This window comes from Streptomyces saintjeani, assembly GCF_055409605.1.
Window position 1 is genome coordinate 9,254,526 of the sequence record NZ_CP189624.1, and the last position, 54,987, is coordinate 9,309,512.

Here is a 54,987-nt window from a genome sequence, read left to right on the forward strand (position 1 = left end):
CGACCGGCCGGTCCGCGTCCACCGTCCGCCACCCGAACCGCTGCGCCCAGTCGTCCAGCACCCGCCGCACCCGGCTCTGGTGGGCGATGAACGACTCGCGGGAGCACAGGGGGTCGCCCCCGCACTCGTACGGCAGGATCTCCTCCCCCCGCTTCCGCTCCCACGCCGTCTCCGGCGCGATCCGCAGGTAGAGGACCTGGTCGCAGGCGGGGAGCCCGGCGCCCACCGACTCCACCCACGCCCGGTCGAGACCGTGCACCACCTCGACCGCCGCGTGCTTCATCCAGTAACCGTCGAGGAGGGTGACCGTGCCCGGCGAGGGTGCGGGGTCCCGGCCCTGGAGGGCCATGCAGGACGACCAGAGGAAGAAGAGGAACCGGGCGGGGTTGGGCATCTCGGCGGCGGCGGTCCGGCCCAACTGGACGTCGGGGCGCAGGAGCCGGGCGGACGGATAGTGCTGGGGCTCGGCGACGATGTCCCAGCGGTCGGAGCGCCGTACGGGACCGGCGGAGCCGGCCGTGAGGAGCCGCGTGACGGTGGACTTGCCCGCACCGTCGGACCCGACGAGGGCGATGAGCATGGGGGGACTCCTAGGAAGGTCAGGCCGTCAGGCGGGCGGTGAGCCCGGGTACGGCGGCCGGTCCGTCGGCGAACGGCGACGGCGTGGAGCCGGGGAACACGAGGGAGACGAGGCGCGGCACGGCGTCCAGCGCGGGCCACAGTCCGGGCCGGGAGACGAGCGCCTCGGTGAGCGCCCAGTCCGCGGCGGTGAGGCGCGCGGACAGCAGCGCGACGTCGAGCAGTTTGGCCAGCGGAAGGAATCCGCCGTCCGGCTCCCCGTCCAGCAGCGCACGGGCCGGCGCACTCAACTGTGCCCACAGGTCGATGAGTTGATCGACGGGATGCAACTCCCGCGCGGGGGACCCGCAGCGCACGGAACTCCGCGACCGCTCCAGCACGTCGGCCATCGGCACCTCGGGCAGCCCGAGCGGCGCCTCGGGCAGGACGGTGCACAGGTCGACGTAGAGCTCGGGCACTTCGGGCCGCAGCCCGGCCTTGCGGTACGGCAGGAACTCCCCGTCGTCCCCTCGCTGAGAGCCGTCGCCGGCGCCGCCGTACGGCACGACCCGGTCCGCGTCGACGGCCAACTCCCCCTGCACATAACCGAGTCGGGTGAGCGCGGCATGTGCGGGGCCGGTGTCCTCGGGGTGCAGCGCGAGGTCGAGGTCACCGATGCGCCGGGCGCCGGGATCGCCGTACACACCCTCGGCGAGCATGAACCCCTTGCGGAGCGCGTACCGGACCTGATGGGACGTCAACTCACGCTGTACGGCGCCGAATTCGTCGGCCAGGGCGAGGTTGCGGGTGCGGTTGGCGACGTACGCGGAGGTCAGCACCCAGGCGTGGGGGAGGGCGCCGGCGCCGCGGTCGAGGTGGTGGCGGTGGACGTGCCGGCCGATCAGCGGGAGCAGCTTGTGGCGGGCGGCGGACTCCAGGAACGCGGCGGCGTCGAGGTCCGGGTCGCCGGCGAGGGTACGGACGCGGTCCGGGTCGGGGGTGAGGTCGGCCAGCGCGAGCAGCAGGGCGTTCACGCGGCGCCCCCGATCCGCAGCATCACCTTGCCGGTGGCCGCCGCCGGCGGGCGGTCGAGCACGGACATGGCCTCCTCGATGTCGTCGAGCGGGAAGTGGTGGGTGACCAGCGGGAGCGGGTCGAGGGTGCCGTCCGCGAGCCAGGAGATGACCTGGCGGAAGTCGTCGGGCACGGACAGCGAGGAGAACAGCACCCGGGCCTCGCGCCCGACGAGCGCGTTGAGGTCGGTGAGGACGGGCCCCTCGAAGTAGCTGACGACGACGACCGTCCCACCGGGCCGTACGGCGGCGACCGCCTGGTCGAGGACGCCGGGGTACCCGGCCGAGACGAACACCACCTCCGGCCGCTCACCGCCGAGTTGACGGGCAATCAGCTCGCCGACCTCGGCGGGTGGCGGGGAATAGGTCCGGGCGTCGACGTACCCCGCCGCGCCCGCCGCCTCGGCGAGCCGGGCCTTCGCGGGCCCGGCGTCCACGCAGACGGCCGGGCCGAACCCGAGCCGCCGGGCGGCCAGCAGGCAGCTCAGCCCGATCGTGCCGGACCCGAGGACGGCGACGCTGCGCCCGGCGCCCGCACCGGCGAGGCGCACCGCGTGCAGCCCGATGGACAGCGGTTCCACCAGCGCGCCCGCGACCGGGTCGGTGCCCGGCGGGAGGCGGTGGGTCATGTTGCGGCGCAGCAGGACGTACTGGGCGAAGGAGCCCTGCCAGCCCTCGTGGCTGAGGTTGCGGCGGTCCGTGCACAGGTGGGGGGAGCCGCGCCGGCACTCGGCGCAGGTGTCGCACGGGGAGAACGCCGCCGAGCAGACCAGGTCGCCGGCCGTGAACTCCCCGTCGTCCGCGCCGGGTCCGCCGCCCACGCGCGTCACCTCGCCGCAGAACTCGTGCCCCAGGACGACGGGCGCCACCTTGTAGGGGTGGGTGCCCCGCCAGGCGGCGAGGTCGGAGCCGCAGATGCCGGACGCCAGGACGCGGACCAGGAGTTCACCGGGGCCGGGCTCGGGCACGTCGAGCCGGGCGTGCGGGTCGAGGACGCGCGGCGCGGTCAGCAGTCCGGCGCGCATGGTGGGGGTGTTCATACGGGTTCAGCTCCCGGTGTGGATACGGGCGGCGACACGGAAGAGACGGACTCGATTCGCTGATGCAACGCATCGGTGGGGGGATCGGGTCGGTGTCGCGCTGAGTTCAATGATCTTGACTTGGGGTGACGCCTGTCAATGACGAACGGGCGTTCTTCAGGATTTCCGAAGATCCTCGCCAACGACTGCCGCGACGGGGAAGGATACGAAAGGTGTCCGGAAGGATGCCGGAAGACAAACTCCGAGTGAGAAAAATCCGGCATCCCAGGCGAAGTCCCTGAAAAACCAGGGGACATGACGGGCCGACGGGCGGTACGGCACCCCGCAGCACGCGGGGGCGCCGGACCCGCCGTACGGCATCGGAGCGGATTCCCCCCACCCGTTCCGCCCGCCCCGGACGCAAGCCGAACACGCCTCGGGCACCCTGCTCCCGCACCGGGCCGCAGTGTGCGCATTGCCTTGGCGAATCACTGACAGAAGGTGTTCCCATGTCCCTGAAGCCCCCCTCAGCCCCCTCTTTCCGGTCCCTCCTGCGGCCCGGCCGGGCCCTGCGGGTGGCCGGCGCGCACAGCGCGCTCGGCGCCGTCCTCGCGGAGCAGGAGGGGTTCGACGCGATCTGGTCGTCGAGCCTGGAGATCTCGGCGTCCCGCTGCCTCCCGGACGCCAGCATCCTGACGATGACGGAGTACCTGGAGGCCGCCGCCCACATGCAGAAGGCGCTCGGCGTCCCGGTCGTCGCGGACGCCGACACCGGCTACGGCAACAACCTCAACGTGGCCCACATGGTCCACGAGTTCGAGGACCGGGGGATCACCGCCGTCGCCATCGAGGACAAGCTCTTCCCGAAGATCAACAGCTTCGCCGACGGCGACCAGACCCTCCTGTCGACCGAGGCGTTCGTCGCGAAGATCGAGACCGCCAAGAAGGCCCAGCGCGACGACGAGTTCTTCGTCATCGCCCGCACCGAGGCGCTCATCAACGGCCTCGGCGTCGATGTCGCGCTGGACCGCGCCCACGCCTACGCCGACGGCGGCGCCGACGCCGTCCTCATCCACTCCAAGAAGAGCACCAACACCGAGGTCGTCGAGTTCGTCAAGCGCTGGGAGGGCCGCCTCCCGGTGGTCGTCGTCCCGACCACCTACCCGGACTGGAACATCGCCGAGGCCGAGGCGATGGGCGTCCAGGTGGTGATCTACGCCAACCAGGGCATGCGGGCCACCATCTCCTCCCTGCGGGAGACCTACCGCTCCATCCGCGACGCCGGGGACACCGTCGCGCTGGAGCCGAAGATCGCCTCCGTGGCCGACATCTTCGCGCTCCAGCGGCTCAAGGAGTGGCAGCAGCTCGGCGCCTGATCCCCGAGTCGGTCCGGCGTCCGAACAATGCGGAACAGATGTCCGTTCGGGCATATTCGGACGCCGTACTCAGGCGGCGTGATCGCGCCGGATTTCTTTTGCGGAATTCCGCAGGTTTTCCGTATCCGGCAATTTGTCGAGCGACGGCACCGACTGATTCTTCGCGAGCGTCGCGGTCAGCGCCCGGAAGGTCTGGACACTGGGACTGTCGTCGTCACCGCGCCGGGCCAGCACACAGTTTTCCCAGGGCGCGCCGAGTATCGGCACGTACGCCGTTCCCGGCCAGGAGTGATAATGCGTGAACGATTCCACAGTGGTGGCCACCCCCGCCCCGCCCGCGACCGAGCGCAGGGCGTCGTACGGCGTGCGCACCACCGCGGGCGCGCCCTGCCTGGCCGGCGTCCCCCCGCGCGCGGGCGCGAAGTAGAAGTAGTCCGCGAACTCCCGGGGCACCCCGGTGACCGGCAGGAACGGCTCGTCCAGCACCTCGTCGAGCGGGACCCCCTCGGCGTGCGCGTCCGCCAGCCGCGAGGTGGTGGGGACGATCGCGACCCGGGACTCGGTCGTCAGCACGTCGTACCGGATCCGCTCGTCCGTGGGCGCCGGCCGGATGAAGGCGACGTCCACCACCCCGTCCAGCAACGCCGACCGGTGCTCCTGGAAGTCGAGCTGGACGACCGACAGCGGGACGTTCGGGCGCAGGTGCTGGAAAGCGGACAGCGCGGAGGAGGTCAGCTCCCCCGCGCCGTGACTCATCACCCCCACCCGCAGCCGCCCGGTGCGCGAACCGCCCGGCTCCGTCAGATCGGCGAGGTCCTGGCGGGCCGCGTCGAGGGCGCCGAGGAGATGGCGGGCGTGGCGCAGCAGGCGCTGTCCCGCGGGAGTGAGCGAGACGGGCGTGCGGTGGAGTAACTGTACTCCGAAATCGGCCTCCAACTGCTTGATGTGCAGAGTGACCGACGGCGGGGAGAGGTAGAGCTTCTTGGCGGCCTTGCCGAAATGCGCTTCCTCTGCGACTGCCACGAAAGAATTCAGGCGTCGAAGATCCATGTCCGGGATATTAAAGCTTCAAGTTGCATACAACAAGCAGAGCATCGGTGATGGTGGGCCAAAAAATTGGAAAGGGCGGTAATAACCTTGCATACGCCAAGGGTTCGCGAGAAACAGCGGCCGACGGATACCGCTCAATGGCGCAGGGCGGCGCTCACTCTCGTCGCGATCGGCTGGACCGCCAACGAGTTCACCGTCCTCCTCGACGTCTACCGCCGGCTGCTCGGCCTCCCCCAGAGCATCGTCGTCGGCGCGTTCGTCGTGTACGTCCTCGGCATCGTGCCCGGCATCCTGCTCGGCGGCCCGGTCACCGACCGCCTCGGCCGCAAGCGCGTCGTGGTCGCCGCCATCGCCGCCTCCGGCCTCTCCTCCCTGACCCTGATGGCGGGCTCCGAGGTCACCGCGCTGCTCTTCGCGGGCCGGATGCTCGCCGGACTCGCCATCGGCGCCGCGATGACCTCCGTCGCCGTCTGGGCCCGCGAACTCCACGACCGGGCGGGCGAGGCGGGCGACCCGGACCGGCCCGCCCGCCTCTCCAGCCTCTGCCTGTCCGCCGGATTCGCCCTCAGTGGCCTGTCCTCCGCGCTCATCGCGCAGTGGCTGCCGTACCCGCTGCTCCTCGCCTACCTCCCCCAACTCGCCCTGACCGCCCTCGCGTTGGCCGCCGTCGCCCGCCTCCCGGAGACAGCGGGACCCCGCGGCGCCCGCACCGCACAGCGCGGCCCACGGCCCGCCGGGAGCGTGCGCCCGTTCCTGCGGTACGTCGTCCCGCTCGCCCCCTGGGTCTTCGCCGCGCCCACCATCGGCTACGTCGTTCTGCCCCACCTCGTCGCCGGCGCGGTCGGCGAACACGCCCTGCTCTACGGCGGGCTGGCGATCCTCGTCACCCCCGGCGGCGGCGTCCTCATGACACCGCTGGCCCGCAGACTGGCCGCCCGTAACCCGCTCGCGCCCGCGATCGCCGGGATGACGACGATCGCCGCCGGACTCGCCGCCGGGAGCTGGGCCGTACGGCACGAGGACCCGTACGCCGCGCTCGGCGCCTCCGCCGTCCTCGGCTGCGGATACGGGCTGTGCGCCGTGTACGGGCTCACCCAGACCGCCCGGCTCGCGAGCCCCGACCGGCTCGCCGTCCTCACCGCCGTCTACTGGGCCCTCGCCTACACCGGGTTCGCCGCGCCCTTCGTCTTCGAGCTCCTCAACCGCGACCTGCCCGCCCCCGCCATCCTGCTCACCCTCGCCTCGCTGACCTTCGTGAGCCTGCTCCCGATGATCGGCGACGCCGCCCGCCGCCCCGGTCGGGCAGGATGATCCGTACGACGATCCGCCACGCGCAAGGAGCACCCCCCACGTGACCACCTCCCCCCGCACCCAGTCGCTCAGCGGCGCCACCGACCTCGACCTCCCCGAGTTCGACACCCCGCCCGCCGACCCGCTCCCCCTGCTCCTCGACTGGCTGGACAGCGCCGTCGAACGCGAGGTCCGCGAGCCGTACGCCGCCGTCCTCGCCACCGCCGACGCCGACGGCCGCCCCTCCACCCGCGTCCTGCTCGTCAAGGACGCCGACGCCTCCGGGCTCGTCTTCACCAGCTTCACCGGCAGCCGCAAGGGCGTCGAACTCGCCGCCCGCCCCTGGGCCTCCCTCACCTTCTACTGGCGCGAGACCCTCCAGCAGCTCACCGTCACCGGCCCCGTCGAGCAGGTCGGCGCCGCCGAGTCCGACGACCTCTTCGCCCGCCGCCCCCTCGCCGCCCGCGCCACCACCGCCGTCTCCCGCCAGAGCCGCCCCCTCACCGACGAGCACGCCCTGCGCGCCCGGGCGAAGTCCCTGGTCGCCGCCGACGCGGACGTCCCCCGCCCCGCCGAGTGGACCGGCTACCGCCTCGTCCCCACGGCGATCGAGTTCTGGTACGGCAGCCCCGACCGCCTCCACCGCCGCCTGCGCTACGACCGCCCCGGCACCGACGGCACGTGGACGCACGAACGCCTCCAGCCCTGAGAGCCCGCGCTCCGAGCCGGCCGATGGTCCGAAGGGGCCGCGCGACACCGGGACGCGCGGCCCCGGCCCGCTACGCGACGCCGAGGAACCGCAGCACCGCCAGCACCCGCCGATGGTCCGCGTCCGCCCTCGGCAGGTCCAGCTTCGCGAAGATGCTGTTGATGTGCTTGGCCACGGCACTCTCGCTGACCACCAACTCCCCGGCGATCCCCGCGTTGGAGCGTCCGCCGGCCATCAGCTCCAGCACCTCGCGCTCACGCGGCGTGAGCCGGTCGAGGGGATCGCTGTGCCGCCGTACGAGGAGCTGGGACACGACCTGGGGGTCCAGCGCGGTGCCCCCGGCGGCTACTTCGCGCACCGTCCCGGCGAACTCCTCGACGTCCGCGACACGTTGCTTGAGGAGATATCCGATTCCCGTCGTGTGCGCGGAGAGCAGGTCCGCCGCGTACCGCTCCTCCACGTACTGCGACAGCAGCAGGACGGCGGTCCCCGGCCACCGGCGTTTGATCTCCAGCGCGGCCCGCACCCCCTCGTCGGTGAAGCCGGGCGGCATCCGGACGTCCACCACCGCGATGTCGGGCCGGTGCTCCTCGACCGCGCCCAACAGCCCTTCGGCGTCGCCGGCTTCGGCGGCCACCTCGAACCCCGCCAGCTCCAGGACCTTGACGATCCCGATCCGCAGCAGCACCGAGTCCTCGGCGATCACGGCACGCACGGCAGCTCCACGGTCAGAACGGTCGGCCCCCCGACAGGGCTGTCGAGGGACAGCCTCCCATCCACCGCCGCGACCCGCTTGACCAGCCCCGCAAGGCCGCTCCCGGCCCCCACCCGCGCCCCGCCCACCCCGTCGTCGCTGACGACGACCAGCAGCGTCGGCCCGAACCGCTCCACCGACACCTCGGCCCGCGACGCCTCCGCGTGCTTCACCACGTTCGTCAGCGCCTCGGAGACGACGAAGTAGGCGACGGACTCGGCGGTCGCCGACGGCCGCGACGGCAGCTCCACCCGCACCCGCACCGGGACCGGCGCCCGCCCGGCGAGCCCCGACAGCGCCGCGTCGAGCCCCCGGTCCTCCAGCACGGCCGGATGCAACCCCCGTACCAGCGCGCCGAGTTCCTCGATCGCCTCCTTCGCCTCCCGGTGCGCCTCGGCCAGCACCCGCCGCGCCTCCGGCGGCAGTTCGGTGAGCGTCGCCTTCGCGATCCCGAGGTTCACGGCGAGCGACACCAGCCGCTGCTGCGCCCCGTCGTGCAAGTCCCGCTCGATACGCCGCCGTTCGGCGTCCACGGCGTCCACCAGACCCGCCCGGCTCTCGGCCAGCGTGCTCACCCGGTGCGCCAACCGCGCCTCGCGGCCCGGCCCGAGACGCGCCGAGGCGATCCGCCCGTCCAGCCGGGCCAGCGCACCCGACGACCAGGCCGTGCCGTACAGCAGGGCGAGCCCGGCGGCGGTGATGTACGCGCCCTGCACGGTGTAACCGGCGTCCGCCAGACGCCAGCTCGGGGGTACGGCCCAGATCCACACGTAGAAGCCGGCCGCGACCCCGGCCGCGCCCCACGCCAGCAGGACGAGCGTCGCCGCGAGCGTCAGCAGCGGACCGGCCAGCAGGTGGTAGGCCAACTCCCGTCGTCCGGCGCGTCCTTCGGGGATCTCCACGCCCAGCCGCGTCCGCAGCCGCGTGCGCTGAGCCCTCGTCAGCACCGGCCCGGCGTACACCACCGCCGCGACCGGCACGGCCACCGCGAGGAGCACCGCCCACAGCGCCGTCGGGTCGAAGAAGATCCACGGCAGGCCCAGCGTCAGCAGGACGCCGAGGTGGATGAGCAGACCCGTGACATGGAACGCGGCCGAAGCCGGGACGAACGGGCGCAGACGAGCGGTGAGGTGCATGCCGTAACCGTAGAACCCGAGGTCAGGGGCGGTCCATGAAGGCAGCGACCGCTTCCGGGGTGGTACTGGTGCCACCCCCCGGGCCGAACGGGCACGCCGACGGGAAGCTCCCGAAATCCGGCGTTCGCCTGGTCTCCTGATGTGCAACATCGATTCCTGTCGGTGGACAGCTTCCGGGAGGCCCCTTGACGACCGACCCCGGCCCCACCGACCCGCAGGAAGCCGACCCGTACGAACACACCGCCGTCCGCCCCGACCGCGAGGTCGACCCCGGTGCGGCGGCGCAGGCGCTCGGGCTGGAGGCCGTCATCGGGCGCCAGGTCAGGCAGTACCGTACGGCCGCCGGGCTGTCGATCGCCGAGATGGCGGCCCGCGTCGGCCTCTCCAAGGCGATGCTCTCGAAGATCGAGAACGCGCAGACCTCGTGCAGCGTCACGACGCTGGGCCGCCTGGCCAACGGCCTCGGCATCCCCGTGACCGCCCTGTTCCGCGGCCTCGACGCCGACCGCGAGGCGGTGTACGTCCCGGCGGGCCACGGCGCGCGCATCGTCCGCCGGGGCAGCCGAGTCGGCCACGGCGAATCCGCCTGCACCCTGCGCCCGGGCGACGCCCTCCGACTCGACGGCGAGGGCCCGCACGGCCCGCGGGAACTCGTGACGCTCCCCGTTCGTTTCCTCTCCGTCACGGCGTTCGGGGACCACCACCCGCAGTAGGTTCCAGGAACCGCAGCAACACCCGAGCCTCGGCGCGCAGCCGCTCCGCGTGCGCGGTCCCCTCCACCTGCCCCGCCGCCCCGAGCCGCTCGTCGACCTCACCGCGCACGATCCGTACGACGTCCCCCTCACCCAGCACCCGCCGCTCAGCCTCCGTCGCCCCGACCCCCACCGGCACCGCCTCGATCGCCTGCCCCCGCAACGCCCCCGCGTCCACCGGCACGGCCTCCGCGTTGTCGAGCGCGGCCAGCGTGGCCCGCAGCGCGCTCACCGCGACCTTGTCGCGCGCACGCATGGCATCGGGAAGAGCCTGCCGGAGAAGATCACGAAGAGACATGCCCGGACCCTACGAGCCCTCCCGGGGCCTCACAACCGGATTGACGCTCCTGTCGCGTGTGTACGCGTCGAGAGCGGCGGTCGCGGAGCGGGGCGGCACTGCTGGCCAAGACGGTCCGTAAGGGAGCCGGCCGCCACTGGGACAACTCCGGGACTCCAGGCCCGGACGCCCGCGCATCCGGACACTCACACGCCGAAGAACTCCGTGAGCCCCCGCGCCGAATCCGCCGCCACGGTCACGTTCGCCACGCCCACCACCAGCACGGCCACCGCGAGGACCGTACCGAGCCCGCCGAACGCCCCCAGCAGACGCCGCGCCCGCCGATCACCGGCCCCCGCGAACCGCCTCCACAACACCACGCTCACGGCGGCCAACCCCACCGCCACAACCCCGGCGATCACCGCCATCGACACGTGATACCGGGCGTTGTCGCTGATCATCTCCGCGAGCGCCGGCGAGGGCGAGGCACCGTCCGGGTCCGCCGCCAACTGCGCCCGGACCTGCTCCAACGTCCCGCCCAACTCCCCGCCCCGCGTCCCGACCGGCAACATCGTCAACGCGGAGGTGAACGGCGCGACAGCGCCCTGCACATTGGCAGCCGCGACGACGAGAGACAGCAGCCCGACCCCGGTGACACCGACCCCGGCGACCGCGAGCCCACCCCTCCGTACCCCCGCACTCCGCAGAAACGCCCGCCACACCACCACCCCGAGCGCGACCGACACCCCCAACAACGCCAACGCGATGAACGCCTTGGCCACATGGAACCGGAACCAGTACTCGACGACACCCCCCATCCCCGACGAGTAGTCCCCGCTCCCGGCGGCCCAGTACCGAACAAACCCCTCCTTCACGGCCCCCACAAGCGCCCGTTGATCGGAGAACCCACTCTGCGACCCGTCGTCGGCGAGCAGATGCGGCCCGAAGTACACGCCGGGAACAAGGAACACGGTGAGAGGCACGAGCACACGAGCCCGCAGCGGACCGGACGACGAGGGCACTACGGCGTTACTGGACAAGGCACTTCCTAGGGCATGGGAGGACAACGCCCCTCACCCTGCCGCACCCGCCCCCCTCGATCACTACGGCCGGCCACCCACTCGTACCGGGGGTCTGCCCTACCTCCGGGAGCCGACGGACACCCCGGTCACCACCCCGGCCGAGCACTCACACCCCCGTCCACCGGAAGGTCCACCCCCGTGATCCAGGACGCCGCGTCGGACGCGAGGAACACGCACGCCGCCCCGATGTCGGCGGGACTGCCGAGGCGGCGCAGGGGAGCCGCCGTGTGCCAGCGGTCGACCCCCTCCGGCCAGGAGTCCGTGAGGCCGGGGCGGTCGATGAGGCCGGGGGAGACGGTGTTGACGCGGATGCCGAGGGGGCCGTACTCCAGGGAGGCCGCGCGGGCGTGCATGATCAGGGCCGCTTTGGAGACGCTGTAGTGGGTGTGGCCGGGGGAGGGGCGGGTGCCCTCGATGGAGGCGATGTGGATGATGCTGCCGCCCCCTTGCCCCACCATCACCGCCGCCGCCTCCTGCGTGCAGGCGAACACGCTGGTGACGTTGGCCTGTTGCAGCTCCTGCCACTCGGCGACGGTCAGTTCCGCGAGCCCCTTCACCGGCTGGATCCCCGCGTTGTTGACGAGCACGTCCAACCGCCCCCGCCACTCCACCGCCTCCCCGACGACCCGCCGGCACTCCTCCTCGCGCGTGAGATCCCCGCTCACCATCACCGCGTCCCCGATCTCCCGAGCCAACTCCCCGGCGACCGCCACGGCTTGACGGCAGTGCAGCACCACCGACGCCCCCGCACCGGCGAGTTGACGGGCGATGCCCTGCCCGATGCCACCACTGGCCCCGGTGACGAGGGCGATACGGCCGGCCAGCGGCCCGGACGTGTCGGTCACGGCGTCCCCTTCCTCACGACGAGTCGAGGTCCCCATACTGGTACGCCGACTCCGATCCGGTCCGCACCCCTGGCTCAGACCGGCGGATAGAACTGCGCGTACCACCGCCGCAACGCCCGTATCCCCTGCTCGTGCGGCAGCAGCACCGGCCGCGCCAGATGCACCTTGTGATCCCAGATCCGCACCTCGTCCCGCACCTCGCCCAGCGCCTGCGTACGGAACACCAGCTTCAACAGCGGCGTCAGGAAAGGGAGTCGGCGCGGCTTGCGCACGTAGTACAGCATCCGCAGCTCACTGGTCCGCTCGTCGACGGGCGTGCTCAGCGCGATGGCCGTCAGCGACAGCACCGGCCCTTCCGTACGGACGACCATGACCCCCGGCCCGTACATGAACGCGTCGAAGGTGTTGTCGATGTCCCACCGCAGCACCCGCCGCCCGATCCGCCCCCGCGCCTGCGCGAACGGCCCGTCCTCCGTCCACTCCTGCGCCAGCGGCTCGGGCTGGCCGTGGATGAAGTGGAAGTGCGACTCGTCGACGATGTTCTCCCGCATCTCCTGCACATGGACGCGGGCCCGGCAGGTGTCCTCGACCGGCGCCGCGTACCCCCGGTCGAGGGTCTCCGGAATCCCCGGCACCTCCCACTCGGGCTCGCCCGGCCCGACGTACACGAACACCAGCCCGCTGTGCTCCCGCACGGGAAACCCGCCGAGCGCCACCTTCGGCACCCGCACCGCGAACGGCGCCTGGACACACCGCCCGTCCACCCCGAACCGCCATCCGTGGAACGGGCACTCCACCGTCCCCTCCACGACCTTCCCGCCCGCCCCCAGATGCGCCCCGTAGTGCGGACAGTGCGCGTCCAGCACCGCCGCCCGCCCGTCCTCCCCGCGGAACGCGATCAACGCCCGCCCGAAGTAGTGCAGACTCGCCACCCGCCCGGCCCGTAACTCCCCGCTGCGCGCCACCGCGTACCACCCGTACGGCACGCTCGGCATCGGATAGGCGTCCGCCCGGGGATCGCGCGGAAGCTGGGTCAGGTCGTCACCACGCCGTGATCGCATGCGGCGATGTTAACGGCCCAGGACCATTCAACTACCCCTGTGTGCAGGGGAGTTGGCAAAAACACGCACGCCGTGGCCTGTTGCCGAGGGTGACGGAAACGCTCCGCTGGGTAGGCTCCGCGCGACGGAATGACGACGCGACGACAGGAAGGGCGGACCCCCGTGACCGACGGCCCCCAGCGCGAGATGGCCACCGTCAGGATCCCCAAGGAGGCGATCGAACCCTTCGTCGCGGCCCTCCAGGTCGGCATGGCCGCCATGGTCGAGGACGCGGGCGGCCTGGAGTGGTACTACCCGATGGGCCAATGGGACCAGGAACACGTGGAGTTCGCCCTGGTCCCGGACGCGGACGAGGTCATGGTCCGCATGTCCTCGGACCGGGCCCACGCGATCGCGCTGCCGATGAGCACCTGGCACGAACTGATGGGGCAGGTGGCGCTGCCGGAGTGAGGAGACGGCGCCGGGGCGCGGGGAACAACGACCCGGCACCGGCGCGAACACCCTTACCTCCGCGACCGTTCGACGATCGCCCTCGCCAGGGACAGGACGCCCACGACGAACACGAACACGCTGCCGGCCGCCTGGACAACGGTGAACCGCGGCGGGACCGGCGTTGGCGCACTGGGGCACGATCGCTCTGCCGCGAGGTGCGGCGCTCGGGGACACGGCACTGGCGTGCGGCCAGAGCGCGGTCAACGCCCCTGACGGGCCATTCGGTCTGAGGGCGGCGCCATTGACGGACCTGGACACGTGTCCTACAAGTTTACGAACCGGAACATCGCGTCACTGCCGCACCAGGAGGCCCGCATGTACCGCCAGGTCCTCGACCCGCTGGCCGGATCGCTGTACTGGTCCGCGCTCCTCGCCGCGCTACCGCTGCTCACGCTGTTCGTCCTGCTCGGTGTCTTCCGCGTCCGCGCGCAGTTCGCGGCGCTGTCCGCGCTCGCCCTCGCGCTCGCGCTGGCCGTCCGGGTCTGGGACATGCCGGGTCCGCAGGCCCTGTCCGGCGCTGTCGAAGGCGCCTTCTACGGGCTGTTCCCCGTCCTGTGGATCCTCGTCAACGCCCTCTGGATCTACCGGATGACCGAGGTCACCGGCTGGTTCGCCGTTCTGCGCCGCTCCTTCCGCACCGTCTCCACCGACCAGCGCGTCCAGGGCATCCTCATCGCGTTCTGCTTCGGCGCGCTGATCGAGGCGCTCGCCGGGTTCGGCGCGCCCGTCGCCATCACGGCCGTGATGCTGGTCGCCGTCGGGATCGCCCCGCTGAAGGCGGCGACCGTGGCGCTGGTGGCGAACACCGCGCCGGTCGCCTTCGGCAGCATGGCCGTACCGCTCACCACCCTCGCCGGGGTGACGGGGCTGCCGCTGGACGACCTCGGCGCGATGGCGGGACGCCAGACGCCGCTCATCGCCGTGTTCGTACCGCTGGTGCTGGTGTTCCTGCTCGACGGGCGGCGCGGGGTGGGGGAGACGTGGCCGGTCGCGGCGGTCGCCGGGGTGACCTTCGCGATCGCCCAGTTCGCCGCCGCGAACTTCATCAGCGTCGAGGTGACGGACATCGTGGCGGGGGTGGTGGCGCTGGTGTCGGTGCTGGGGTTCCTGCGGGTGTGGCAGCCGGCGCTGGTGACGGTGGGCGGGGGGATCGACACGTACTCGGACGTGGATACGTACGGCGACGGCGGCACCCGGACCGGTGCCGCTCCCGGCAAGGACGAGCCCGCGAACGGCGGCGCGCTCATGGCCTTCGCGCCGTACCTCGTCATCGTCGCCCTCTTCGCCCTCACCCAACTCGGGCCCGTCAAGGACTGGTTGGCCGTGCACGGCGTCGTCACGTTCTCCTGGCCCGGGCTCGACGTCCAGACGCCCGCAGGGCAGCAGGCCGGAGCCGTCACCTTCAAGCTGGAGCACCTCAAGGCGGCCGGCACGATCCTGCTGATCGCCGGGCTCCTCACCATGGCCCTGTACCGGCTCGGCCCCGGCCGCGCGGTCAAGGCGTACGGCGCGACGCTCCACCAACTGCGCTGGACCGTCGTCACCGTCACCTCCGTCCTCGCGCTGGCCTGGGTGATGAACCTCTCCGGCCAGACCGCGACCCTCGGCACGGCCCTCGCCCAGACCGGCGCCGCGTTCGCGTTCTTCTCCCCGATCGTCGGCTGGCTCGGCGTCGCGGTCACCGGCTCCGACACGTCCTCCAACTCCCTCTTCGGCGTCCTCCAGGTGACGGCCGCCCACGAAACGGGCCTCGACCCCGTCCTGCTGGCCGCCGCGAACTCCACCGGCGGCGTCCTGGGCAAGATGCTCTCCCCCCAGAACCTCGCGGTGGCCGCCGCCTCCATCGGCATGGCCGGCAGCGAGAGCGTCATCTTCCGCAAGGTCCTGGGCTGGAGCCTGGGCCTCCTCGCCGGCTTCGCCCTGATCGTGTACCTCCAGTCGACACCGGTCCTGGACTGGATGACGGTGTGAGGCCGCGACCACAGATCCTCGCGACCTACCGGGAGCACGGTGTTCGTCGTCAGTGAGCGTCCCTGACGGACAGCACGGTCTTGCTCGACCCGCACCCCCGGGACGGGATCGCTCGGCAGGATCGAGACGACGACCCCGCCGGGCCGCAGTACGCGGGCGGAGAGGGCGGACGTCGTACCGCCCAGCGGGTCGAGGACGACGTCGATATCGGCGACGGCCCGCGTGAAGTCGACGGCGTGGTAGTCGATCACCTCGTCCGCGCCGATCTCGCGCAGGAACGCGTGCTTGCCCGCACCGGCCGTGCCGATCACGTACGCGCCCCGGGCCTTGGCGATCTGCACGGCGAGATGGCCGACGCCACCGGCCGCCGCGTGCACGAGAACCCGCTGTCCGGGCCGCAGGCCGGCGGTGTCGACGAGGGCCTGGTACGCCGTGAGCGCGGCGGCCTGCGCAAGCGGCAGTTCCCGCAGGAACGGCCCGCCGCCCGATGCTTCCAGTCGGTCGGATTCATCCCGGCCGCGTGCACGGCGACCAGGATCTCGCCGGGCTCTGGCTCCGGCCGGTCGACCTGTGTGAGTTCGAGTGCCTCGGGACCGCCGAAGACGGTCTGCCGTACGGCGTTCATCGTTGTGGTCATACCTCCAGCCTGCGCGAGTGCGCCCGCCGCCCAATGGCAGGAAGGCCGATATCCGATAGAAGGCTTCGGGACGGGACGTCACTGAGGCAGCACCTGCATACGGCGGTGGGGGTGTCGCCGCTGGCGTGCCGCAGGACGTTCCGGCCGGGCAGTGACCGCGTCGGCGCTATGAATCCGTCAAAGCGCCCACCCCCGGTGTGAAGAACGCGCTAGGAGCGATCGGAAACGATCAGATGCGGGCCGACCCTGAGTGCACCCGCCCGCACGAAGGAGCCCCCGGCCATGTCCGTCCTCACCCCCGTCGCTCCCACCGAGGAGGAGCCGCCCGACGCCGGTGAACGGCACCGCCTCACCGCCGTCACGGGCCTGGCCGCACTCTCGCTGGACGCGATGGCGTCGGTGGCGTACGGCCCCGAGGCGATCGTCCTCGTGCTGGCCGCCGCCGGTGCGCACGGGCTCGGCTTCACGCTGCCGGTGACGCTGGCGATCGCCGGTCTGCTGGCGGTGCTGGTCGCGTCGTACCGGCAGGTCATCGCGGCGTTCCCGGACGGCGGCGGCTCGTACGCGGTCGCGAAGGCGCACCTCGGACCGCGTACGAGCCTCGTCGCGGCGGCGTCCCTGGTCCTCGACTACGTCCTGAACGTGGCCGTCGCCGTCACGGCCGGAGTCGCCGCGCTGACCTCGGCGTTCCCCTCCCTGTACGGGGACCGGCTGTGGCTGTGCCTGGCGGTCCTGGCGCTGATCACGGCGGTGAACCTGCGCGGGATCGTCGAGTCGGCGAGGGCGTTCATCGTGCCGACCGTCGTGTTCGTCGGCTCGGTCTTCGTCGTGATCGGCGTCGGCCTGCTGCGCTCGGGACCGGTCAGCACGGCGACGGCGGACGGCCACGCGTCCGCCCTGTCCGGCAACGCCACGACGGTCGGCGCCCTGCTGTTGCTGAAGGCGTTCGCCTCCGGCTGCGCCGCGCTCACCGGCGTCGAGGCCATCGCGAACGCGGTCCCCTCCTTCCGCGTCCCCCGAGCCAAGCGGGCCCAGCACGCGGAAGTCGCCCTCGGCGCGGTGCTGGGCCTGATGCTGGTCGGCCTGTCGGTCCTGATCGGCCGCTTCCACCTCCAGCCGGTCCAGGGCGTCACGGTCCTCGCGCAGCTCGCGGACGCCTCCCTCGGCCACAACTGGGCCTTCTACGTCATCCAGTTCACGACGATGATCCTGCTCGCCCTCTCCGCGAACACCTCCTTCGGCGGCCTCCCCGTCCTGCTGAAACTCCTCGCCCGCGACAACTACGCCCCCCACGTCTTCGCCCTCAAGGCCGACCGCCAGGTCCACCGCCACGGCGTCCTCGCCCTCGCCGTCGTCTCGGCGGCCCTCCTGGTGTTCTCCGGCGGCGACACCAACACCCTCGTCCCCCTCTTCGCGATCGGCGTGTTCGTCGGCTTCACCGTCGCCCAGGTCGGCATGGTCCGGCACTGGCGCCGGGAACGCGGACCGGGCTGGACGGGAAAGGCCCTGCTGAACGGCTTCGGCGCCCTCCTCACCGGGGTCGCGACGGTCGTCGTGACGGCGGAGAAGTTCACGGCGGGAGCCTGGCTGATCGTCATCGCGCTTCCCCTGCTGGTGGCCGCCTTCGAAACGGTCCACCGCGCCTACGCAGCCATCGGCGAACGCCTCGGCCTCGGCCGCGTCCCCGAACCCCCGCACCGCGCACGCTCCCTGGTCGTCGTCCCCGTCTCCTCCCTCTCCCGCCTCACCTCCCAGGCCCTCACGGCGGCCACCTCCCTCGGCGACGAGGTCCGCGCGGTCACGGTCTCCTACCCCGACCCCGAGGACCGCGCGGCCCTCCACACCCTGGAACGCGCCTGGACCGACTGGAACCCCGGCGTCCCCCTCGTCCAGGTCCGCAGCGACCGGCGCAGCCTGGGCCGTCCCATCGCCGCCTACGTCCGCGAGGTCGCCGCCGCCGAACCGGGCACCCAGGTGACCGTCCTGATCCCGGAGACCGAACCCGAGCGCCTGTGGCAGCGGCTGCTCCAGAACCAGCGGGGCGCCGTCGTCGCCCACGCCGTACGACGGGAGACGGACGCGGTGATCTGCCGCCTCCGCTTCCGGCTGCCGTGACGCCGCCTCCTGGTTCGGCGGGAGTCCGTACGGCTTGCCCGTACTGCTTGTCCGTACGGCTTTACGGCAGCAGCGTCCCCACGAGCCGCTCCGCGAAAGCCTCCGGCTCCTGGGCGATCCCCAGATGCCCGCCGGGAAACTCGGCGAAGCCGCTCTCGCGGGACTGTGCGAGGAACTCGGCCGTCCGGTGCAGGAGTTGGCCCCGGGACTCGATGCCGGCGGCGACGGTGAGGCGGGAGAGGGGCGGTCCGGCGGGCGGGGTGTACGACGTGAACGGGCCCAGGACATGGGCGAGGGAGATCGCCATGGGGCTCGCCAACTCCTCCTCGCGGGTGAGGGGTTGGCCCTCGGGGAGGGCGTCCGGCTCCTGTTCCGCCAGGACGGCGGTCATCCGCGCGCCCGCCGCCGCGAGCCCGGCGACCCGGTAGACCTCGCACACCTCCCCGAACGCGGCCCGCTGCCGCGCCCCGTCCGGCAGCACCCCCACGCACGGAGGTTCGTGCGCGACGACATGCCGTACCCGCCCGGGATGCCGGGCGAGCAGATCGAGGGCGGCGACGGCACCGGCACTGCTGCCGAAGACGTACACGGGCTCCCCGCCGGGGGCCACGGCGTCCAGCACCTGCCGCGCACCCTCGCTCCAGTCCTCGACGCGCTGGTCGTCGACGGGGTCACCGAGACGACCGTGGGCGAGGCCGAGGGGGTCGTAGGTGACGACGGTGAAGTGCGCGGCCAGCACTTCCGTCGCGGGACCGAGCCCCATGGGGTGGCCTGCGCCGCCGGGGATCAGGAGCAGGTCCGGTGATGTCGTAGTACGGGTCTGCCATGACTCTCTCCCTAGGGTGTCTAGGAAAAAACCTAGGCAACCGAAGAGAGCCGGCGCAAGGCCATTTCCGTCTGTCCGTGCCTGGTGCCGGCGGTCCTACCGTCACCCAGAGCACCGACTGTCCCCTCGGCGCGGGCCGAGAGCGGACGCATGACCACCACGTTCATCACCAGGACGAACAAGTCCCTCGGCTACGAGACCGCCCGCCGCCTCATCGAGGCCGGCCACACCGTCATCGTCGTCGCCCTCGCCACCATCGGCACCTTCATCGACCGCGACGGCGCCATGCCCTGGTGACGGCGACGGCCGTGCGGCCGGGGCGGGCGTACGCGAAACGGCTGGTATTACTGGGGCATGCAGGAAGAGACCGCACGCTCCGCGATCGACATGTTCATCTCCGCGTTCAACGCCTCGGACGACAGCTATGTGACTGCCCTGCTCTCCCAGGCCCTGACCTCGGACGTGGTCTTCTGGGGGCCGTTGGGCCGCAGCGAAGGAATCGTGGCGGTCGAGCGGTTCGTGCTGGACATCCGGCGCCACCCGGCGGGGACCGGCACGATGGTGCGCTGCTCGGCGGTGGACATGCCCGACGAGTGGGCCCGGTACCAGTGGGTCTTCACCACACCGGACGGAGGCCCCCGGCTGGCGGGAACGGACGTCGTCCACCTGCGGCGCAACCTCATCGACCAGGTCATCGTCTTCGCGGGGGAGATCGAGCCGTCCGGCTCCTGAGCCGTCTCCCCTCGCGGGGGAGCCGGTATGTGTACGGATGGTGCGGCGGGACGACGCGCGTTTCGCTGTTCGGCACAGCACGCGTCGAACCGTCCCCACGCATCCGGAAGAGGCCCCTGTGCACCGATCCGCCCCCACCCTCGTCCTGACCGGCGGTCAAGTCCTCACCGTCGACGACGGGTTCACGGTCACGGAGGGAGTGGCCGTGCGCGGCGGACACATCGTCGCCACGGGCAGCGACGCCGACATGCGCGCCCTGGCGGGTCCCGGCACCCGGATCGTCGCACTCGGCGGCCGGACCGTCCTGCCGGGCCTCAACGACCCGCACCTGCACGGCGCCGCGTACGGATGGACGAGATCGTCGGCACCGGACGCTCCGCGTACCAGTGGCCCGTACGGTCCGCGCTCGACGCCGGTGTCCCGGTCTGCGCCAGCTCCGACGCGCCCATCACCGAGCCCGACTGGCGGCAGGGCGTCGCCGCGATGCTGCTGCGCGAATCCAGGGCCAGCGGCAGACCGAGCGGCGCCGGACAGCGGGTCACCCTCGCCCAGGCCCTGCGCGCCTACACCGCCACCCCGGCGTGGCAGGACTTCGCCGAGGACTGGAAGGGCACGGTCGAGGCGGGCAAGGTGGCGGACCTGTGCGTCCTGGACCGCCCGCTGCTCGGCCTCGACCCGCACGACATCCCCGACGTCCAGGTGGACCTCACCGTGTTCGACGGCCGGGTCGTCCACGAACGCTGACGTCCCGATCAGCGCCGCCCCGGCGATCCCGGCACGGCCTTCGCCGTCAGCTCGGCGACCCGGAAGGCCAGTTCGAGCGCCTGGCCCCCGTTGAGGCGAGGATCGCACGCCGACTCGTACCGGCGGGGCAACTCGTCGACCCCCACGCCACCCCCGACGCACTCGGTCACCTCCTCCCCGGTCACCTCCACATGCAGCCCCCCGGCATGCGTACCGAGCCCCGCATGCACCTCGAAGAACCCGGCGACCTCGGCGAGGACATCGGCGAACCGCCGGGTCTTGTGCCCACTGGGCGCCTCGAACGTGTTGCCGTGCATCGGATCGCACACCCACACCACCGGCGCACCGGAAGCGGCGACCTTCTCGACCAGCTCGGGCAGCAGATCCCGTACCCGGCGCGCCCCCATACGCACGATGAACGTCAGCCGCCCGGGCCGCCGTTCGGGGTCGAGCCGGTCGATCAGGGCGAGGGCCTGCGCGGGCGTCGCGGTGGGCCCGAGCTTGACCGCGATCGGATTGCCGACGGTGGAGAACCAGGCGACGTGGGCACCGTCGAGCTGCCGGGTACGGTCACCGATCCACAGGAGGTGCCCGCTGCCGGCGTACCGTCGCCCGGAGGGCGGATGACGGCGGGTCAACGCGGCCTCGTAGTCGAGGAGCAGCCCCTCGTGGCTGGCGAACAAGCCGGCACCGTCGTACCCGTGCATGACGTCCAGCGTCTCCCGCGACGCCTCGTACATCCGCAGCAACCGCCCCGGATCCGCCCGCCGTTCGGCCTCGCTGAACCCGAGCCCGTTCACCGCGTCCCCCCGGTAGACCGGCAGCGTCCGCCCGCCGGCGGTCTCCGTCGCCCGGGACCGGGGCTTCGCGTACTGCCCGGCGATCCGCCCCACCGTGACCGCCGGCACCCCGGACGCCCGCGCCACGACCGCGGCCATCTCCAGGAGAAGCCGCACCTTGCCATGGATCGCCGGCGCCGACAGCCGGTCGAACCGCTCGGCACAGTCCCCGCCCTGGACCAGGAACGCCCGCCCCGCGGCCACCTCGGCGAGCCGCGAGGTGAGCGCGTCACACTCCTGAGGTGTCACCAACGCCGGCAGGCCCGCCAACTCCTCGACCACAGCGCCGAGTTCGGCGGGCCAAGGAGGCCGCTGATGGGCGACGAGCGTCCGCCAGTGCGCGGCGGCCTCCCCGGTGAGCGTCACCCTGTGCCCGCGACGAGGTCGTGGCTGATCCCGAGATCGTCGAGGAGCAGCTGCAACGGCCCGGTGTCCCGCGCGGGCACGGGCCGCGCCGCCGCCCACGCGCGCAACTGCCCGGCGTCGACGGTGAATCCGCCCTGCGCGGCCACGGTCACCCAGGGGTCGAGGTCGGCGGAGCGGAACGCGGTGAGCCCGGTGACGAGCGCCTCGCGGAACATGCCCCGCTGCGCGCCGTCCAGGTTCCGGTAGAGGGAGCCGCACAACTCGCGGAACACCACCGCGTGTCCGCCCTCGTCGCGCCGGTGGAGATCGGTGGTGATCCGGTTCATCGGCTGGATCTCCCGGGAGGTGGCGAGCGCGGAGAGGAACCCGCTGATGGTCGTCTCGGCGGCGAGGGAGAACGCGATGTCGACGATGTCGCGGTCGAACCCGGACAGCCCGGCGCGCACGGCGTCGCGCCCCTGGACGACGGACCAGACGCCCGGCGCGAACCGCAGCTCCCCCAGGCCGCGCCGCCGGCGGGTGACACCGACGGCGTTGTGGCACATGAGGATGTGGTAGTGCTCGTCGATGATCGTCTGATGCAGCGCGTCGACGGCGACATCGTCACGCCGGACGGGAATCCGCTCCTGGAGCATCAGCCGGCAGGCAGGGAGGATGATCTCGTCCTCGATGGCCGCGGTCTTCGCGTTGTACGAGATCCACGCGGCGGACAGAATCCGCGCCCGGGCATCCCGGTCGAGCCGCTCGGCGCCGGGCAGCGCCAGCACCGGGACGAGATGCTCGGGAAAGTCCGGCAACGCCGGATCGAAGTGCCCGTCGAGATCCAGCTCGTCCTTCTTGACGGCCACCCGCTTCCCCCACCGGCGCGTCAGCTGCACCAGCAGATCACGCTCGTACCCGGTCACCGGGCAACCTCCCTGAGTCCGACCCCGAGCGCCTCCAGCCGCGCCTGCCACCGCCCGGCCACCGCGACCTCCGCGCCCCGGCACCGCCCGAGCCCCGCGACGACCGGCCGGACACCGTGCAGGGCGTTCAGCGTCCAGACGGGTACGTCGCCGAGGTCGCCCGGCGTGGCCCGTTCGGCGACGACCGAGTGCCCCGCCGCACCGGCGAGTTCACCGAGGAGCGCACGGGTCACCCCCGGCAGCAACCCGGGCCCGGACGGTGGCCCGCACAGCGTGTCGCCCCGCCACCACACGACACTCGTGGTCGCCCCTTCGAGCACATGCCCCTCCGGCGAGAGAAGCAGCGCCTCGTCGGCCCCCGCCGCGACGGCGTCGGCGCGCAGGGCCGCGAGGTGGTCGAGGTCGGGCCCCTTGACGTCCGCCGACCGCCGCCGGTCGGGACCCGCAGGGGTCCACAGCCGTACGGTCGCGGTCCGCACCGGCGCCGGACGCAGCCACATCCGCAGCCGCAGCCCCGCCCCGGTCTCCACCAGCTCGACGCGAGGAAACCACCGCCCCCGAGCGGGCAGCACCTCGGCGACCGCCCGCAGAAACCCCCCGGTCGCAGGACCCGAGAACCGCGCACAGGAAGCCTCGAACCGCCCGGCATGACGGTCGAACCCCCGCACCCGCCCCTCGTCCACGAGCCACGAGTCGACGACGAGCACCCTCCCGGCACCGTCGGCCGCCGCCCACCCGTCCCCGGCGGTCCACCACCGCCGCGTCCCCGGCCTCACCGCTGGTCCACGACGGAAGGCGCACGCCAGGCCCGCAGCGACGCCGCCGCCTTGAGGAGCATCTCCTCGTACTCGTCCGCCGGATCGGAGTCGAGGACGATCGCCCCGCCGGCCCCGATGCTCAGCCGGTCGCCGACGCGGACGGCCGTACGGATCACGATGTTGAGGTCCGTGCCGCCGGTGAGCCCGAAGTAGCCGAGGGCGCCGGAGTAGACGCCCCGGGCCTGCGTCTCCAGGCGGTCGATGATCTCCATGGTGCGCAGCTTGGGCGCCCCGGTCATCGACCCGCCGGGGAAGCACTGCCGGGCGCAGTCGATCGCGCTGACCCCGTCGGCGAGCCGCCCGCGCACCGTGGAGACGAGCTGGTGGACGGTCTCGTAGCTCTCGACGGCGAGGTACGGGTCGACGTCGATGCTGCCGACCTCGCACACCCGCCCCAGGTCGTTGCGGAGCAGGTCGACGATCATGAGGTTCTCGGCCTGCGTCTTGGCGCTGGAGGCGAGGGTGGCGGCGAGTTCCGCGTCACGCACCGGATCGGCGTCGCGCGGGGCGGTGCCCTTGATGGGCTTGCTGGTGACCGTGCGGTCCCGCTCGACGCGCAGGAACCGTTCCGGGGAGGAGCTGAAGACGCTGACGTCGCCGAGGCGCAGGAGCGCGGCGTACGGGGCCGGGTTCGCGCGCCGCAGCCGCAGGTAGAACGACGTGTCGTCGTCGTGGAACGGCAGGTGCAGCTTGTTGGTGAGGCAGATCTCGTAGCTCTCGCCCTGCTTGAGCTGGCGCCGGCACTCCGCGATGTCCGCGAGGTACTGGTCGCGGCCCCGGCTGAGATGTTCCTCGGCGCTCGGCAGGCCGCCGTCCGGCATCTCCGTATTCGCCGGTGGATCCGCCGGACGCAGGTCCGTCAGCCGCGCGGACGTCCGCTCCAGCCACTCCTGAGCGTCGCGCCGGGTCCTCTCGTCGTGGACGGCGACCAGGTAGGTCAGCCCCTCCTGGTGGTCGACCGCGACGACACGGTCCGCGAACATCCAGACGGCGTCCGGGGTTTCGGCGGTGTGCCGGGCCGTCGCGCCGCACTCGGCCTTGAGTTCGTAGCCGAAGTACCCGACGTACCCGCCGGTCAGGTCGAACGGCAGACCCGTGTCGGGGACGCGCCGCTCACGCAGCCGCTGTCCGAGGACGTCGAAGACGCTGCCGGGCACGCTGTGCACGCCGTTCGCGTCCCGTACCTCCACGGCGTCGTCGCCGGTGCGGTAGGTCAGGACCTCGCTGAGCGGGCCCGACGTGTCGCCGAGGAACGAGAACCGGGACAGGCCCTCCTCCACCCGGCTGCTGTCCAGCCAGAAGCTGTACGGGGTGTCGTCGAAGAGCCGCAGGAAGATCGCCTCGGAATCGGCGGTCGGCACGACCGCGCTGACGATCCCCAGCCCCGCTTCGGCCGTGCCCGGCGCCTCGTCGGACCGTACGGTGACGGACGGCCGGGGCGCGGTCCGCGTACGGCGGCCGGCGTCGGTCAGGTCGGCGAAGTTCCGCAGGATCTCCCGACCGTACTGGGACGCGATCGACTCGGGGTGGAACTGGACGCCCCACTGCGGGAGTTCGCGGTGCCGCAGCGCCATCAGGACCCCGTCGTCCGCCCAGGCGGTGGCGGCGAGCGACGCGGGCAGCGGCTCCCGCACGCACAGCGAGTGGTAGCGGACCGCGACGAACTCGCGCGGGACCCCGGCGAACAGCGGATCTCCGTCGTGGGACACCTTGGCGAGATGCCCGTGCCGGGGTTCGGGCGCGGCGCCCACCGACGCCCCCGCCAGGTGCGCGATCAGCTGATGCCCGAAGCAGACGCCCAGCACGGGCAGCGCGGAACGCCGCAGCAGGTCGCCGACCAGGCCCGCGTCGCGGGGGTTCTGCGGCCGTCCGGGGCCGGGGGAGACGACGATGTTGTCGAACTCCTCCAGCCGCAGACCGGCCAGCCTCGGATCGTCGTTGACCATGACGACCGGCTCGCGGCCGTTGATGCCGGCGATCAGCTGGTACAGGTTGAAGGTGTACGAGTCGTAGTTGTCCAGCAGCAGGGTACGCATCACGCACCGTCCAAGAATTTCCTGAGCGCCTGGACGTCGCCCGGTTCCAGGGTGATCCCGAAGATCTCCTCGGGAGCGGACAGGGCCTCGTCCTTGTCGAGTTCGCGCACGGCCACCGGCTCCCCGGGACGCAGCTCCATGAGCGTGCTGCCCGCGAGGAGGTGTCTCACCTCGGGGCGGGTGCGCTGGAGGACCATGCGGTGGTTGAACGGCGAGCGCGGGTGCGTCAGACAGAAGTGGTTGAGGAGTTCGAAGTCCGACGGGTAGCGCGGGTCCAGGGTGAACCCGTACAGCTCCGCCGGGCCCTCGGGCCGCAGGAACCGCAGCACGTGTTCACCGTTGGCCTCCCGCACCAGGTCGAACGACCAGTCGCCGGCCAGCCGCGCGCCCTCCGCGAGACGGATCGGCTCGTGCAGCCCGTGCGCGCCGAAACTCACGTCGTACAGCCAGCGTTCGCCGTCCAGCTCCACGCACAGGGCGACGTGCAGGGCCGGGCCGACCTTGTTCCCCGTACGGATACGGGTCCGGCCGGCGAACGCCGTGAACGTGAACCCGATGCGGTCCAGTACGGCCGCCGCCAGCACGACCTGCTCCAGGCACCAGCCGCCGCGCCCCTGCCGTACGAGCTTCTCCTGGACGCCGGCCAGGTCCAGCGGCACCGCCGTACGCCCGAGCAGCGCGTCGAGGTTGTCGAAGGCGATCGCGCCGACGTGGGCGGTGTGCAGGGCCCGCAGCGTGGGCAGGTCCGGGGCCACGTCGCCCCGGTGGCCCACGCGGGTCAGGTAGGCGTCCAGGTCGAGGCCGCCGCCTTGCCACATCGAGTCGGTCATGTGAACCGCCCTGCCAGCACGGCCGCGAGGAGGAGCCAGCCGAAGTAGGTGTTGGCGACGAAGGCGTCCCAGCAGGCCTGGGGGTCGTCCAGGTCGACGCGGACGAGGAGCCGGGCCAGGAAGAGCGCCGCGACCGCGACGACCAGGTAGAACGCCCACCCCATCGCCATGTCGGACCCGGCCCACAGCACCCCGCCGACGCTGAGCGCGACGAAGAGCCCCAGCCACGGCTTGGTGGCCGTGCCGAACAGCAGCGCGGAGGACCTGACGCCGATGTTCCGGTCGTACTCCTTGTCCTGATGGGAGTAGACCGCATCGTGGATCAGCGTCCAGAAGGCGCCGCCCGCGTACAGGCCGTACACCGCGAGCGGGTAGTCGAAGCTCCCGGTCGCCGCCGTCCAGCCGATCGGCACGTAGACGCTCATCACCAGCGCCAGGAACGCCGACGGCCAGACGAAGATCCGCTTCATGAAGGGGTACGCGACGATCAGCGGGTACGAGGCCGCCGCGACCACGGCCGTCTCCACGTTCGCCACCGCCAGGACCAGCAGGGCGAGGACGCCCTGTGCGGCGGCGAACCAGAGGGCGTTGCCGACGCTGATGGTGCCCGAGGCGACCGGGCGGGACACGGTGCGCGCGACGCGGGAGTCGATGTCCTTGTCGACCACGTCGTTGACCGCGCAGGCCGCGCCGCGCACCAGGACCGCCGCGACGGCGAGGACCACCACCGCGAGCAGATCGGGCCGGCGGCCGGAGGCGAGGACGGCGGCCCACAGCCCCGGGAGCAGATAGAGGACGTACCCGGTGGGTCTGTCCAGGCGCATCAGCAGCAGATACGCGCGGACCGAGCCCGGGCTCTTCGTGACGACGTCAGTCGATATCTTGTGCAGCATCAGGATCCGATCACCAAGTCACCGGAAGTTGGATCAACCCGCCGATCAGCGTGTTGTGGCGCAGTCCCAGCTCCTCCACTCCGACAGCCAGCCGCAGCGCCGGGAACCGCGCGACGAGCTGGGCGAGCACCACCTGCAATTGCATGCGGGCCAGCACCGCGCCGACGCAGGCGTACGCGCCGTGCCCGAACACGAGGCTGTCCGTGGTGTCGCGCGTGACGTCGACCCGGCCGGGGTCGGGGAAGGCCGTCGCGTCGTGGTTGGCCGCGATGATGTTCAGCAGCACGAGGTCACCGGTCCGCACGGCGGCCCCGTCGACCTCGAAGTCCGTGAGCGCGTAGCGGGGCATACCGCCGTTGTGCGGGTTCGGCATCGACCTGCGCAGGGTCTCCTCGACCGCGCCGGGCACGAGATCCGGGTCGTCCACCAGCGCCTGCCACTGCCCGGGGTCCGCCAGCAGCAGCGCCACGCAGGTGCCGATCCGGGCCACCGTCGTCTCGTACCCGCCGAACAGCAGCAGCGCCGTCAGCCCGAGGACCTCGTTGTCGGTGATTCCCTCGGCCGCGCAGATCCGGGAGACCGCGTCGTCGCCCGGAGCGCGCCGCTTGTCGGCGGCGAGCCGGCGGCAGTAGCCGAACAGCTCGCCCAGCCCCTGCTTGGAGCGGACCGGGTCCCCGACGTCGGCGGCGTCCTGGGTCCAGCCCCCGAACCGCTCCTTGTCCTCCTGGGGCACGCCCAGCCACTCACACATCACCTGGACCGGCAGCGACAGCGCCACCGCCTCGCGCAGGTCCACCGGCGGCCTGCGCGCGGCCAGTTGGTCCAGGAGCTGCCCGGTCACCTTCTCCACGTACGGCCGCAGCGCCGCCATCCGCTCCGGCGCGAAGTGCGGCTCCAGCAGCGCCCGCAACCGGCCGTGGTCGGTCGCGAAGTCGCCCAGCAGGTTCGCGAGCAGCGCGGAGCCGGGGTCCTTCGGGGCGCCGGGATCGGGATGGGTACGGCCGAGCCGGCCGTCGTCGAGCAGCTGCCGCACCCGGGCGTGGCCGGTGACCAGCCACGCCGGGTCGCCCTCGGCCGTACGCACCCGGTGGATGGTGCCCTCGGACTGGAGCGTGCGCAGCCCCGGCGCGAGGTGCAGCACGTTCGTCTGCTCGAAAGGCAGTTGAGCTGGGGTCCTCACTGACGGCCTCCGCCAAAAGGGTCGGTCGGTCATGGCGTGCGGTGGACGATGCGGTCGAACAGCGCGGTGAGCCGGGTGGACGCGGCCGGGGCCAGGGCGGCCCGGCCGAGGTGCTCCAGGGCCGAGTCCAGGTGGCCGCGCGACAGCTTCTCGGCCGTATGACGGCCGCCGCACTCCTCGACGAGGTCGGCCATCTCCTGGAGGTACGCCGCCGAGGTGCCGTCGGCGTGCCACAGCCCGCGCAGGCGTCCGGCGGCCGGGCCGTCGGCGGACAGGGCCGCCAGCACCGGGAAGCTCGGGTTGCGCCGCTCGATGTCGCTACGGACGGGCTTGCCGGTCACCGAGGGGTCGCCCCAGATGTCCTCGACGTCGTTGAGGATCTGGAAGGCGAGACCCAGGTGCCGGCCCGCGCCGCGCAGGGCGGTCACGACGTGCGGTGGCCGGGCGGCCCGCAGCGCGGGCGTCACCAGCGCGCATTCCAGCAGCGCGGACGTCTTGTCCGCGACGATCCGCTCGTACTCCGCGGTACCGGCGCGCGGGTTCGCCCGGACGGTGAACTCCCGTGCCTGGCCCGCGAGCACCAGATCCGTGACCTCCGCGAAGAGGCCGGAGATCTCGGTTCGGCCGGGCCCGGGATCGTCGACGACCATCCGCAGGGCGAGGGACTGCAAGGCGTCCCCGGCGAGGATGGCCGGGCCGGTGCCGAACACCTTCCACGCGGCCGGACGGCCACGGCGCAGCTCGTCCCCGTCGATGATGTCGTCGTGGACCAGGGTCGCGTTGTGCAGCAGCTCCAGCGCCGCCGCCTGGCACCGCACCGCCTCCGGCCGCACACCGACGCCGTCGGCCGCCGCCAGCATGAGGGCCGAGCGCGTCAGCTTGCCGTTCGGCGCCGGGCCGGGGTGACCGTTCTCATCGGTGAAGCCGAGGTGGTACGAGCAGATCCGGGCCAGGGTCGGCTCCAGCGCCGACACCTGCCGCCGTATGACGGGTAATACGGTGGACCGCACCGTCCCTCCCCGATTGGTGAATTACTGTGCGGGAATTTCCCGGGCCGTTACGAACGCTATCCTCAACGACCTCTCCGGATCGTGTCAATGACGGATCGTGGGCCTTCTCGACTTTAGGAAAAACCCCAAAGTCCGGAACGCGCTGCCTCGATTAGACTGCGGTCGGCACCGAGACCGAATTCACGAGAGGCGGAATGGCTGTGTCAGTCGAGCCTGGGCAATTACGTGAAGGCAGGCCATTCGACCCGTACGGCGCGCATCGCGACGACCCGTATTCCTTTCTGACCGACCTCGTCGAGATGGAGCCGGTGTTCTACGCGCCCCTGCTCGACGCGTGGTGCGTCACCCGGCGCGAGGACATGGTCGCCGTCCTGCGGGACGACCGGAACTTCACGGCGCGCGACCACAACCCCCGCTCCAAGGTCGAACTCCCCGACGACGTGAGCCGGATGCTTCGCACCTGGCGCGGCGCGGGCGCGCTCGCCGTCGGCTCCCTCGACCCGCCCGAGCACTCCCGGATCAGGGACGTCCTCAACATCGGGTTCACCCCGGCCCGGGTCAGGGCGTTCGAACCCACGGTCCGCGCGATCGCCACCGGCCTGGCCGAACGCACCGCCGCGTCACCGGAGTTCGACTTCATCACCGAGTACGCCGTCCCGTACGCCCTCGACGTGATCTGCCGGCGCCTCGGCATCCCGGACGAGTACGTGGAGCGCTGCCGTGTCTGGTCCGAGCAGCGGATCGAACTCATGATGCTCCAGAGCTACACCGACCCCGACTGGCTGCGCGAGTACGCCCGGGGGCTGATGGAGTTCGGGGCGTTCGCCCGCTCCCTCGTGCGGGAGCGGCTCGCCTCGCCGCAGGACGACCTGATCAGCGAACTCCTCCACGACGGCAGGGCGGGCACCACGCTCACCGCCGAGGAGGTCTCCGTCCAGGTCCCCACGCTGATCTTCGCGGGCCACATGACCTGCGCGGAGGCGCTCGGCACGATCGTCCACCAGCAACTGCGCTCACCCGGCGGCTGGGCCGACGTCGTCGCCGGGAAGGTCGCCACCCGGGACCTCGTCGAGGAGGGGCTCCGCTTCGACAGCCCGCTGGCCGGCATGTACCGCACCGCGCTCCAGGACGTGACGGTCGGCGGCGTCCACCTCGCGGCGGGCAGCCGGCTCCTCCTGCTGTACGGGGCGGCCGGCCGGGACACCCGTACCCACGCGTGCCCGGCCGGGTTCAGCCCGGGCAGCGAGTCCTCCGCGCACCTCGCGTTCGGGCACGGCATCCACTTCTGCCTCGGCGCCGGGTTCGCCCGCCTGGAACTGGAGGCCGCGATCGAGGCCGTCGCCGCCACGATGCCCGGACTGACCCTGGCACCAGGACTGCCGCCGCGCCACCGGCCGGTGTTCCCGCTGCGGGCACTGAGCGAGCTGCGGGTACGGACCTCCGGACGGTCGGCGGGGGGCGTGGACGACACGCTGGCTTCCGTAGAGGTCTGATACGACAGGTGACGGCCCGCCGGTTGCGACTGGCGGGCCGTCAGCACGCTGTACGGCGGGTCAGGCGCGGACCGCCGTCAGGTACACGTAGCCGCTCTCCGGGATGGACCCGAACCGGCGCACGAAGTGGATCAGCGAGTCGGCCTGCTCCCCGCCGACCAGGTCGGCCAGCTTGTCGCGGACCGTGCCGAAGGCGTCGGCCATGAGGCTGAGGGTGCGGATGACGTTGTCGGTGACGTCACGGATCTCGACGTCGACGAAGCCGGCGGCGGCCAGCGTCCCCCGGTACTCCTCGATCGTGCCCAGGGAGTGCACCGCGTAGTTCGCGCAGATGTGGTCCAGGACGACCTGTCCCTCCGGGCTGACCGGGTCGCGCTGGATGACGTCGGCGATGGCGAGCCGGCCGCCGGGGCGCAGGACGCGGGCGGTCTCGGCGAGCACCTGGCCCCGGTCGGGCATGTGCCACATCGACTCGAACGCCCAGGCCGCGTCGAAGGAGGCGTCGGGGAAGGGCAGGTCCATCGCGTCCGCGAACCGGAACGTGACCCGGTCGGAGAGCCCCGCCTCGGCCGTCAGCTCCGTGGCCTCCGCGACCTGGATGTGGCTGACGGTGATGCCCACCACGTCCACCTCACGGGCGCGGGCGAGCCGCCGCGCGGGCTGGCCGACACCGCAGCCGATGTCCAGGACCCGCTGGCCCGCTCGGGCGTCGAGGCCCTCGATCATCAGGTCGGTGAGGCGGTCGGTGGCGACCTCGACGGAGCTGTCGTCGGCGTCGTCCTCCCAGTAGCCGTAGTGGATGTTGCGGCCCCACGCGGAGCCGTAGATCCGGCCGAAACCGTCGTACACGGTGCGGACGTCGCTGGGGGCGGGGGACTCGCTGGGGGGTGTCATGAGGAACTCCGTATCGTCGGGAAGTGGGTGCGGACGGAAACCCGCCGCGCTCGGACGAGCGCGGCGGGGAACTGGTGCGGGCACCGGTGAGAGGGTCGGTTCACTTCCGTTCGAAGCGCAGGAAGCCCAGCTTCAGGCCGCCCGCGCGCCATTCGGCGCCCAGCGCCTGGTTCGCCATCAGGGAGATGCGCATCTGCCGGCGCTCGACGGACGACAGGCTGTCGTCGCTGTCCAGCACCGCCTTCGTCCAGGCGGTGCTCTCGTCCCAGAACGGCGCGGTCTCCGGCGTCGCGTCGACGTCGTCGACCAGCTCGAACCCCGCGGCCTCGGCGGCCTCCGCGTACGCGCGCACCGTCGTCGGCTTCGTGTAGAAGTACTCCGCCCACACATCGGCCCCGTGGGGACGGGTGATGAAGACCTCCTCGACGCACACGCTGCCGCCCGGGCGGATGATGTTCGACAGGCGGTCGAACCACCGCGGACGGTCGAAGTAGCCGCTGCTCTCGATGGCCACGGCCGCGTCGTAGGGGCCGCCGTCCTGGGGGAGGTGCATCGCGTCGCAGACCAGCGCGCGAACCCTGCCGCCGACCCCGGCCTCCTGCGCGAACCCCTCGACGATCGGCGCGTGTTCCGGCGCGTTGGTGACCGACGTGACGTCGGCGCCGTATTCCTGCGCCCAGAAGAGCGAGCCCCCGCCGAGACCGCAGCCGACGTCCAGGACCCGGCCCGACAGCCGGTGTTCGGCGCCCCAGATCTTGGCCGCGTACCGCAGCAGGCCCTCTTGGTGAATGCGGATGCTGTGGCGAATGTCGTCGGCCGTGGCCTCGTGCACGTCCAGGGGCGTCCGGGAGGACGGGTAGTGGCCCACGTGGTAGTGAATCCTGGGGCCGGGCCCGTATTTACGGACGAGTTTGGCCGTTTTCTCGTCGTAGTACTGGCCGACTATCCGCACCTCGTCCTGCGGCTCCAGCACTTGCTGAGCTGAGCCCGAAAGCTCGTCCAGATCTGACACAGTCATTCCTCCAGAGCTCGAATTCCGACCCGGAATTGTGATTCGCCCCGAAAATAAGTGGAAGCTATGGGACCCCATCCTGGGAGGGCGGGACCGGCCCTGTCAACGACGCCCGACGGGTCTAGTAAAAACCCTAAAGGCCAGGGCAGCGGGTCTGGATTAGACTCCGGCCATTCAGTCGACACCCGACGACGGAGTGGGAATGAGTGGCGGAAAGCAGGTCCTGCTGGCCGAGCCGCGGAGTTTTTGCGCCGGGGTGCGCCGTGCGATAGCCATCATCGACCTCGCGCTGGAACAGCACGGCGCACCCGTGTACGTCCGCAAGGAGATCGTGCACAACCACCACGTGGTGCGGGAGTTCCAGCGCCGGGGCGTCCGGTTCGTCGACTCCGAGGAGGAGGTGCCCCGGGGCGCGGTGTGCGTCTTCTCCGCGCACGGCGTCTCCCCCCAGGTACGGGACAACGCCGCCGCGCGCGAACTGGACGTCCTCGACGCGACCTGCCCCCTGGTGGCCAAGGTGCACCAGGAGGCCCGCCGGTTCGCGCGGGACGGCCGGACACTGCTGCTGATCGGGCACGCGGACCACGAGGAGGTCGAGGGCACCTACGGGCACGCCCCCGACCGGACCGTCGTCGTCGAGTCGGTCGCCGACGCGCAGGCGCTGGACCTGCCCGCCGACGCGCCCGTCGCCTACCTCACCCAGACCACGCTGTCCGTGGACGAGACCAAGGACATCATCGCCGTGCTCCGCAGCAGGTTCCGCGATCTGCGGGGGCCGGGCACCGACGACATCTGTTACGCCAGCCAGAACCGCCAGGACGGCATCAGGGCCATCGCGGACCGGTGCGACCTGGTGCTGGTCGTCGGGTCGGTCAACTCCAGCAACTCGATCCGCATGGTCGAGGTGGCGCGCAGGCTCGGCGCCAGGGCCGAACTGGTGCCGGACGTCGGCCACTTCGACGCGGCGTGGCTGGCCGGGGTGCGCACGGTCGGGGTGAGTGCGGGGGCGAGCGCGCCGGAGATCCTCGTCGACCAGCTGCTCGACCGGCTCGCCGGACTGGGGTACGCGGACACGGTCGTGGAGCGGGTGGCGACCGAGGACGTGGTGTTCTCGCCGCCGGCCCGGCTGACCGGTGCGGCGGAGGCGCCGTGAACCTTCCCGAACCGACCGAGAGCGCGGCCACCGCCGCCGACCACACCCGGTGAGGAGCACTGTCCGAGATGGCGCTGCTGGAAACCGTGCGCGACCCGGCGAAGCTGCGTGAGCTGACCGCCGGGGAACTGCGTGAACTCGCCGAGGAGATCCGCGCGTTCCTCATCGACCGGGTCTGCGCGACCGGGGGACACCTCGGGCCCAACCTGGGGGTGGTCGAGCTGACCATCGCGCTGCACACCGTCTTCGACTCCCCGCGCGACCGGCTCCTGTGGGACACCGGGCACCAGTCCTACGTGCACAAGATCCTGACGGGCCGCCAGGCCGGGTTCGGCCGGCTGCGCAAGGCCGGCGGGGTCTCCGGCTACCCGAGCCGGGAGGAGTCCGAGCACGACCTGGTGGAGAACTCGCACGCCTCCACCGCGCTGTCGTACGCGGACGGGCTGGCCCGGGCGGACGCCCACCTCGGACGGCGCGACCGGGCGACCGTCGCGGTCATCGGCGACGGCGCGATGACCGGCGGCATGGCCTGGGAGGCGCTCAACAACATCGCGGGCGGGCCCGAACGGCCGCTGGTCATCGTGCTCAACGACAACCAGCGCTCCTACGCGCCGACCGTCGGCGGACTCGCCGAGCACCTGGCCGAGTTACGGGCCGGGCGCGGGCCGGGCGTCTTCGAACAACTCGGGCTCGGCTACCTCGGCCCCGTCGACGGCCACGACATCGCCGCCCTCCAGGACGCCTTGCGGCACGCGGTCGCGCTGGGCGGGCCGGTGGTCGTCCACGCGATCACCGCCAAGGGGCGGGGGTACCGGCACACCGAGGCCAACGACCTCGACCTCGGGCACGCCGTCAAGCCCATGGACCCGCACACCGGGCAGGCGCTGAAGGCGTCGCCCCCGTCGTTCACGTCGGTGTTCGGCGAGACGCTCGTCCACCTCGCCGAGCGGCGCGAGGACCTCGTGGCGATCACCGCCGCGATGGCCGAGCCCACCGGGCTCCTGCCGTTGCACCGCAGGTTCCCGCACCGGGTGATCGACGTCGGCATCGCCGAACAGCACGCGGTCACCATGGCCGCCGGGCTGTCCATGGGCGGCGTGCACCCGGTCGTGGCGATCTACTCCACGTTCGTCAACCGCGCGCTCGACCAGCTCCTCATGGACGTCGCCCTGCACCGCTGCCCGGTCACGTTCGTCCTCGACCGGTCCGGGGTGACCGGCGACGACGGGCCCAGCCACAACGGCATGTGGGACCTGTCGGTGCTCCAGGTCGTACCGGGGCTGCGGATCGCGGCGCCGCGCGACGGCACCCGGCTGTCGGAACTCCTGGCCGAGGCGGTCGCGTGGGACGAGGGCCCGACGCTGCTGCGGTTCCCCAAGGGCCCCGCCGGGGAGGACCTCCCCGCCGTCGCCACCTTCAACGGCCTCGACGTCCTGCGCCGCTCCGGCTCGCTGGACGTGCTGGTCATCGCGGTGGGTGCGCTGGCCGGGCTCGCGCTCACCGTCGCCGACGCGGTACGGGGCCGGGGGATCGGGGTGACGGTGGTGGACCCGAGGTGGGTCACCCCGGTCAACCCCGCGCTCGCCGACCTGGCCCGCCGCCACCGGCTCGCCATCACCGTCGAGGACAACAGCCGCACGGGCGGCGTCGGCTGCGCGGTCGCACAGACCCTGCGGGACGCCGACGTCCGCACCCCGCTGCGCGAGTTCGGCATCCCGAGGCGGTTCCTCAGCCACGGCTCACGGGCCGAGGTGCTCGCCGCCTGCGGGCTCACCGCCCAGGACATCACCCGGGGCGTGGTGGAACTCCTGGCCGGCCTCGAAGACATCGGCGACCCCGGCATCCGGCCGGTCCGCTCAGGGGAGGAACTATGACGACCGTCGATCTGGGCATGCCCTCACCGCGCAACCTCGCGGTGGCCGAACGCCGTACCTCCCGCCGGATCACGGTGGGTTCCGTCCCGGTCGGCGGCGACGCGCGGGTGTCCGTGCAGTCGATGACCACCACGCCCACCACCGACGTCGACGCCACCCTCCAGCAGATCGCCGAACTCACCGCCGCCGGCTGCGAGATCGTCCGGGTCGCCGTCCCGTCGGCGGACGACGCCGCCGCGCTCCCGGCGATCGCCCGCAAGTCGGGTATCCCGGTGATCGCCGACATCCACTTCCAGCCCAAGTACGTGTTCGCCGCGATCGACGCCGGCTGCGCGGCCGTCCGCGTCAACCCTGGCAACATCCGGCAGTTCGACGACCAGGTCGGCGCGATCGCCCGGGCCGCGCAGGACGCGGGGGTGCCGATCCGGATCGGCGTGAACGCCGGGTCGCTGGACCAGCGGCTGCTGCGCAAGCACGGCGGGGTCACGCCGGAGGCGCTGGTGGAGTCGGCGCTGTGGGAGTGCTCGCTGTTCGAGGAGCACGGGTACGGCGACCTCAAGATCTCCGTGAAGCACCACGACCCGGTGGTGATGATCGAGGCGTACCGGCAGTTGGCCGCGCAGTGCGACTATCCGCTGCACCTCGGGGTGACCGAGGCGGGGCCCCGGTTCCAGGGCACGATCAAGTCGGCGGTCGCGTTCGGGGCGCTGCTCGCGGAGGGTATCGGCGACACCATCCGCGTCTCGCTGTCCGCGCCTCCCGTGGAGGAGGTCAAGGTCGGCACGCAGATCCTGGAGTCGCTGGGGCTGCGGCCCAGGGGGCTGGACATCGTGTCGTGTCCGTCCTGCGGGCGGGCCCAGGTGGATGTGCACACGCTCGCCGAGCGGGTCACGGCGGCGCTCGAAGGGTTCCCGGTGCCGTTGCGGGTGGCGGTCATGGGCTGCGTGGTCAACGGGCCCGGTGAGGCGCGCGAGGCCGACCTCGGGGTCGCCGCCGGCAACGGCAAGGGGCAGATCTTCGTCAAGGGCGAGGTGATCCGTACGGTCCCCGAGTCGCAGATCGTGGAGACCCTGCTGGCCGAGGCCGTACGCATCGCCGAGGAGATGGGCGTGGACGTCGAGGCGTGAGCGGCCCCGGGAAACCTCTTTACGTTAATCCGAAGTTTCTTCCGCGATACGCGGGGGCCATGAATCCGTGCACAGGATCCGGAGGACGAACGCCCTCGCGACGAGGGCGACACGATTCGGGGCCTGTAGCTTTTCGGACATGACGCGAACGTGATAGTCGATGGTCTTCGAGCTGAGGTATAACTCCCGGGAGAGGCTTCCGCTGGATAAGCCGGCCGCGACGCCCTCCAGGACCCTTGCCTGGACCGAGCTAAGAATCAAGCCATCGTCTGGCTGGGACGCGTCGAAGGTGTTCTGGTCGTCCATCGTGGCATCCATCCCATTCCGTACAGTCGGCCAGGTCGGTAACCGGACAAATGTGGATCGAGAAGTACTGGAATGAGATCCTAGGGAAAGGTCTCGTCCTTTGTCACCGGCGTCCTGCCGTATCCCGGCAGTTTCCGTCCGGCTCGGAAACCCCTCCAGATTTTGCGGAATTCTGACCTGACGCGCATGAACCCTCGGTCACCCCTGGAGGGCCTCGGCGATCATCGCCGCCGTCAGCGTCTGCGCGCCTCTGCCGCTGGTGGGGTCACAGCCGGTGACCTCGCCGATCCGCCGCAGGCGGTAGTCCAGCGTGCTGCGGTGGACGAACAGGCTGCGGGCCGCCTTGTTCCTGCTGTAGTCGGAGTCGATGAACGCGGTCAGCGTGTCCCACAGGACCTTGTGCGCGCGCAGCGGGCTGATCATCGCGGCCAGGTCGGTGCGTACCTTCTCGTTCAGGGTGACCGCGTACTCGACCAGCACGTCCGAGACCGTGTAGGCGCCGCTCGGGCGCAGCCCCGCCAGCACCAGTCTCAGCACGTGGGACGCCTCGGTGACCCCGTCGGCCAGGCACGCTCTGTCCCGTTCGGCCGTCGCGAGCCAGCCGCTGCCGCCGAGGCACTGGACCAGCCTCGCCACCGCGCGCTCGCCGCTGCCCGGGTCCGCCGCCGGAACGAGGAGGACGACGTTGCCGTCCCGGCGCGTCAGCAGCGCGTCGTCTCCGGCTGCCGCCCGCAGCGCGTCCACCGGGGAGCCGGGGGCCGCGAGCCGCGCCACGGCGATCAGGAATCTCGGCGGAAGCCCTTCGGCGATGTCCGCGGGCAGTTCCTGGCCGTCGGCGAGGAGATCCGCCAGGTCGGCCGTGGTCTTCTGCCGGTATCCGTCGAGGAAGTCGTGCAGCAGACCGCCTCCGGCCCGCACGATCGCGGCGAGACCGGGGTCGCCCGCCGCCGCCCGGGACAGCAGCTCGACCAGGTCCTCCGGTCCGTCGCCGGTCCACTCCTGCCCTGCGGCCCGCACCTTGGCTCTGAAGTCGGCGACCTTGTCCCTGTCCGGCGTCGAGGGGAGTGCCTCGACAGGGGATGACGGCCTGTCTGTCATTTCGGCCATGTGTCGACTCATCTTCCTGAACGGTGTTCTAACCCGCTTCTTGGAGTACGCGCGCGACAGTGTGAGGATCAATCTTTGCCGATATCGCCGGAGACCGTGGGGGGCTTCCGACGCCGAAGACCCTAACATGGCTGCTTGAAACTTTTAAGGCATTGCCCGCAGATCGGTTTCCGTTATGTCTCGTATCCGGTTCTTTTCTGCGGAATTTCCATGGCCGGTGCGGCACGGCCCGGGGTGGTCCGAACGGCGGTGCTGTGGCCCCGGTCAGCCGCAGGAAGGGTACGGCCAAGGGCTGTTCCGGTAGTTGAACATGGCGTTCCAGGTGTAATGCGAGTGTGCCGTGTCGGACTGGCACGCCATGAAATTGTAGGAAAATCCCCTGGGGTCGAGGGTGGTGGGGCGATTCGTGAAGAGTGCGGAGTGGAAGACCATGAACAGTTTGTCCTCGCCATTGCTGATGTCCCAGCACACGGCTTTCGGCTCTATTCCGTCCATGATGCCGGCGCTGTGCGGGCTCTTGAGCGCCGGCCACGCGTCGGTGATACCTCTGGGGGCGTGCCAAGGGGAGACGGAATCGCCCTTTCCGCCGTCGAGGAAGGCGACCCGGTCTCCCGCGATCAGCGGATAGTGGTTGTCGATGGCGGTGGCACAGGAGATACCGCCGGCCCAGTTGTCCTTTTCGCCGGCTGCCAGGTCCTGGTCCCCGTAGCCGTTCGTCCTCGCGCAGTACTCGCCGCTGAACAGCCACCAGGACCCGGTGCGGGGGACGTAGGCGCAGGTGTCGAGCCCGCTGTCGAACTGCTTGTGTCCCCGCAGGGCGGTCCATCCGCACGTGTCCCTGAAATCCCGGGGGTGATGTGCAGGGAGTTCCCGTCGCACTCCGTGGAGAAGTAGACCGAACGCGTCGAGGAGTCGGGATTCGAATTGGTCGCGGTGAAGGTCCACCGGCCGTTGTAGAGGTTGATGGAATTCACGGTCCACCATCGCAGACCGTTCACGGGGGTCGGCGGGTTCCATGATCCCGGGGGGACATAGCCCTCGTCCGGTAACGGGTCCACGAGCGGGAGAGGTAAATAGCCCACCAGCTTGACCCTGCCGTCCGGCACGTTCGCCGAAACGGTACTGATCGACTCGACCTCGGCGTCGATATAGACCTCGATCGCTTCGCAGAGCGGCGCGAGTTCCTCCACCGCCTCCGCGGACGCTTCCAGGTACGTCTTGAAGAGTTTCCCCATGTCGCTGATCCAGCCGACCGCACGCCCGCTGAGAGGGATGGTGTAGCGCGCACCGCTCAACTCGCAGTAGACGTCCGCGCTGACGGCGCTGTCGGCCCTGCTGACACCGTTGCCCTCCGGGCGCGGTCGGTGCACGAGTCTTCCGTCAGCCGGCTGATCGGGAAGCGGCACAGCGTCTCCTCCGGAACCGACACCGACGCGCGATCGGTGTGCTTCATGACGGGCGGCTGCCAGTATCCGAAGGCCCAGTCGCCCCCCACAAGACGGCTTTGTTCCCTCGCGGGCGCAGAGAGGCGACAAGCGGTTGCTGACCATCGGAGTGACGCTCGGTCAGGGAGAGCGGGCCGGGGGCCGTGACGTCGCCGGCTGGTCGGCCGGGTCCCCGATGATCGGCGCACAGACGCGTATCGCCCGCCTCGCTCCGGCCGACGCCTGGTTCCACCGGGCGTCCTCCGGCAGGTAGCCGTCAGGGCCCGGGTCGGGGAAGCCCGGGGCGCCCTTGCCCTGCATACGGGCGGAGCAGCGGCGCTGGGTCTCCTTCTGCCGGTCGGACAGGTCCGGCCGGAGCTTCTCCAGCACGCTCTCCGGGACCGGGGGCTTGACGTCCGCGCACTTCTCCGACGCCGCGCGGAACGCGGCGTCCGTCTTGCGCGCCGCCGCGTCCCCCCCCATGACGGCACCTTCGGCGAACTGTGCCTGCGGCTGCTCCACGGCCGGTGGATCCTGACCTGGTTCGACGAGCACGCTGCCCCCTGGCGCCTGGACGGCTCTCGTACCGCCCCTGTCCCTGTCCCTCTTCCTTCTCCTTGTTCCGCATCCACCCCGTGCACCCGCGCGATGCGCAGCGCGTCGTCCAGCTCGTCCTGGGCGACCGCCCTCTCGCACGCGTCACCCGAGGTGCGTGTCTCACCGGTGCGGTACCACCGCCACCGCGCACCCCGCGTGCTGGATCACGGCATGGGCGACGGGACCCGTGCGGTGGGGGAGCCGGTGGCCGACGACGAGGAGGCTGGCGTCGGCTGCCGCGCGCGGGAGGGCCGTGGTGGGCTTGTCCTCGACGACCGTCTCCAGGACCGTCACGTCGGGGTACTTGTCGCGCCAGGGGGCGAGTACGGTTCGCAGGAAGCCGAGCCACTCCTGCGCCTGGGCCGGGCGGTCCAGGAGCGCGACGTCGCCCGGGCCCAGGCCGAGCGCGCCGGAGGAGTGCCAGGCGTACACCGCGCGCAGCCGCGCCCGCCGCAGCCGGGCCGCCTCGAAGGCGAACTCGACGACCTCGTCGCAGGCATCGGCGACATCCACGGCGAGCACGACGTCCCGGTAGCCGGTGTACTCGCAAGCGCTGCCGTCGGCCTCCGGGACGTGCTCGTCGGCCGCGTCCGCGTTCGCGCGCACCAGGACCACCGGACCCGTCGCCTTCGCCACCACCCCGAGCGCGACCGACCCCACCAGGAACCCGGCGAACCCGCTCCACCCGCGCGACCCCAGCACCAGCGGCCGGGCCCGCTCGGCCTCCCGCACCAGGGCGGCCGTCGCCGGACCCGCCGACAACTCCTCGCACAGCGGCAGCCCGGGGCACACGGCCCGGATCCGCTCCTGGGCCCGGCGCAGCGCGTGGCGGGCGAGGTGTCGCTGGGCGGCGCCCGAGAGCACGGTGTCGTGCTGACGGGCGAACCGGTCCCAGGCGTGCACCAGCCGCAGCGGCCGGCCGCGCCGCAGCGCCTCACGGGCCGCCCACAGGGCCGCGGCCATGCTCTCCTCGGAGTCGTCGACTCCGACCACCACGGCGTGTTCCATCACGGCACCTCCCTCTCCACGCCCCAGCCTTGTACGGCCGGGCGCACGTGAGCAGGGGCCCACCGGGGCCGCGACAGGGACCGTCCGGCCCTCACCCGTACCCGCCCAGCCTCTGTGACCCGTGCGCGCCGCGCCGGAACCTGGAGCCGGGGCCCGGTGAGGAGGGCTCCGCGAGAGGAGGCATGGACATGCAGCCCATCAAGGTCGGCGCCCTCATGACCCATGAGGTCGTCACCGCCCGGTACGGCACCCCGTTCAAGGAGGTGGTGCGGCTGCTCGACGAGCACCGCGTCGGTGGCCTCCCGGTGGTCGACGAGGACGGCACGGTCATCGGCGTGATCTCCGCGACCGACCTCGTCCCGCACCAGGCGGAGCGCCCCGGGGTACGGCACCGCCTCGGCTCCCGCGCCCGGCGCGCGGCGGCGAAGAGCCGGGCGCGCACCGCCGGCGGCATCATGACGGCGCCGGCCGTCACCGTCCGCGCCGACGCCACCGCCACCGAGGCGGCCCGTCTGATGGCCGCGCGCCGCGTCGAGCGGCTGCCGGTGGTGGACGACGACAACCGGCTCGCCGGCATCGTCACCCGCCACGACCTGCTCCACGTCTTCCTGCGCCCGGACGCGGAGATCCTGCGCGCCGTACGGCAGGAAGTTCTCGTCGACACCCTCTGGCTGGTCCCGCAGACCATCGACGTCTCGGTGCGCGAGGGCGTCGTCTCCCTCACGGGACAGCTGGAGCGGCGCAGCGAGATCGCCATCGCGGTCGGCATGACCCGTCGGCTCGACGGCGTCGTGGACGTCGTCGACCACCTCACCTACCGCATCGACGACACCCGGCTGCGGCCCGCTGAGCAGGCCCTGCACGGCGTGGCCGACGACTGGCTGCGCAGGCTCTGACCGACGCGGAGCACGGCACCGGGGAAAGGAGCGGAGATGACCGACATCGTGGTGGGCGTCGACGGTTCGGAGGAGTCCTTGGCCGCCCTGCGGTGGGCGGCCGGGCAGGCCCGTCTGCTGAACGCGAGGGTGGTCGCCGTCCATGCCTGGGAACCCCTCGGCCGCCGTCTCGCGCCCTACGCCTCCGTGGCCGCCTGCCCGACGGCCGCGCAGCAGCGGGCCGAGGCCGCGCGCATCCTTGAGGACAGCCTCCTCAAGACGCTCGGCGGGCGCGTCGACGTCGCCGTACAGCCCGTCCTGGCCGAGGGGACACCCGTACAGGTCCTCCTGGAACGGGCCCGGGACGCCGCGCTGCTCGCCGTGGGGCGCTCCGCGCGCGGCCCGGTCGTGCGGGAGTGCGTCAGGCACGCGCGGGTGCCGGTGATCACGGTGCCGGCCCGGCCGTGACGGGCACGTACGACGGTTCGGGTGCCCTCCCCGTCGCGACGGGGAGGGCACCCGAACCGGTGCGTCAGCAGTGCGCGGGTGTGCGGGGGAGCCGAGGCTGCGGCGTGGGCCGGCCGTGCGTGCGCCGGTGGCGCAGGCGGACGACGAGCGCGTCCAGTGCCGCGCTCAGCACGACCGTCACCACGATCGCCACGGCCAGCAGGACCGCGAAGCGCTCCCAGAACTCCGGTGTGAGACTCGTGCCCACTGTCCTCACCCTCCCTCGGCGGGGCCGATCCCCTTCACCTTCAGTCAACTCCCGTACCACGCCCGGCACATGGGGCGAACGGCCCGCGCACCGGCCCCGCCGGACAGGGCCGCACGGCCCGTCGCCGGGACCGAGCGGCCCGTGGCCCGCGCGGGGCACCCGCTCCCACGCTGGACGCAACAGAACAGGACTCGGGAGGACCCCATGGACGCCGGCCCGCACACCGTTCGCGACGTGATGACCCACCAGGTCGTCGCCGTCGGCCGGGAGACACCCTTCAAGGACGTCGTCACGCTGATGGAGCGGTGGCAGGTCGCAGCCGTCCCCGTCCTGGAGGGCGACGGGAGGGTGATCGGCGTCGTCTCCGAGGCCGACCTGCTGCCCAAGGAGGAGTTCCGGGAGGGCGACCCCGACCGCGCCGTCCAGCGTGAGCGCCTCGCCGACCTCGCGAAGGCGGGCGCCCTGACCGCCGGGCAGTCGATGAGCGCGCCCGCCGTGAGCGTGCACGCCGACGCCACCCTCCCCGAGGCCGCCCGCATCATGGCCCGCCGCAGGGTCAAGCGCCTGTACGTCATCGACGCCGAGGGCTACCTCGAAGGCGTCGTCAGCCGCGCCGACCTGCTGAAGGTGTTCCTGCGCGAGGACACCGAACTCGCCGACGAGGTACGGCACTCGCTCGCCCCGGTCCCGGGCGCCCGGATCGCGGTCGAGGTCACCGACGGCGTCGTCACCCTGACCGGCAGCGTCGACGGCAGCTCCGCGGCGGACACGGCCGAACGCCTGGCCCGAGCGGTCGAGGGCGTCGTCGCCGTCCGCTGCCGCCTGGTACGGACGGCTCCCTGATCCCCGGGACAGAAACGCGCGGCCGGTGCGAACCGGCCGCGCGCATGTGCGGTGGTGAGGCATCCCCTGGGGTCAGCCGCTGTTCACCGGGATGGTCCGCGTGCCTGTCTTCTCCTCCGGGAGCGGGACCGTGATGGTCAGGACGCCGTTCTTGTACGCCGCGGTCGCCTCGTCGCCCTTGGCCCCGAGGGGCAGCCGGACGCTGCGGGCGAACGTGCCGTAGCGGAACTCCGTACGGTGCCCCTCGGCGGTCTCCTCGGTGCGCTCGGCCCGCAGGGTCAGCACCCCCTCGGAGACGGTGATCTCGACGTCCTTGCCGGGGTCGACGCCCGGCAGCTCGGCGCGCAGCACGTACGCGCCGTCCGTCAGATGCTCCTCGACGCGGATGCCGTGCAGGCCCGCGACGCCGTGCAGTCCGGGCAGCCCGGACTCGACCCAGCCGAACAGGTCGGGCAGTACCGGCCAGCCGGGGAACCGTTCGATCATGCCGCTCATGCGCTTCCTCCTCTCTGTGTCCTTCAACTCCAGGGTGACGCGCGAGAGTCGGCGGCGCCGTGAGCCGACCGTCCCCGACCGGGGGCCGGTCGGCCCCGCCCGCTACGGGGCCGTCACCGGCACCCGCCACACCACCGTCGTACCGCCCCCGTCGGGACAGTCCCACTCCAGCCGGCCCCCCAACTCCCGTGCCCGCTCCTCCATGTTGAGCAGCCCGCTGCGACGGCCCCCGGAAGGGATGCCGATGCCGTCGTCGTGGACGGTCAGGGTCAGGTCGTGGCCGTCCGTGGTGAGGACGACCTCGGCGTGGCCGGCGCGGGCGTGGCGGGTGATGTTGGTGAGGGCCTCGGAGAGGACGGCCACGGCGTGGTCGGCGACCTCCTTGGGGACGTCCGTGTCGATCAGGCCCTCCATGCGGAAGCTCGGCGCGAAGCCGAGGGCGGGGGCCGCCTCGCCGACGACGCGGATCGCGCGGGCCCGCAGCCCGGCACCGGAGGCACCCTCCCGGGCCCGCAGCCCGAAGATCGTCGACCGGATGATCTTGATGGTCTCGTCGAGGTCGTCCACCGCGCGCAGCACCCGCTCGGACGCCTCCGAGTGCTCGATGAACCGGCCCGCGCTCTGCAGCGTCATCCCCGTCGCGAACAGCCGCTGGATCGCCAGGTCGTGCAGGTCGCGGGCGATGCGGTCGCGGTCCTTGAGCACCGCGATCTCCTCCGCGTCCCGGCGCCGCTCCGCCAGCTCCATCGCGATGGCCGCCTGCGCGGCGAACACCTGGAGCGGCTCGATCTCCTTGCCGGAGAACGGCACCCGCCCCGCCTCCCGCACCAGCAGCAGCACCCCGCGCACCCCGTCGTCCCCGGTACCGACCGGCACCGCCACGGACGGGCCGAGGGACGGTACGAGCGACAGCCGCTCGTCACTCGTGACAGCACTCCCACGAGTGAACGCCGTACCGACCAGACCCCCCTCGGCGGACAGCACCAGACCGCGCAGGGCGTCCGCCTCCTGACCGATCGCCAGCTCCACCGTGAACGACCCGGTGTCCTCCATCGGCATCGCGACGACGGCCAGCGCCGCGCCCGTGATGTCCCTCGCGCGCTCGGCGATCAGCCCGAGCACCTCGGCCTGCCGGTCGCCGGACATCAGCCGGTGCGTGATCTCCGTGTTCGCCCCCAGCCACCGCTCCCGCAGCCGCGACTCCGCGTACAGGCGCGCGTTGTCGATCGCCACGCCCGCCGCGACCGCGAGCGTCGACGTCACCGACACGTCCTCCTCGTCGAACAGGACGCCGCCGCGCTTCTCCGTGAAGTACAGGTTGCCGAACACCTGGTCGCGCACCCGGATCGGGACGCCGAGGAACGTGTTCATCGGCGGGTGGTGCGGCGGGAAGCCGTACGACGCCGGGTGCTCGGAGATCTTCGCCAGCCGCAGCGGCTCCGGGTGGTGGATCAGCTCGCCCAGGATGCCGTGGCCCTCCGGGTACGGGCCGATCTCCGCGATCTGCTCCGCGCTGATCCCCACGGTGTGGAACGCCGACAGCCGCTTCCCGTCGGGACCGATCACGCCGAGCGCCGCGTACTCGGCGTCCACCAGGACCGCCGCCGCCTCCACGATGCTGTGCAGCGCCTGCTCCAGATCCAGCTCCCGGCCGACCGACAGCACCGCCTCCAGCAGGCTGTGCACCCGGTCCCGGGTCCCCCTCGCCGCGTCCAGCCGCACCTGTAGCTCGTCCAGCAGTTCGTCCAGCCGTAGTTGAGGCAGCCGTACCCGGGCATCCTCAGGACTTCCCACCAGCACTCCTCGACGATTCGGCGTCCGGCCCATCCGGTCAGGCCAAGGTATCGGCCGGTGCCCGGGGAGGACACCGGGAACGGGCCAAGTCCTCCGCCAGTGCCGTTCGGCCCCTGGAGCGGGACCGACGAGCACCTGCCCCGCGGACGCCCGCCGCACGAGGCTGGACCCGCAGACGAGCGGAAGGACGTGAGGCGCATGACGGCACACGAGGCCGTACGGGTAAGGGCCCAGGGCGAAGTGGACGAGGAGGCGGTGGCCCGGCTCCTCGCGAAGCTCGACGCGGCCTGCGGACGCCTCGGCCTGCCCGCCGAAGGCGCGCTGACCGTGGTCAGGGCGGCGGCCCAGCACGTCAGGCGGCCCTGGTCCGCCACGGCCCGGCTCCTGGTGCACGACACGGTCGTCGTCGTCCACGCCGAGGAGAGCACCGTGCGGGAACTCGCCGACCGGCTGGAGGACCGGGTCCTCGTCCGGGCCGGACAGGCCGCGCACCACCGCACGCACACACCACCTCCGTGGCGCACGGCGGGACAGGGAGGGCCGACCGGCCTCGGAACCGGGACCAATGGCACCAGCGCCGAAACCCCCGGAGCGGGACAGTAGGGACAGGAGCGGCACCTGCCTCCGTGGTGCCGCCCCACCTCTACGACCGGGCCCCGCCTCCCTCACGGAAAATCGACATGACCGACGACACCAGTCCCCCCTTGGCCCCTGCGCGCAGAAGTGTCGAACTCGCCAGCTCCGAGGCGCTGCGGCTGCTGGCCAGCGTCTCCCTCGGACGCGTCGTCTTCACCCGGCAGGCCCTGCCGACCGTCCGCCCGGTCAACCACGTCCTCGTCGACGGCGCCCTCGTCATCCGCACCCACGAACACGCCGCCCTCACCCTGCACACCGACCACGCCGACGGCACCGGCGTCGTCGTCGCCTACGAGGCCGACGACATCGACCCCCACACCCACCTCGGCTGGAGCGTCGTCGTCACCGGCTACGCCAACCTGGTCACCGACCCGGTCGAACTCGCCCTCTACGACGCGCTGTTGCGCCCCTGGGTGGACCGGACCATGGAACACGCGGTGCGGATTCTCCCGGCGCTGGTGACGGGGGTACGGCTCGTGGCCCACTAGCGGCTGGGGGCCTGCCGGCCCGGCTCGATCGAGTTCCTGCTCGCGGCCAGCCACGAGGCCGACACGATCCGCCCCGGCGTGAGTGCCGGTGACTTCCCGCGCGCCATCGCCGGGATCCGGCAGATCGACATCAGCGGCGACTGGCGCAGCCAGGTCACGCGGCTGCCGGACATCGTCATGGACGGGTTGCGCGCGGGGGGCGCCGGGGCGGAGCCGAGGGTCGTACGGCTGCCCTGCCGGTGCGGTCAATTCCCCGCGTTCTAGGGTGTGTTCGGCAATCAACCGGCAAGGAGGGCGATGCTGTGGACATCGAGATCCCCCAGGACGTGCACGACATCGCCGCGCGACTCGGCGGCGGGGTCCCGTACGCGCTGAAGGCTTTGGCGGGGCAGCTGATGGACGATCCCGACCTGGGGGAGCCCTCCGGCCTGCCCGGAATCCTCAGCGTGCGGATCGAGGACGACGTGATCGAGGACTGCCCGGCCCTGTCCATCGGCTACATCCGCGAACCCGACCGGATACAGATCCGGTTCCTGACCCCGGCCCGGCCCGTGGAACCCGCCGAGCCCGTTGCCGAGCGGGAGGAGCCGGAACCGCGCACCGACCTGGTCACCGAGGCGACCACCGCACGGCAGGTCGCCGACGCCTGGCGGCGCATCACCGGCTGGCTCCAGCGCCATGCCCCCGACTCCTACGCCGCGCTGCGCCCCGGAGCCGACCTCGGTGTCCTCGCCGCGCTGGAAGGGGAGTTGGGCATCCGGCTGCCCGTCGAGCTGCGGGTGCTGTGGACGCTCACGGCAGGGGACGACGGGGGCTGCCTGCCCGGCAACAACGCGCTGATGCCGGTGGACGCCGTGGCCGCTGTCCACCGGCTGAAGACTCACCTCCAGGCCGAGCACGACGTTCACAACGCCGGTCTCTCCGAGGAGGAGCGGATCACCACATGGGCGCCCACCCGCATCCCGGTGGTCGCCTTCGGCCCGGCCGACACCACGTCGGGCCTGTACCTGGACGCCGCGACCGGATACCTGGGCCACTGGTCCCGCTACAACGAACCCCCCGGCGAAGAACTCGACACCCTGGTCACCTACTTGGAGGAGACCGCCGACATGCTCGAAGCCCCGGCCCTCGCCACCCGGGACAAGCCGGGGCTCGTCGGCGGTGCACTGGTCTGGCTCAGCGGCATCGACCCCGCACACGAACACCACTGGCAGGCGGCGACCGGCTGACCCCACGGCGTCAGCGGACGTTCGAGCGTCCCGGCCGGTCCGGAGCCGGTCCGAACCCCTGCCGACGCCGGACGCGGGACGGGCGTCGCTTGGGCCGTTCGGGCCCCGTCGAACACAGTCCGCAGGGTTCGAACGGCCCTTCCTGCGGGTGTACCCGCTCGGCTTGGCTTCTCCCATGGATGACATGCACACCGGGTCCGCGACGTTGCGCACGACCCGGACCGACGACGGCACGACCGTCGTCACCCTCCGCGGTGAACTCGACCTGCTGGCGGTCATAGCCCTCGGGCCCGCCCTGGACGACCTCACCACCGGTCCGCGGCCGGACGTGGTGCTGGACCTGCGCCCCGTGACCTTCCTCGACGGCTGCGGACTCGGCCTCCTGTGCCGGGCCCGCAACCGCGTCCACGCGGCCGGCGGAAGGCTGCGCCTGACCGGCCCCGGCCCCGGCTTCACGCGGCTGCTGCGGCACGCGGGCTTGAGCGGCGCGTTCGACCTGTGCCCGGAACCGTCCCGGAGCATCGCCGGGTGAGGGCCGAACGGCCCTCCATTCCGGGCCGAGTCGTCCCACGACGGCGCCTGCCCGGCCCCTGCGCGAGCCCGCTGCGGACTGCCACCTTCTAAGCATCACGAGGAGGTGCGGATCGATGCCTGGAACCCGGCGCGTGAGGAAACGGCTGTGGCGGTGGCGGAGCAACCCGCTGCGACGCCCCGACGACATCACCGAGGCATGGCTCGTCCTGGCCGTCTGGCTGCTGATCGTGGTGGCCGGCACCGTTGTGGGCGCGGTGACGGCCCACGCCGCCGACGAGATGTTCGCCCGGCAGCGGGAGCAGCGGCACCCCGCGCGGGCGGTCCTCCTCGTCGACGTGCCCAGGAGCGCGGGCGTGGGCGGGACCGGGAGTGACCGACGCTCCGCGGCGGTCCGCTGGAGCGCCCCGGACGGTTCCGAGCGCACCGGCCGGACCCTGGTCGACGCCGGACACCGGGCCGGGGCCACCGTCGTGGTCTGGCAGGACGCACAGGGCCGCCTCAAGACCGAGCCGCCGAACGCGCTGGAGGCGGCCGTCGAGTCGGCAACCCTCGGAGCTGGTGCCGCCTGCGGCCTCGCCGGAGCCCTGTACGGGGCGGGCCGCATCGTCCGCTGGCGCCTCGACCGGCGCCGGATCGAGGGCTGGGGGCGGGAATGGGACGTGGTCGGTCCGCTGTGGGGGCACCGGACGGGATGACGGGGGCACGGAGGAACGGGCCGTGGGACGCGGGGAGACGTCCTGCGGCCCGTATCGCGTCGGCGGGGCGGCACCCGCGCCGCGGGAACGGTCCGGAAGTCTCCCCGCGCGGGACGTTCGGCCCCCTGCGCCCGTGCCCGCGCCCCGGCACTCTGGGACACGCCCACCGACCCCGCGTACCGGAAGGCGGACAGTCATGGAACCCGTCGTCGTCCACGCCCGCACCGACACCTCCGAGACCGGCCGGGCCGCCGCCGACTGGGCCGAACGGGAGGCCGCGCTCCGCGAGTTACCCCTTCGTACGCCGGACGCCCCCGCGACACGCGCCGCCGTCGTGACCGTCGGGGAGACCCGTGCCGTGACGCTCCTCGACACCGTCCCCGGCCCCGTCGTCCTGGTCCCCGACGGGTACGTCGCCACCCGGCACCGTACCGACGTCGTCCTCGGCATCGACGCCCGCGAACCCTCGGGCCCCGCCCTCGCCTTCGCCTTCGACAGCGCCCGGCTGCGGGGCGCCCGCCTGCGCGCCGTACACGCCTGGGCGCTGCCTCCCGAGGCCGCGGCGCTGCCCTTCGCCGTGCCCGAGGAGGACCGGGCCGAGTGGGAGGACCACGAGGTGCAGGTGCTGGCCGACGCGCTGCGGCCCTGGCGGGCGAAACACCCCGAGGTCCCCGTCCTGGAGGACGTCCTCCTCCTCTCCCCGGCCGAGGCGCTCCTGCACCACCGCGCGCGTGCCGCCCTGTACGTGGTCGGCGGCCCGCCCGGCAGCGTCGTACGGACCCTGCTGCGGGAGTCGGGCCGCCCGGTCGCGGTCGTGCCGGCGTACGAGGGCTGAGGGCTCAGCTCTTCGCCAGTTCCCCGGCGATCCGCCCCGCCCACTCCTCGACCGCGCCGAAGTCCCGGAAGTCCCCGCCCTTCCCGGCCGAGACGATCCGCCCGGCGACCCAGCCCCGCGCACCCTCCTCCAGGCAGCCCCCGAAGGTGACGTGCCCGCGCGCGTCCAGCGAGGTCATCGCCCGCTGGACACCGCGCACGGGCGGGATGTCCCGCTCCGAGGCCGACGCGTCGAGCGGCCCGCTGCTGAACAGCCACAGGGGCCGCCCGGCCAGCGCCCGGCGGTGCCGGCGGACGAAGCGACGGGCGTCGCGCTGCCAGCGGCCCGCGTACAGCGCGCCGCCGACCACGACGGCCTCGTACCCGGCCACGCCGCTGACGGAAGAGGCCGGGCGGGCCTCGGCGGTCAGACCCCGTTCGCGCAGGGCGGCGGCGACCGCCTCGGCGAGGCGTGCCGTCGATCCGTTGGTGGTGCCGTAGGCGACCAGGACGGTCATGGCGATCCTCTCCTCTCACAGTGTTCTGCGGGTGTGGGTGTCGTCCAGGCGGTGCGTCAGCCGGTCCACGACGTCCACCACGCCGTCGACCCGGCGGGTCATCGCGACGGCGAGCTCCGTGTCGCTCCTGCGCTCCAGCTGTCCTCGCAGCGTCACCACGCCGTCCGTCACGAACACGTCGACGCCGTGCGCGGGCAGCAGCAGCCCGCGCACCAGCACCTCCTCCACGACCTCGGCGCGGATCTCCCCGTCGGGCCGCAGGAACACCCGCAGCAGGTCGCCGCGGGTCACGATGCCGACGAGCCGGTCCTCCACGTCGAGGACCGGGAGCCGCTCCACCCGGCGCTCGGCCATGGTGCGGGCGGCCTCCGCGATGGTGTCGTCGGCGTGGACGGTGACCGGCGGCCCGGACATGAGCTGTCCGGCGGTGCGGGCCGCCGCCTTGGCGGCCCGGAGCCGCGCGGCGCGGGTCAGCCGGGTCAGGCCCGAGGCGACCGGGGAAGCCTGACGGGCCAGCAGATCGGTCTCGGAGACCACCCCGAGAACCTTGTCGTCGCCGTCGACCACCGGCAGCCCGCTGATCCTGTGCCGCGCGAGGAGCCGCGCGACCTCCTTGAACGGGGTGTCGGGGACGGCGTGGACGACGTCCGCGGTCATCACGGAACCCACTTTGTCGTGCTTCATCGCTTCACCTCAGCCGGCGCAGGTAGGGGTCGTGGACCCGGTGCGGCAGCAGCCGTATCCGGGCGTCGAGGACGGTGACGCCGTCCGGCGTGGCGTGGACCGGGTTGAAGTCGGCCTCGGTGAGCTGCGGCAGGTCGCAGGCCATCCGGGAGAGCCGCAGCAGGAGCTGCTCCAGGTCCTCCAGGGCGAGCGGGCCGTCGAACAGCAGGGGCGCGCAGCGCGGGGACGTCATCAGGTCGTGCACGTCGTGGTCGGTGAGCGGGGCGAGGCGGGCCGCGTGGTCGGCGAGGACCTCCGTCGCCGTACCGCCGAGGCCGAACAGGACGAGCGGCCCGAAGACCCCGTCCTGGACGACGCCCGCGAACAGCTCGGTGCCCCGGCCCGCGAGCGCCTGCACCAGGACGCCGGTCATCTGCCCGCCGAACCGCTCCTTGAGGTCGCGGAACGCGGTCCGCACCTGCGTGTCACCGCGCAGATCGAGCCGTACGGCACCCTGCGCGCTCTTGTGGACGAGACCCGGCCAGTGCGCCTTGAGGGCGACCCGCCCGTCGGCCCCGCGCAGCCGCTCCGCCGCGCACACCGCCTCGTCCTCCGTCTCCGCCCAGGCCCACGGGATCTGCGGCACGCCGTAGCAGGCGAGGAGATCGGCACAGGTACGCGGATCGAGCCACCCCCCGTCGGGATGCGTGGAAAGCCACGCACCGACGACATCGCGGGCTCGCGAGCTGTCGACGCCGTCGAGGTCCGGTACGGCCCCGGCGGGCCGCGCCAGCCACGCCGTGCGGTCGGCCGCGTGCGCCAACGCCCGTGCCGCCGCCTGCGGTTCGGCGTACGACGGGACCGTGCCGCCCCCGTCGGCGGGCAGCAGCCTCACCGGCACGTCCTGTTCGAGCCGCACGGCCAGCACCGGCTTCGTACGGCGGCCCGGCCCCGAGGTGAGGGCGCGCACCAGGTCGTCGCCGGTCGCGGCGGCCACCGCCGTCGGCACCAGGGCGACGAGCACGGCGTCGAAGCCCGCGTACGTCAGAATGCGGTCGACGCACGCGGTGAGCTGGGCCTCGGTCACGGCGGCGGTCGCGTCGACGGGGTTCCCGATGGCGGCGCCCGCAGGCAGGTCTTCGAGGACCGCCTCGGGGAGCACCGGCAGGACGAGACCCGCCTCGGTGCAGGCGTCGGCGGCCAGCACTCCCGCCCCGCCCGCGTTGGTGACGACCGCGACCCGCGTGCCCTCGGGCAGCGTCTGGGAGTGGAACAGGGCGGCCGTCTCCAGGAGTTCGCCGACCGAGCGGGTCGCGGTGATCCCGGCCTGGGTGAACAGGGCCTGGCGGGTCATGGTGGGCGTGGCCGCTGCGGCGGTGTGCGAGGCGGCGGCCCGCCGGCCCGCGTCGGTGCGCCCGGCGTCCACGGTCAGCACCGGGATGCGCCGGGTGACCCGGCGGGCCGTACGCGAGAACGCGCGCGGGTTGCCGAACGACTCCAGGTGCAGCACGGCCAGCCGGGTCCGGCCGTCGTCCTCCCACCACTGGAGGAGGTCGTTGCCGCTGACGTCGTACTTGTCGCCGAGCGACACGAACGACGACACCCCGATGCCCAGCCGGGACATCCCGTCGAGCAGCGCGATGCCGACCCCGCCGGACTGCACGGCGATCCCGGCGGCGCCGGGCAGCGGGTGACGCGCGGCGAACGTGGCGTCCAGGTGCAGCGCGGGGTCCGTGTCGACGATGCCCAGGCAGTTGGGGCCCACCAGCCGCATGCCGTACGTCCGGCAGGCGGCCATCAGGTCCCGGGCCTGGTCCGCGTCCAGGCCCGAGGAGACCACGACGAGCGCGCGCACCCCGGCCTTCCCGCACTCCTCGGCCGTCGCCGCGACCGCCGCCGCGGGGACCGCCACGACCACCAGGTCCGGGGTCTTCGGCAGCACGCTCACCGACGGGTACGACGGCACCCCGAGGATCGAGGTCACCCTCGGGTTCACGGCGAACAGGCGGCGCGTGAAGCCGCCCGTGTGCAGGTGGTGCAGGACCGCCCGCCCCACCGAACCGGGCGTGCGCCCCGCCCCGACGACCGCGACCGCCTCCGGCCGCAGCAGCGGACGCAGGCTCGCCACGTCCGCGTGCCGGGCCCGGTCCTCGACGGCCGTGAGATAGGCGTCGTCCTCGTCGAGCCGGATCACGCACCGCACCTCCGGCCCCTCGAACCGGCGCGAGGTGCGCAGGCCCAGGTCGGCGAAGAGCCGCAGCACCTCACGGTTCTCGCTCAGCGCGTCGGCCGTGAACACGGTGACACCGTCCGCGCGGGCCGCCGACACCAGGTGCTCGACCAGCAGCGTCCCCACACCCCGGCCGTGTATCCCCTCGGCGACCGCGATCGAGATCTCCGCCCGGTCGCCGTCGCCGCCGGTGTCGTACTCCGCGACCCCCAGCACCTGCCCCCGCACCTCGGCCAGCAGCGCCCGGTACCCGTGCCGCGCGGGCGCGCAGGCCCGGTCGGCGGCGAGAGCGGCCGAGCGCCGGCTCGCCGAGAAGAACCTCAGCCGCAGGTTCTCCGGCGACATCTCCTCGTACAGCCCCTCCACCTGGTCGTGGTCGCCGGGCAGTACGGGCCGGATGCACGCCGTGGTGCCGTCCGCGAGCAGCGCGTGGGCGGGGGCGCGGTCGAGCAGGTCGTCCGTCATGGGGGGGCTCCTTCGGAAACGGTCGGTACTGCGAGCATCCGGCGTGCGGCGGGCCGCTGACATGGGCCGACGGGGACGGAGGAGGGGGCCGGACGGCCCCCTCCGCTCAGGCCATCAGGCGGGTGAGGTCCAGCAGCCGGTTGGTGTAGCCCCACTCGTTGTCGTACCAGCCGAAGACCTTCGCCAGCGTGCCGCCCACCTGGGTCAGGGCCGGATCGAAGACGCAGGAGGCGGGGTCGCCGATCACGTCGCGGGAGACGATCGGCGCGTGCGAGACGCGCAGCACCCCCCGCAGCGGGCCCTGGGCCGCCGTCTCGAACGCGGCGTTGACCTCGTCCCGGGTCACGGGGTGTTGCAGCACCGCCGTCAGGTCGGTGAGCGAGCCGTCCTCCACCGGTACCCGCACCGCGATGCCGTCCAGCGCCCCGGCCAGCTCCGGCAGGACCAGGCCCACCGCGCGGGCCGCGCCCGTGCCGGTCGGGATGATGCTGAGGGCGGCGGAGCGGGCCCGGCGCAGGTCCTTGTGCGGGCCGTCGAGCAGGGACTGGTCGTTGGTGTAGCCGTGGACCGTGGTGAGCATGCCGCGCTCGACGCCGAACGCGTCGTCGAGGACCTTCACCATC

55 protein-coding genes and 3 pseudogenes (2 of these 58 running past the window's edge) are annotated in these 54,987 nt (G+C 72.4%); 24 read left to right on the forward strand and 34 right to left on the reverse strand.

The genetic code is table 11. The features are described from left to right. The 3 genes in view from ACQCO7_RS41485 to ACQCO7_RS41495 are tightly spaced (at most 19 nt apart) and all read right to left on the reverse strand, a layout consistent with a single transcriptional unit that may run on beyond the window. On the reverse strand, positions 1-580 hold the 5' portion of the coding sequence (locus tag ACQCO7_RS41485) for a dTMP kinase (protein ID WP_464076681.1). 68 nt of this gene lie to the left of the window's left edge; the window shows 580 of its 648 coding nt (coding positions 1-580); its start codon is at positions 578-580; its stop codon lies off the left edge, out of view. Between the two features lie 19 nt (positions 581-599). After that, complete coding sequence (locus tag ACQCO7_RS41490) at positions 600-1,592, reverse strand: nucleotidyltransferase family protein (protein WP_464076682.1); 993 nt, start codon at positions 1,590-1,592, stop codon at positions 600-602. Next, positions 1,589-2,671, reverse strand: coding sequence for a zinc-dependent alcohol dehydrogenase (locus ACQCO7_RS41495; RefSeq protein WP_464076683.1), 1,083 nt, complete (start codon positions 2,669-2,671; stop codon positions 1,589-1,591). Before ACQCO7_RS41495 ends, ACQCO7_RS41490 begins: the two co-directional genes overlap by 4 nt. A gap of 488 nt (positions 2,672-3,159) precedes the next feature. Here ACQCO7_RS41495 and ACQCO7_RS41500 point away from each other — a divergent pair, with 488 nt between their 5' ends. After that, positions 3,160-4,026 (forward strand): isocitrate lyase/phosphoenolpyruvate mutase family protein, encoded by an 867-nt coding sequence (locus ACQCO7_RS41500; RefSeq protein WP_464076684.1) that lies wholly within the window; start codon positions 3,160-3,162, stop codon positions 4,024-4,026. 69 nt (positions 4,027-4,095) lie between these two features. On the opposite strand, the gene ACQCO7_RS41505 is transcribed toward ACQCO7_RS41500, so the two are convergent. Further along, a complete protein-coding gene (locus ACQCO7_RS41505) occupies positions 4,096-5,076 on the reverse strand; it encodes a LysR family transcriptional regulator (protein WP_464076685.1) in 981 nt (326 codons plus the stop codon). An 87-nt stretch (positions 5,077-5,163) separates the two neighbouring features. On the opposite strand from ACQCO7_RS41505, the gene ACQCO7_RS41510 reads away from it, so the two are divergent. Together ACQCO7_RS41510 and phzG are read left to right on the forward strand one after the other, a co-directional pair. Continuing rightward, positions 5,164-6,387 carry an MFS transporter gene (locus ACQCO7_RS41510; RefSeq protein ID WP_464076686.1) on the forward strand — a complete coding sequence of 408 codons (1,224 nt, stop codon included), beginning with the start codon at positions 5,164-5,166 and terminating at the stop codon, positions 6,385-6,387. 40 nt (positions 6,388-6,427) lie between these two features. Further along, entirely contained in the window at positions 6,428-7,075 is a 648-nt protein-coding gene (gene phzG / locus ACQCO7_RS41515; RefSeq protein WP_464076687.1) for a phenazine biosynthesis FMN-dependent oxidase PhzG, read from the forward strand. A 70-nt stretch (positions 7,076-7,145) separates the two neighbouring features. Here phzG and ACQCO7_RS41520 read toward each other — a convergent pair whose 3' ends face one another. Together ACQCO7_RS41520 and ACQCO7_RS41525 are read right to left on the reverse strand one after the other, a co-directional pair. Next, positions 7,146-7,790 carry a response regulator gene (locus tag ACQCO7_RS41520; protein ID WP_464076688.1) on the reverse strand — a complete coding sequence of 215 codons (645 nt, stop codon included), beginning with the start codon at positions 7,788-7,790 and terminating at the stop codon, positions 7,146-7,148. Beyond that, positions 7,778-8,965: a sensor histidine kinase gene (locus ACQCO7_RS41525; RefSeq protein ID WP_464076689.1), complete on the reverse strand. Its 1,188-nt coding sequence runs from the start codon at positions 8,963-8,965 to the stop codon at positions 7,778-7,780. Before ACQCO7_RS41525 ends, ACQCO7_RS41520 begins: the two co-directional genes overlap by 13 nt. Positions 8,966-9,150: 185 nt before the next feature. On the opposite strand from ACQCO7_RS41525, the gene ACQCO7_RS41530 reads away from it, so the two are divergent. Beyond that, entirely contained in the window at positions 9,151-9,678 is a 528-nt protein-coding gene (locus tag ACQCO7_RS41530; protein WP_464076690.1) for a helix-turn-helix domain-containing protein, read from the forward strand. On the opposite strand, the gene ACQCO7_RS41535 is transcribed toward ACQCO7_RS41530, so the two are convergent. The 4 genes from ACQCO7_RS41535 to ACQCO7_RS41550 all read right to left on the reverse strand — a co-directional run bounded on the left by ACQCO7_RS41535 (position 9,647) and on the right by ACQCO7_RS41550 (position 12,982). After that, on the reverse strand, positions 9,647-10,015 hold the full coding sequence (locus ACQCO7_RS41535) for a GatB/YqeY domain-containing protein (RefSeq protein WP_464076691.1): 369 nt from the start codon (positions 10,013-10,015) through the stop codon (positions 9,647-9,649). The genes ACQCO7_RS41530 and ACQCO7_RS41535 overlap by 32 nt on opposite strands. A 185-nt stretch (positions 10,016-10,200) precedes the next feature. Beyond that, on the reverse strand, positions 10,201-10,965 hold the full coding sequence (locus ACQCO7_RS41540; protein WP_464076692.1) for a hypothetical protein: 765 nt from the start codon (positions 10,963-10,965) through the stop codon (positions 10,201-10,203). 197 nt (positions 10,966-11,162) lie between these two features. After that, positions 11,163-11,921 carry an SDR family NAD(P)-dependent oxidoreductase gene (locus ACQCO7_RS41545; RefSeq protein WP_464076693.1) on the reverse strand — a complete coding sequence of 253 codons (759 nt, stop codon included), beginning with the start codon at positions 11,919-11,921 and terminating at the stop codon, positions 11,163-11,165. A 74-nt stretch (positions 11,922-11,995) separates the two neighbouring features. After that, positions 11,996-12,982 (reverse strand): Rieske 2Fe-2S domain-containing protein, encoded by a 987-nt coding sequence (locus tag ACQCO7_RS41550; protein WP_464076694.1) that lies wholly within the window; start codon positions 12,980-12,982, stop codon positions 11,996-11,998. Positions 12,983-13,144: 162 nt separating this feature from the next. Here ACQCO7_RS41550 and ACQCO7_RS41555 point away from each other — a divergent pair, with 162 nt between their 5' ends. Both ACQCO7_RS41555 and ACQCO7_RS41560 read left to right on the forward strand, forming a co-directional pair. Beyond that, the gene (locus ACQCO7_RS41555) at positions 13,145-13,432 is read left to right on the forward strand and encodes a hypothetical protein (protein WP_464076695.1); all 288 of its coding nucleotides are present in this window, start codon (positions 13,145-13,147) and stop codon (positions 13,430-13,432) included. A 357-nt stretch (positions 13,433-13,789) separates the two neighbouring features. Continuing rightward, entirely contained in the window at positions 13,790-15,445 is a 1,656-nt protein-coding gene (locus ACQCO7_RS41560; protein WP_464077425.1) for an L-lactate permease, read from the forward strand. Between the two features lie 80 nt (positions 15,446-15,525). Here ACQCO7_RS41560 and ACQCO7_RS41565 read toward each other — a convergent pair. Further along, positions 15,526-16,070, reverse strand: a pseudogene (locus tag ACQCO7_RS41565) (quinone oxidoreductase family protein); the annotation flags it as partial. A gap of 294 nt (positions 16,071-16,364) precedes the next feature. On the opposite strand from ACQCO7_RS41565, the gene ACQCO7_RS41570 reads away from it, so the two are divergent. Next, entirely contained in the window at positions 16,365-18,197 is a 1,833-nt protein-coding gene (locus ACQCO7_RS41570) for an APC family permease (RefSeq protein WP_464076696.1), read from the forward strand. A 61-nt stretch (positions 18,198-18,258) separates the two neighbouring features. Here ACQCO7_RS41570 and ACQCO7_RS41575 read toward each other — a convergent pair whose 3' ends face one another. Beyond that, positions 18,259-18,960, reverse strand: a complete 702-nt coding sequence (locus ACQCO7_RS41575) for an alpha/beta fold hydrolase (protein ID WP_464076697.1) — start codon at positions 18,958-18,960, stop codon at positions 18,259-18,261. 213 nt (positions 18,961-19,173) lie between these two features. Here ACQCO7_RS41575 and ACQCO7_RS41580 point away from each other — a divergent pair. From ACQCO7_RS41580 to ACQCO7_RS41590, 3 genes and pseudogenes are all read left to right on the forward strand, one after another. Then, positions 19,174-19,269: pseudogene (locus tag ACQCO7_RS41580) on the forward strand (short-chain dehydrogenase); the annotation flags it as partial. Positions 19,270-19,377: 108 nt separating this feature from the next. Then, positions 19,378-19,755 (forward strand): nuclear transport factor 2 family protein, encoded by a 378-nt coding sequence (locus tag ACQCO7_RS41585; protein ID WP_464076698.1) that lies wholly within the window; start codon positions 19,378-19,380, stop codon positions 19,753-19,755. 348 nt (positions 19,756-20,103) lie between these two features. Continuing rightward, positions 20,104-20,499 (forward strand): annotated as a pseudogene (locus ACQCO7_RS41590) (amidohydrolase family protein); the annotation flags it as partial. A gap of 8 nt (positions 20,500-20,507) precedes the next feature. Here the strand turns inward: ACQCO7_RS41590 and ACQCO7_RS41595 are convergent. The 8 genes from ACQCO7_RS41595 to ACQCO7_RS41630 are packed head-to-tail and all read right to left on the reverse strand — an operon-like array spanning position 20,508 to position 29,376. After that, positions 20,508-21,704, reverse strand: a complete 1,197-nt coding sequence (locus tag ACQCO7_RS41595) for a 3-deoxy-7-phosphoheptulonate synthase class II (protein ID WP_464076699.1) — start codon at positions 21,702-21,704, stop codon at positions 20,508-20,510. Then, complete coding sequence (locus tag ACQCO7_RS41600) at positions 21,701-22,609, reverse strand: AurF N-oxygenase family protein (protein ID WP_464076700.1); 909 nt, start codon at positions 22,607-22,609, stop codon at positions 21,701-21,703. Before ACQCO7_RS41600 ends, ACQCO7_RS41595 begins: the two co-directional genes overlap by 4 nt. Next, a complete protein-coding gene (locus ACQCO7_RS41605) occupies positions 22,606-23,385 on the reverse strand; it encodes an aminotransferase class IV (RefSeq protein WP_464076701.1) in 780 nt (259 codons plus the stop codon). The genes ACQCO7_RS41600 and ACQCO7_RS41605 overlap by 4 nt, the downstream gene beginning before the upstream one ends. Continuing rightward, positions 23,382-25,463 carry an aminodeoxychorismate synthase component I gene (gene pabB / locus ACQCO7_RS41610; RefSeq protein ID WP_464076702.1) on the reverse strand — a complete coding sequence of 694 codons (2,082 nt, stop codon included), beginning with the start codon at positions 25,461-25,463 and terminating at the stop codon, positions 23,382-23,384. The genes ACQCO7_RS41605 and pabB overlap by 4 nt, the downstream gene beginning before the upstream one ends. After that, a complete protein-coding gene (locus ACQCO7_RS41615) occupies positions 25,463-26,293 on the reverse strand; it encodes an arylamine N-acetyltransferase family protein (protein WP_464076703.1) in 831 nt (276 codons plus the stop codon). The genes pabB and ACQCO7_RS41615 overlap by 1 nt, the downstream gene beginning before the upstream one ends. Beyond that, positions 26,290-27,186, reverse strand: coding sequence for a 4-hydroxybenzoate octaprenyltransferase (locus tag ACQCO7_RS41620; protein ID WP_464076704.1), 897 nt, complete (start codon positions 27,184-27,186; stop codon positions 26,290-26,292). Before ACQCO7_RS41620 ends, ACQCO7_RS41615 begins: the two co-directional genes overlap by 4 nt. 10 nt (positions 27,187-27,196) lie before the next feature. Then, on the reverse strand, positions 27,197-28,366 hold the full coding sequence (locus tag ACQCO7_RS41625) for a cytochrome P450 (protein WP_464076705.1): 1,170 nt from the start codon (positions 28,364-28,366) through the stop codon (positions 27,197-27,199). A 29-nt stretch (positions 28,367-28,395) separates the two neighbouring features. Further along, the gene (locus ACQCO7_RS41630) at positions 28,396-29,376 is read right to left on the reverse strand and encodes a polyprenyl synthetase family protein (protein WP_464076706.1); all 981 of its coding nucleotides are present in this window, start codon (positions 29,374-29,376) and stop codon (positions 28,396-28,398) included. Between the two features lie 308 nt (positions 29,377-29,684). Here ACQCO7_RS41630 and ACQCO7_RS41635 point away from each other — a divergent pair, with 308 nt between their 5' ends. Continuing rightward, positions 29,685-30,869, forward strand: a complete 1,185-nt coding sequence (locus ACQCO7_RS41635; RefSeq protein ID WP_464076707.1) for a cytochrome P450 — start codon at positions 29,685-29,687, stop codon at positions 30,867-30,869. A gap of 60 nt (positions 30,870-30,929) precedes the next feature. Here ACQCO7_RS41635 and ACQCO7_RS41640 read toward each other — a convergent pair whose 3' ends face one another. Further along, positions 30,930-31,763, reverse strand: coding sequence for a methyltransferase domain-containing protein (locus ACQCO7_RS41640; RefSeq protein ID WP_464076708.1), 834 nt, complete (start codon positions 31,761-31,763; stop codon positions 30,930-30,932). 100 nt (positions 31,764-31,863) lie between these two features. Continuing rightward, positions 31,864-32,775, reverse strand: a complete 912-nt coding sequence (locus tag ACQCO7_RS41645) for an SAM-dependent methyltransferase (protein WP_464076709.1) — start codon at positions 32,773-32,775, stop codon at positions 31,864-31,866. Between the two features lie 202 nt (positions 32,776-32,977). On the opposite strand from ACQCO7_RS41645, the gene ispH reads away from it, so the two are divergent. The 3 genes from ispH to ispG all read left to right on the forward strand — a co-directional run bounded on the left by ispH (position 32,978) and on the right by ispG (position 36,929). After that, positions 32,978-33,928 carry a 4-hydroxy-3-methylbut-2-enyl diphosphate reductase gene (ispH, locus tag ACQCO7_RS41650; RefSeq protein ID WP_464076710.1) on the forward strand — a complete coding sequence of 317 codons (951 nt, stop codon included), beginning with the start codon at positions 32,978-32,980 and terminating at the stop codon, positions 33,926-33,928. A gap of 68 nt (positions 33,929-33,996) precedes the next feature. Then, positions 33,997-35,802: a 1-deoxy-D-xylulose-5-phosphate synthase gene (locus ACQCO7_RS41655; protein ID WP_464076711.1), complete on the forward strand. Its 1,806-nt coding sequence runs from the start codon at positions 33,997-33,999 to the stop codon at positions 35,800-35,802. After that, positions 35,799-36,929, forward strand: coding sequence for a flavodoxin-dependent (E)-4-hydroxy-3-methylbut-2-enyl-diphosphate synthase (gene ispG / locus ACQCO7_RS41660; RefSeq protein ID WP_464076712.1), 1,131 nt, complete (start codon positions 35,799-35,801; stop codon positions 36,927-36,929). The genes ACQCO7_RS41655 and ispG overlap by 4 nt, the downstream gene beginning before the upstream one ends. A 24-nt stretch (positions 36,930-36,953) precedes the next feature. Here ispG and ACQCO7_RS41665 read toward each other — a convergent pair whose 3' ends face one another. The 5 genes from ACQCO7_RS41665 to ACQCO7_RS41685 form a co-directional block, all read right to left on the reverse strand. Continuing rightward, complete coding sequence (locus ACQCO7_RS41665) at positions 36,954-37,235, reverse strand: helix-turn-helix domain-containing protein (protein WP_199832061.1); 282 nt, start codon at positions 37,233-37,235, stop codon at positions 36,954-36,956. A 198-nt stretch (positions 37,236-37,433) separates the two neighbouring features. Next, on the reverse strand, positions 37,434-38,342 hold the full coding sequence (locus ACQCO7_RS41670) for a PucR family transcriptional regulator (protein WP_464076713.1): 909 nt from the start codon (positions 38,340-38,342) through the stop codon (positions 37,434-37,436). Between the two features lie 264 nt (positions 38,343-38,606). Next, complete coding sequence (locus ACQCO7_RS41675) at positions 38,607-39,359, reverse strand: hypothetical protein (RefSeq protein WP_464076714.1); 753 nt, start codon at positions 39,357-39,359, stop codon at positions 38,607-38,609. 548 nt (positions 39,360-39,907) lie between these two features. Then, on the reverse strand, positions 39,908-40,288 hold the full coding sequence (locus ACQCO7_RS41680) for a hypothetical protein (RefSeq protein WP_464076715.1): 381 nt from the start codon (positions 40,286-40,288) through the stop codon (positions 39,908-39,910). A gap of 195 nt (positions 40,289-40,483) precedes the next feature. Next, positions 40,484-41,371, reverse strand: coding sequence for a universal stress protein (locus tag ACQCO7_RS41685; RefSeq protein ID WP_464076716.1), 888 nt, complete (start codon positions 41,369-41,371; stop codon positions 40,484-40,486). 188 nt (positions 41,372-41,559) lie between these two features. Here ACQCO7_RS41685 and ACQCO7_RS41690 point away from each other — a divergent pair, with 188 nt between their 5' ends. Together ACQCO7_RS41690 and ACQCO7_RS41695 are read left to right on the forward strand one after the other, a co-directional pair. Next, positions 41,560-42,267, forward strand: a complete 708-nt coding sequence (locus ACQCO7_RS41690; RefSeq protein ID WP_464076717.1) for a CBS domain-containing protein — start codon at positions 41,560-41,562, stop codon at positions 42,265-42,267. A 36-nt stretch (positions 42,268-42,303) separates the two neighbouring features. Continuing rightward, complete coding sequence (locus ACQCO7_RS41695; RefSeq protein ID WP_464076718.1) at positions 42,304-42,714, forward strand: universal stress protein; 411 nt, start codon at positions 42,304-42,306, stop codon at positions 42,712-42,714. 64 nt (positions 42,715-42,778) lie between these two features. On the opposite strand, the gene ACQCO7_RS41700 is transcribed toward ACQCO7_RS41695, so the two are convergent. Beyond that, positions 42,779-42,961, reverse strand: a complete 183-nt coding sequence (locus ACQCO7_RS41700) for a hypothetical protein (protein ID WP_464076719.1) — start codon at positions 42,959-42,961, stop codon at positions 42,779-42,781. Positions 42,962-43,165: 204 nt separating this feature from the next. Here ACQCO7_RS41700 and ACQCO7_RS41705 point away from each other — a divergent pair, with 204 nt between their 5' ends. Next, a complete protein-coding gene (locus ACQCO7_RS41705) occupies positions 43,166-43,804 on the forward strand; it encodes a CBS domain-containing protein (protein ID WP_464076720.1) in 639 nt (212 codons plus the stop codon). 72 nt (positions 43,805-43,876) lie between these two features. On the opposite strand, the gene ACQCO7_RS41710 is transcribed toward ACQCO7_RS41705, so the two are convergent. Together ACQCO7_RS41710 and ACQCO7_RS41715 are read right to left on the reverse strand one after the other, a co-directional pair. Next, complete coding sequence (locus ACQCO7_RS41710; RefSeq protein ID WP_464076721.1) at positions 43,877-44,299, reverse strand: Hsp20/alpha crystallin family protein; 423 nt, start codon at positions 44,297-44,299, stop codon at positions 43,877-43,879. Positions 44,300-44,401: 102 nt separating this feature from the next. Then, positions 44,402-46,093, reverse strand: a complete 1,692-nt coding sequence (locus ACQCO7_RS41715) for a GAF domain-containing sensor histidine kinase (RefSeq protein ID WP_464076722.1) — start codon at positions 46,091-46,093, stop codon at positions 44,402-44,404. Positions 46,094-46,291: 198 nt separating this feature from the next. Here ACQCO7_RS41715 and ACQCO7_RS41720 point away from each other — a divergent pair, with 198 nt between their 5' ends. The 7 genes from ACQCO7_RS41720 to ACQCO7_RS41750 all read left to right on the forward strand — a co-directional run bounded on the left by ACQCO7_RS41720 (position 46,292) and on the right by ACQCO7_RS41750 (position 50,510). After that, on the forward strand, positions 46,292-46,696 hold the full coding sequence (locus tag ACQCO7_RS41720) for a hypothetical protein (protein ID WP_464076723.1): 405 nt from the start codon (positions 46,292-46,294) through the stop codon (positions 46,694-46,696). 77 nt (positions 46,697-46,773) lie between these two features. Further along, positions 46,774-47,217: a pyridoxamine 5'-phosphate oxidase family protein gene (locus ACQCO7_RS41725; RefSeq protein ID WP_464076724.1), complete on the forward strand. Its 444-nt coding sequence runs from the start codon at positions 46,774-46,776 to the stop codon at positions 47,215-47,217. Between the two features lie 78 nt (positions 47,218-47,295). Continuing rightward, the gene (locus ACQCO7_RS41730; protein ID WP_464076725.1) at positions 47,296-47,481 is read left to right on the forward strand and encodes a hypothetical protein; all 186 of its coding nucleotides are present in this window, start codon (positions 47,296-47,298) and stop codon (positions 47,479-47,481) included. Positions 47,482-47,519: 38 nt separating this feature from the next. Continuing rightward, complete coding sequence (locus tag ACQCO7_RS41735) at positions 47,520-48,446, forward strand: SMI1/KNR4 family protein (RefSeq protein WP_464076726.1); 927 nt, start codon at positions 47,520-47,522, stop codon at positions 48,444-48,446. 175 nt (positions 48,447-48,621) lie between these two features. Next, entirely contained in the window at positions 48,622-48,978 is a 357-nt protein-coding gene (locus ACQCO7_RS41740) for an STAS domain-containing protein (protein ID WP_464076727.1), read from the forward strand. 115 nt (positions 48,979-49,093) lie between these two features. Then, positions 49,094-49,675 carry an Rv1733c family protein gene (locus ACQCO7_RS41745; RefSeq protein WP_464076728.1) on the forward strand — a complete coding sequence of 194 codons (582 nt, stop codon included), beginning with the start codon at positions 49,094-49,096 and terminating at the stop codon, positions 49,673-49,675. Between the two features lie 196 nt (positions 49,676-49,871). Next, positions 49,872-50,510, forward strand: coding sequence for a universal stress protein (locus ACQCO7_RS41750; protein ID WP_464076729.1), 639 nt, complete (start codon positions 49,872-49,874; stop codon positions 50,508-50,510). A gap of 4 nt (positions 50,511-50,514) precedes the next feature. On the opposite strand, the gene ACQCO7_RS41755 is transcribed toward ACQCO7_RS41750, so the two are convergent. From ACQCO7_RS41755 to gap, 4 genes are all read right to left on the reverse strand, one after another. After that, on the reverse strand, positions 50,515-51,012 hold the full coding sequence (locus tag ACQCO7_RS41755; protein ID WP_464077426.1) for a flavodoxin domain-containing protein: 498 nt from the start codon (positions 51,010-51,012) through the stop codon (positions 50,515-50,517). 9 nt (positions 51,013-51,021) lie between these two features. Further along, positions 51,022-51,690 carry a CBS domain-containing protein gene (locus ACQCO7_RS41760; protein WP_464076730.1) on the reverse strand — a complete coding sequence of 223 codons (669 nt, stop codon included), beginning with the start codon at positions 51,688-51,690 and terminating at the stop codon, positions 51,022-51,024. A gap of 4 nt (positions 51,691-51,694) precedes the next feature. Beyond that, entirely contained in the window at positions 51,695-54,364 is a 2,670-nt protein-coding gene (locus ACQCO7_RS41765; protein WP_464076731.1) for a bifunctional acetate--CoA ligase family protein/GNAT family N-acetyltransferase, read from the reverse strand. A 106-nt stretch (positions 54,365-54,470) separates the two neighbouring features. Then, positions 54,471-54,987, reverse strand: partial view of a type I glyceraldehyde-3-phosphate dehydrogenase gene (gene gap, locus ACQCO7_RS41770; RefSeq protein WP_464076732.1) — the 3' portion only. The gene runs 479 nt beyond the window's last position; only the last 517 of its 996 coding nucleotides appear in the window; its start codon lies off the right edge, out of view; it ends in the stop codon at positions 54,471-54,473.

What these genes read in the sequence shown, in the direction of transcription:
- ACQCO7_RS41750 (WP_464076729.1), top strand. Translation starts at nt 49,872, where the DNA reads ATGGAACCCGTCGTCGTCCACGCCCGCACCGACACCTCCGAGACCGGC.
- ACQCO7_RS41525 (WP_464076689.1), bottom strand. Translation starts at nt 8,965, where the DNA reads ATGCACCTCACCGCTCGTCTGCGCCCGTTCGTCCCGGCTTCGGCCGCG.
- ispG (WP_464076712.1), top strand. Translation starts at nt 35,799, where the DNA reads ATGACGACCGTCGATCTGGGCATGCCCTCACCGCGCAACCTCGCGGTG.
- ACQCO7_RS41575 (WP_464076697.1), bottom strand. Translation starts at nt 18,960, where the DNA reads ATGGGGCTCGGTCCCGCGACGGAAGTGCTGGCCGCGCACTTCACCGTC.
- ACQCO7_RS41745 (WP_464076728.1), top strand. Translation starts at nt 49,094, where the DNA reads ATGCCTGGAACCCGGCGCGTGAGGAAACGGCTGTGGCGGTGGCGGAGC.
- ACQCO7_RS41615 (WP_464076703.1), bottom strand. Translation starts at nt 26,293, where the DNA reads ATGACCGACTCGATGTGGCAAGGCGGCGGCCTCGACCTGGACGCCTAC.
- ispH (WP_464076710.1), top strand. Translation starts at nt 32,978, where the DNA reads ATGAGTGGCGGAAAGCAGGTCCTGCTGGCCGAGCCGCGGAGTTTTTGC.
- ACQCO7_RS41765 (WP_464076731.1), bottom strand. Translation starts at nt 54,364, where the DNA reads ATGACGGACGACCTGCTCGACCGCGCCCCCGCCCACGCGCTGCTCGCG.
- ACQCO7_RS41495 (WP_464076683.1), bottom strand. Translation starts at nt 2,671, where the DNA reads ATGAACACCCCCACCATGCGCGCCGGACTGCTGACCGCGCCGCGCGTC.
- ACQCO7_RS41720 (WP_464076723.1), top strand. Translation starts at nt 46,292, where the DNA reads ATGACGGCACACGAGGCCGTACGGGTAAGGGCCCAGGGCGAAGTGGAC.
- ACQCO7_RS41500 (WP_464076684.1), top strand. Translation starts at nt 3,160, where the DNA reads ATGTCCCTGAAGCCCCCCTCAGCCCCCTCTTTCCGGTCCCTCCTGCGG.
- ACQCO7_RS41505 (WP_464076685.1), bottom strand. Translation starts at nt 5,076, where the DNA reads ATGGATCTTCGACGCCTGAATTCTTTCGTGGCAGTCGCAGAGGAAGCG.
- ACQCO7_RS41535 (WP_464076691.1), bottom strand. Translation starts at nt 10,015, where the DNA reads ATGTCTCTTCGTGATCTTCTCCGGCAGGCTCTTCCCGATGCCATGCGT.
- ACQCO7_RS41620 (WP_464076704.1), bottom strand. Translation starts at nt 27,186, where the DNA reads ATGCTGCACAAGATATCGACTGACGTCGTCACGAAGAGCCCGGGCTCG.
- ACQCO7_RS41710 (WP_464076721.1), bottom strand. Translation starts at nt 44,299, where the DNA reads ATGAGCGGCATGATCGAACGGTTCCCCGGCTGGCCGGTACTGCCCGAC.
- ACQCO7_RS41725 (WP_464076724.1), top strand. Translation starts at nt 46,774, where the DNA reads ATGACCGACGACACCAGTCCCCCCTTGGCCCCTGCGCGCAGAAGTGTC.
- pabB (WP_464076702.1), bottom strand. Translation starts at nt 25,463, where the DNA reads ATGCGTACCCTGCTGCTGGACAACTACGACTCGTACACCTTCAACCTG.
- ACQCO7_RS41705 (WP_464076720.1), top strand. Translation starts at nt 43,166, where the DNA reads ATGGACGCCGGCCCGCACACCGTTCGCGACGTGATGACCCACCAGGTC.
- ACQCO7_RS41570 (WP_464076696.1), top strand. Translation starts at nt 16,365, where the DNA reads ATGTCCGTCCTCACCCCCGTCGCTCCCACCGAGGAGGAGCCGCCCGAC.
- ACQCO7_RS41585 (WP_464076698.1), top strand. Translation starts at nt 19,378, where the DNA reads ATGCAGGAAGAGACCGCACGCTCCGCGATCGACATGTTCATCTCCGCG.
- ACQCO7_RS41675 (WP_464076714.1), bottom strand. Translation starts at nt 39,359, where the DNA reads ATGGAACCCGCCGACCCCCGTGAACGGTCTGCGATGGTGGACCGTGAA.
- ACQCO7_RS41655 (WP_464076711.1), top strand. Translation starts at nt 33,997, where the DNA reads ATGGCGCTGCTGGAAACCGTGCGCGACCCGGCGAAGCTGCGTGAGCTG.
- ACQCO7_RS41665 (WP_199832061.1), bottom strand. Translation starts at nt 37,235, where the DNA reads ATGGACGACCAGAACACCTTCGACGCGTCCCAGCCAGACGATGGCTTG.
- ACQCO7_RS41690 (WP_464076717.1), top strand. Translation starts at nt 41,560, where the DNA reads ATGCAGCCCATCAAGGTCGGCGCCCTCATGACCCATGAGGTCGTCACC.
- ACQCO7_RS41695 (WP_464076718.1), top strand. Translation starts at nt 42,304, where the DNA reads ATGACCGACATCGTGGTGGGCGTCGACGGTTCGGAGGAGTCCTTGGCC.
- ACQCO7_RS41640 (WP_464076708.1), bottom strand. Translation starts at nt 31,763, where the DNA reads ATGACACCCCCCAGCGAGTCCCCCGCCCCCAGCGACGTCCGCACCGTG.
- ACQCO7_RS41760 (WP_464076730.1), bottom strand. Translation starts at nt 51,690, where the DNA reads ATGAAGCACGACAAAGTGGGTTCCGTGATGACCGCGGACGTCGTCCAC.
- ACQCO7_RS41670 (WP_464076713.1), bottom strand. Translation starts at nt 38,342, where the DNA reads ATGGCCGAAATGACAGACAGGCCGTCATCCCCTGTCGAGGCACTCCCC.
- ACQCO7_RS41685 (WP_464076716.1), bottom strand. Translation starts at nt 41,371, where the DNA reads ATGGAACACGCCGTGGTGGTCGGAGTCGACGACTCCGAGGAGAGCATG.
- ACQCO7_RS41740 (WP_464076727.1), top strand. Translation starts at nt 48,622, where the DNA reads ATGGATGACATGCACACCGGGTCCGCGACGTTGCGCACGACCCGGACC.
- ACQCO7_RS41550 (WP_464076694.1), bottom strand. Translation starts at nt 12,982, where the DNA reads ATGCGATCACGGCGTGGTGACGACCTGACCCAGCTTCCGCGCGATCCC.
- ACQCO7_RS41560 (WP_464077425.1), top strand. Translation starts at nt 13,790, where the DNA reads ATGTACCGCCAGGTCCTCGACCCGCTGGCCGGATCGCTGTACTGGTCC.